Origin of the sequence: Saccharophagus degradans 2-40 (genome assembly GCF_000013665.1) — a bacterium.
In the GTDB taxonomy this organism is placed as follows: domain Bacteria; phylum Pseudomonadota; class Gammaproteobacteria; order Pseudomonadales; family Cellvibrionaceae; genus Saccharophagus; species Saccharophagus degradans.
The window spans coordinates 4,889,975-4,947,645 of the sequence record NC_007912.1; the positions used below are offsets into that span (position 1 = coordinate 4,889,975).

Below are 57,671 nucleotides of genomic sequence, written 5' to 3' on the forward strand. Positions count from 1 at the left end.
CTATGTTGGTACTGCTGTTGGGGTCGCTATAAATACGGTTGTATTCTTTTAGCAGGGTCATATCATCGAATGAGCTGTAAATATCGCGATATCGCTCTATTTCGGTACGTTCGTTTTTTTCTATGATTGCTTCATTAGCAAGAGGGGATTGGCCAGTAGTTTTACTGCCCGAGGCGATGGCGACGTCGTCCATTATCGATTCCTTTTGGGTCCATTTATTGAATCATTACTTATTCACTACTAATAATGACCATTCCATTTAAGAAAGGGTCCCTCCCTTTCTATTAGCTGTTAGCTGTTAGCTGTTAGCTGTTAGCTGGCGCTTAGGATACTGTACCTTGCAACAAAACCCAATACGCACAAGCTAAAAGGTTAATCTACACGCTTCACAATTTGCGCCTGCTCCCACCCTATTAGGCTGCGCTTTCTATACGCACCCCAGCGGTATTCGCTTAAACCACCCGTGTTGCGAATAACGCGGTGGCAGGGAATCACATACCCAATGTGATTACTGGCAATGGCAGAGGCAACCGCACGCACACTATTGGGCTTGCCTATTGCATCGGCAACCTGTTGATAACTAAGAAGTTGTCCGCTAGGAATACGCAGCAGCGCCTCCCACACTTGTAACCTAAATGGCGTGCCTTTTAATAACAGTTTTATATCGCCGCGCGATTGCCCGTTGCCAAATATTTGTCGAAAGCTGTATTCGGTACCCGTAGGGCTATGCACCAGCGTAGCGTTGGGCCAATCGGCTTGTAGCTCGTCAACCAGTAACGCGTGCTCGCGCTGTTGATCATAAAACGCCAGCTTACATACGCCGCGAGGGGTAACTGCAATAAAACAAAAGCCAAAAGGCGAGCTGTGGGCGCCGTATTCTATTGTTAAACCGGCGCCCTGCTTTTTGTATTCGCCTGGGGTAATGCTTTCGCAGCGCACCATTAAATCGTGCAGGCGGCCACTGCCGCTCAACCCGCTAGCAAGGGCTGCTTCTAATACCGGTGCGTGGGTAAGTGCTTGTTTTGCATGCTCTTTCGTTAAAAATTGCAGAAACTGCTTAGGCGAAACACCGGCCCAATCGGTAAACACACGCTGCAGGCGCGATTCACTTAGGCCCACTTGTTTGGCTACTAAAGCAAGACTAGGTTGCTCGCGCTGATTAGCCACTAGGTAGGTGATAGCACGCTCGACTATTTTGTAGTGCGCGTGTTGTTCGCTGTTTTCTATTGCGACACGTGTTGCTGGGTGCGGCATTACTTTTCCTGTGAAGGTAAACAAAGTAATAGCTTGCGCGACTCACCCGCTTTTGGCCACCCGATTCTTGCTGCATTTACAATTAGTTACATACTTTGTTTTATTAGGCGCCAAAAAAAACGGCTACTAAAAAGTAGCCGCATAAATCGAACGAAGAGAACGATGAAACTAACAATAAAAGGGCGCTAACAACTAATAGGTATTAGCAAATATGGGCTGCTAGCAATGAACAACTTAGAAAGTAAAGGTCACATCCGCCATGTAGCCGCGGCCGTATTCGTCATAGCGCATTAAACTCGCATTGGTGTTGTCGCGGGTTAAACGCGCAGGTTCGTTGGTAAGGTTCCATGCCTGCACGCGGGCAGATATGTTGTCGGTAAAGGTGTAAGACATGCTCAAACCTAAGCTCGCCTCGGGGGCAATGGTATTTAGCTCTGCTCCGTTCCACGTAAAGCCTGTGGTGTAATCGGAAGTGGCTTTGTAGCCCAAGCGCGCATCAAACCGGTTGTTGCTGTACCACAGGTCGGCGGTGGCGGTGTAATCGGCTAAGCCCGCCATGGTGTAGGGGTTATTTACTGGCGTAAATTCCATAACATTGGAGTCGGCCAGTGCTAAGTTCGAGTAAACCCCAAAGCCTTCAACGGGTAAGAAGTTAAACGGCATTTGGAAGGTAAACTCGACCCCCTTAACGTAACCGCCATCGCCGTTCACAGGGCCAGAAATTGTAAATGATCGCTCTGGGTCATTTTCGTCTTGGAATGTACCAATGGTTTCAATGCCCACGTAGTTAGAAATATCTTTATAAAACAGTGTGGCAGCAAACAAAGACTCGCTGGCAAAGTACCATTCGTAAGAAATATCTATTTGATCTGAAATGTAGGGTTCGAGGTACGGGTTGCCCGCACTACCGTTAGCCGCACCGGTGGTAAGGTTAATAAATTCGCCCGCTCGCATTTCATCTACGGGTGGACGCGATATAGCGCGTGCAGCAGACAGGCGAACAACCATATCGTCGTGTATATCTACGTTGATAGTCGCGCTGGGTAAGGTGTGGCTGTAATCGTTAGACACACTTTGCAACGTATCGCCACCGCCAGGGTAGCCGGTGCTATCTATCGAAGCTTTCGCATGGCGAACACCCACGTTTGCGTTATAAGCAAAGCCTGCCAATTCACCTTCAAAATTCAACTTTACATAAGCGGCATTGTTTACTTCTTCTACTAACCAGTAATCGCCATTGCGCAATTCGGCTTGGCTGTAATCTACGCCGCCGTAAAATGCTTCTGCCAATGCATCGTAAGATTCAGCGTAAACCAGTGGTGTAGAAGGAAATTCTGTTACTTCGTATGTAGTAAAGAAGCCTTCAGGCAGGCGATCCATAGCGGTCGCTTGCTCTGGGTCGGTCATTACAAAACTTGTAGGCGAGTTTTCTTTTTCGCGACCCGCATGGCGTATACCAAAATCTACACCCACTAAGTGACCGGCATCTACAGCCAATTTGAAATCTACATTGCCACCTAACATGGTGTCTTCTAGGTGATTACCTTCGTTGGCGTTAGCTTGGTTCCACTCTTCTGGCCCCCAGCTAGGAAATGTTAATGCGCCATCTGCGGTAGGCGTTAATACATTGCCGCCATCTGGGGCGGAAACGCCTTCTGACCCTTCACGAAAATCGTAGCGAATAGTTTGGCCGTATTGATCGAACCAAATGGCATTCCAATAACCGTCGCGCTCTGCGTGTGAGTAGTTTATATCGGCACTAATTTGCAGGTTTTCGTAACCGTCGTACTTAACGTTAATACCGTGCGAAATGCTGCTGCTTTCTTGGCGGTATTTGGCAATAACGTGGCGCACTTCGGCTATACCCACAGCGGTTGCAGCGGCGGCATAATCGCCTTCTAGCTCGATATCGCGGTAGCTGCCGTTTTGGCCGCCATCCCAGTTACCCAAGCCTTGGTACCAGTTACTTGGGGTTTCTTCAAACAAGCCCACATCGGTGTAAAGGGTATCGTATTTTACGCTTAGGTCATCACTCGGCGCCCACTCTGCGGTAAAAATTAAACCTTCGCGCTCGGTTGTTAAGCCCTTTAATTCTAGTGCTGCACCCCACGGCGCATAGCCGCGCGTGCCATTACCGTCTAATTCTGCAGGGCCGTCTGCAAATGCGGGCTGCCAGGTTGCATCGTTGTTCATGCCCCAGCCCTGAAACGAAGCGTAAGCATTTTTTTGCGTTTGCGCAGAGTAACCAACTGCAATAGCGAATTCGTCGGTAATGCTATGCACTGTAGATAAGCTAAAACGATTGCCCAGTGCATCGTAGTTTGGCAAATCTGCACCGGCATCGTTGTACTGCAAGCCCGCGCGCACAGTGTAAGTAGGCCCACTGTGATTAAGTGGCGACAGGGTTTTAAGATTGATAGTACCGGCAATACCGCCTTCGGTAAGATCGGCAGATTGCGATTTATACACTTCTACGGCAGAAATCATTTCTGATGGGAATTGCTCGTAGCGCACTGCGCGCCCAGGCTCAGAGGTGGCAAGCTCACGTCCGTTTAGTGTACTGAACACCATGCGCGGGCCCATGCCGCGAATGGCCGCTTGGCTTTCGTTGCCGCGATCGCGCACACCAGATACACCCGGCATACGCACTAACGCCTCGGCGATGGTAATAGCTGGGGTAGAGTTAATGTCCTCTAACGACAAAGCATCCATAACAAAGTTGCTGTTTTGTTTTACGTCCAACGCTTTATCTAGCGCGGCACGCATGCCAGTAACCGTTACTTCTTCCATTGGGTTACTGTTTTCTGAATGTGTGTCTTGTGCAACAGCCATGGCGCTGGCCATGCTAATAGCTGCAAACAGGCCGGTACGCGCAAAATAGGGCACGAATTTTTTGGCATGCTGTGCATTTTTGTTGGCGTGCATCTTTGTATGTGCCATGAGAACTTTCCCCTAACTATTATTTATTATGATTCGAGCATTTTGTGTTCGCATTACTCGGTGCCTTTCTAAACTCAGCTCTGCTGCGCCAAGTGGTAAAGCACTGCTAATACGCACCTAGTTATTATTTTTACAAACGACAAGGTAAACGTTTACCAAGCAAAAGGTAAACGTTTGCTTGCGCAAAGTAAAGTATATTTACGAGTCAAACCATGGCATTTATCTGATTATTTAACCGCGATATGCGGTTAGTTAACACGAAGATATCGAGCAATAAATATACTCATTGCGACTAGAAGCGCGCCATACCAGAGCTAGAGAGAACGGCCGTAGATGATGAGTAAAGTGTAGTTAACAAAAGCACTTACCACCGCGTTCTATTATTTTTTAGGCTTCATTACAGCTTTGAACAGCGACTTGCAGCAAAAGGGTTAAAACCTGTATGACCAAAATAGCATTTAAAAACATTTTGGCTAGACAGGTTTTACCTATACTGGTAATAATGCGGGTTAAATCTAATTGACGCGTAAATTACTATGAAGCTTTCACAACTACTGATAAGTACCTGCTGCCTAACCTTAGCTGCCTGCGGTGGCGGCGGCAGTGGCAGCAACGACAGCGGCAGCGCATCGACAAGCTCTTCTAGCTCCAGTTCGAGCAGTTCTAGCTCCTCATCTAGCAGTAGCTCTAGTTCCAGCAGCAGTAGTTCGTCGAGTAGCTCCTCTAGTAGTTCAAGCAGTAGCTCCAGTAGCAGCTCCAGCAGTTCTGGCGGCGCACAAGGTGCCACTACCCTGTTAATTCAAGAATTAGCCACTGGGTTTTGTTCTGCTGGCGATACCGATTTGGTAGTGGAAGACGAGCACCTTGGTTACACCGGTAGCGGCTTTACCAACACCGATAACGACCTAGGCGCCGATATAGCCTGGCAAGTAAGCGTTGCAGAACAAGGTTTTTACGATGTGACCTTTCGCTACGCCGCAAGCAGCACCCGCGCGGGTAGCTTAACGGCCAACGACATAGGCGCGGCAGACTATACGTTTACCTCTAGCGGCGGCTGGACAAGCTGGTTAGAAGAAACCCAAACTATCGAATTACAGGCGGGCACGAACACATTGGTGCTTACCGCTACCGGCAACAGCGGCCTGCCAAATATCGATTATATTGAATTAGACGGCCCAGAGTTGGCTGAGGCAGTAGCGTGTGAAAGCTCGGATTCTTCAAGTTCATCATCTAGTTCGTCCAGTAGCTCTAGCTCTTCATCGAGCACATCTAGCTCATCGTCTAGTTCTTCCAGCTCAACCAGTTCCAGCTCATCATCAAGTTCGTCGTCTAGCTCTTCCTCTAGTAGTACCAGCGGCGGCACTGTTTTTGTTCCACCTAACCAAGCCTGTTACAACCTAGTAAACGACCCCAGCATTAACTGGCGCGAATCTACCCTGCAAACCGATCAAGAAATTATTGAGTGTTTGGCTTCGTCGCTAGGTAAGCCAGTGGGCTTTGGCGAGAATACCACTGGCGGCTACAACCCAGCAGGGGGCAGTGAGCTGGTGATTATTACCGCCGATGGCGATGTATCTACCGAGCAGCAAGTGTTAAATGCCATTAATTCTGAAAACTATAAGTGGATAGTGTTCGACAAAGACGACTTTGCCAGCAGAACCGAAGTGGCCATGTACCGGTTAGATTGCGCCAGTAGCAGTGTGCGCAACGCGCTTGGCGGCGCCACTGAGGCAGAATGTAAAGACCACAATGCCTGGTGCGAAGCTAACGGCGTTGCCAATGCCAGCTGTGAGCAAACATTTTTTAACGAGCGCTTAAACGACTCTGGCCTGCCTATTCGCAACAAAGTGATTAAATCGAATACCACTATTGATGGCCGCGGCACTAACGCTTACTTCCTATTTAATGGCTTTGCCATTGGCGCCGACAGCAGCGGTACCAGCACTTATCAAGCGCAAAATGTAATAGTGACAAACCTCGCGTTTGAAGGCGTAGGGCACACCGAAGATCACGACTTAGACCCAGATATGATTCGGTCAACGGGTGAATCCCACGATATTTGGATTCATCAAAATACATTCGAAAACACCGGCGACTCGGCGTTCGACATTAAAGTAGGTGCCTACGATATTACCGTATCGTTTAACCGCTTAATGAATGTGAAGCGCGCAGCCCTGCACGGTTCGAGCGATAGCCGTACCATTAACGCGCAAATTACGTCTACCATTCACAACAATTTATTTGTGACTACCGACGATCAATACGCGCTTAGCTCATACAATACATTGCGCCGTGTGCCACTTATGCGCCGCGGTCAGTCGCATATGTTTAACAACGTGTTTTACGGCTACCGCAAAGATATTCTTAGCGTGCGCGTGGGCGGCCGCATTGCCTTTGAAGACAATATGGTAATGAACAGCACCACAGCCGCAGAAACTAAAGACGATGATATGAGCTATTGGGTAGAAGGCTTGCTGCGCGACTTTAGAGAAGGCGGTTTAGAAATAAGTGGCAGCTATGTGTGGTTCTCGAATTCGGATTGCCAACTACAGGGCGACCCCGGTGACCTAACCGCATCCCACGGCAGCACACCCGATATGTACGCAACCTACAACGCCGATTCCAAAGCCACAATAGACGCAAACCGCTTTGCCGTAGGCCAAGAACTGGCAGATTACCTATTTGCCACCACCGGCCGCGGCGGCGCAACGCCCTATAACTCTGTGTACAGTGAAGGCAAAACGGCCATTATCGCGGCCGCGCCATCGACTTGTCAGTGAGTTTAATAGCTAGCTCTTAATCGATAAATGCTAGGTGGGGCAGTCGGTAGGAGCTAGGTATCAATCGGTAGGAGCTAGTGAGAAATCTATAGTTTACGTAGGCCCGATAAGCGCAAGCGCCATCGGGCAATCTCGAAAAGCACCACAAACCACAAGTTTCGGGATACACCCCCAAGACACAGCTCGGCAAACTTTCACAACAACCGTCGGATGGCGCTTGCGCTTATCCGGCCTACCTGCCTCGCGGCCCGAAAATGCCGGTTCTACTTCTTACCCTTTGGCTGCACAATTACTGGGCCGCCTATTACGGCGTTGTCTTGGCCTTCATCTTCTAGCAAAAACGTAAGTTCGCGGTTGCCTTCTCCTTTGGGGATGGGCAGTCGTAGGTTTTGTTTGCGCACGTTGTCTTTTTTGTACAGCAGCTCGTCGTTTAGCCATACTTCCACGCGGCCGACTACATCGCCTATAAATAACTCGCCATCACCGCGCGCTAAATTTTTGCGCGGGGTAAAGTTAGTGCGATACAAGCGGTAGCGCGCGGGTGCCGTTTCGCCCTTGGCTTGCGACATAAACGGCGGCTGCCCCCACCCCCAGCTATTCATATCGTTATCGGCCACTTTTTGGGTTGGATCAGGGCGCTGGCTCGCCACGGGAGACGTACGCCAATCGGACAAATGCACATTGGGGGCCGTTTGCGAGGCCACGTAGGGCACCGCCGCCACTTTTTTAACCGGTATGCTTACCTTTGCGGTTTTTAACCCCGGCGAGCTGGCTTTTACTGTGATATTGCCGCTGCTCTCGTAATGACTTTGCACAATTAATTGGGCGAGCCCATTAAATAAATGGCGCGTTGCGCCTTTCTCATCCTCGTGGGAATTGGGGTTGCCATTGCCGTGACCAATCGACTGCCCTGCACCGCTTATTTCAAAGTGGATAAGCGAGTTATCGGTAGGTACAACCCGCCCTTTTGCATCCACCGCCTGCACGGTAATTGGCATAGCATCAAAACCGTCGCCCACTAGCGCTTTGCGATCTGGCACCAACTGCACAGCCACAGCTTTGCCGGTGGTTTCTACACTATTGCGCACCACCTCTTTACCGCTGCTATAGCCAATTACTTCAAGTTTGCCGGGCTGATAAGCCACATCGAAGGTGTTCATTTGAAAAGGGTCAACCACTTGCTCGCCTAAGCTTTTGCCATTAAGCAGCAATTGCACTTTGTCGACATTGGCCATCACCAATACGGGAATAATCTGCCCTTCTTTACCCGCCCAGTTCCAATGGGGCGCTAAATACGCTTGCGGCTCATCCTTCACCCATTGCGCGCGGTGAATGTAATACGCGGTTTTGGCAAAGCCGTTTAAATCCATAATGCCAAAAAACGAGCTTACCGAAGGCCAAGCCAGTGGCGTGGGTTCGCCGCGGTAATCAAACCCTGTCCATACAAATGCACCCGCTACATAGTCGCGCGTTGCTACCGCCTGCCAAGCATCGCGGTGACTATTGCCCCAAAAGGCAAAGTCTTCATCGTAGCTGGCAATAAGGTTTTTATCGTAATCGGTGGTGAATTCGCCGCGCATCATAAACGCAGAAGTATCTTCCGAGCTGGTAAAGGGCATTTCTGGACGCGCCGCGTGAAAGCGATCGTAATCGGGCACTTGGTAGTTTGCCCCCAGTACATCCACCGCGTGGGATACATTCAAGTCGCTAAAAAAACCGCCGTTCATAGCTGCGGTTACGGGGCGTGTATCGTCTAATGCTTTAACGGCGGCCACCATGCGGCGCACCATTTGATAACCTACCTCCGACGCCTGTACCGGCTCTTCGTTAAATACCGACCACAAAATAATGCCCGGGTGATGGCGATCGCGACGAACCATCCATTCTAGCTGCTGCATGTAATCGGGCGATGGGTTGAAGTTGCGGTTTTCGTCCATCACCAAAAAGCCCATGGAATCCACCAAATCCAGCACCTCGACGGCGGGGGCATTATGTGAAAAACGAATAGCGTTTACACCCAGCTCTTTTAAACGGCGCAGGCGGTATTGCCAAATACTAGTGGGCACGGCCACCCCTACGCCAGCGTGATCTTGATGAATACACACACCCTGCAGTTTCACGTGCTTATCGTTTAAAAAGAAGCCCTGCTGCGAATCAAAACGCACCGTTCTAAAGCCGGTAGAAAGTGCTATTTCATCAATGACGCGCTTGCCGTGCTTAACGACAGCGTTTACGCGATATAGATTGGTTTGCTCGTGGCTCCACAGCGCAGGCGACTGAATAGTCACGGGTAACTTAGCCACCGCCTCGCCCAACACCGGCACAGTTACATTGCCACTTTGCTTGGCCACTTGCTTGCCATTGGGTGCCGTAACCGTTACCTCTACCGTTACGGTTTGCAGATTTTCGCCGCTGTTATTTAGGGTTACCTCAACCGGTATGCTCCATTTACCACCCTCTAGGGTTTCGCTTTCTAAACGCGGCGTGGCGTGTAGGCCGTCGGTAACAATATGCACGGGGTTGGCTTTAACCAACCAAGTGTGGCGATACATACCCGCCCCCTCGTACCACCAGCCTTCCATTTGCGTGGCATCTACCTTAACCGCAATGGTATTCATGGCATCGCCATAACGAATATAAGGGGTAATATCGATATAACTCGCGTTGTAGCCCGAATAGTTACGCTTTACCACATTGCCGTTTACCCACACGGTGGCATGGGTGGCAATGGCATCAAATTGCAGTTCAAAATAGCGGCCTCTATCGCTCTCCTCCACTCGCAAATAGCGGCGGTACCAACTTATGCCACGCGGCCTGTAGCCCTGCGAGATATTTTCGTTGGGGTCAAAGGGCCCTTCTACCGCCCAATCGTGCGGCAAATCTAAACGTCGCCATTCAGAATCGTCAAACTCCCTACCCGCAGGCCCTGGCGCATTGCCCGCCTTGGCATTCATATAAGATTCGCTGTGGCCCTTTATAGGCGCCATAGGCACATCGCCCAAATGAAAATACCAGCCGCGATTTAAAGACAACCGCTCACGACCGTCCTCTTGCTCTGCTGCAAACGCAGCACTAGAGCCAAACAGAACAGCAAGTAACAAAACCAGCCGCCCCACTACGCGCCCGTGGTAATAGAGAGAAATTTTCATAGTTGTCCTTTAGAAGTCGCCAGGCATTGCAGTCTGTTTTCTAGCAGTAACAGAACCCCACAGCCGCTTAGGTAGTGAATGTAATAATTATTGTAAGAATGATGATATTCGGCCCAACAGAATGCGTAGCTGGGCCTAGCGGTTTAAGGTCAAGCACCGCACTAAAGCCCTACTATTAGGCCTTGCAGGATATATTATAATATAAATAAAGTGGAGCGCACCCTATTCTTAAAATAGCTAGCTTAACGAGATTAGCAGACACGCCAGATAAGGGCGGTGGAAGACCTGCGTTACAAATACCTAAAGCAGAGTCCAACACATAAAGTATGTAGCCTAAAACCAACCACAAAATAATTTAGAGGCCAACCTATGTGAAACAAGAAAGGTTTTGCAGTTCTACGCGCTCATTGCATTAGAAATAATGCTAGATTCTCGCTGCACCTAAGAAAGGAGACATAATTTATACTCATGGCAGTGACGCTTTTAGATAAAGAACTTGAACGCATCTACTCTACCGACCACAGCAAATTCGACAATTTGTCGATGGGCACAATAAATTAAAGTATGAAAAATATAAATGGAAACGACTTGGTCGCTTCAGACGGATAACAAACTTGTCGTAGGTAATTCCGCGAGTAAATTCTTAGGGCGAAAGATCAAAAATGCTCAATTCATGGACGAATTGAGCACGTTATAGGGACATATTCATACGTTTTTTGATCTTTCGCCCTAAGAATTTACGGATTTCGAAGAAATTGGCTGTTCGCAAAAATAGTAGCCTGGTTTATCAATAAACTGGAGCGACCTGCTCATTTTATGAAATGAGAAACGATTCCAAAACCCACTCTGGCGTTTACATCCCACACCATTAGAATTTAAACGCCTCCTTCCTTTGGTTCACACCAAATTACAACATGGATTAGTTACCCCGCTGATACTTAAATAAAAAATTATGATTTATCAAATACTATTTGCATATTTTGATTACAAAGGGTTACACCTTACTGAAGAGTGTGAGATTCGTTTATACGAACGAACACAAGCTGCCAATCATTTTAAATCGTCGCAAGATAGCTCTCAAGAAATTGCAATTGATGAAATGGTCGCAGATTGGTTCGAAGACCCAAATTTACCTAAGCCTGACATAACATTATTAAATGAAATGCTCACATTCAGCCCTAAAGCTTTTAATGTAATAAAAGAATTTATTCCAGAAAGTGCAGAAATTTTTAGTATTAAATTGGATAATGAAGTATGGCACGCTGTTAATTTCACCGAACATTCCGATAATCTTATTAAAACAATTTCTGATGAAATAACTCTCACAAATGCCTCATACGATAAAAGCGTAACAGCTGAGTTATCGTTTCGCGACGATATAGAATTACCCGAACTACTTCATATTAAAGCGGCAAATGGCCGTTTTTACTGCGGAGAAAAACTGAAAAAATGCATTTTAGCCAACGAACTAACAGGCATAACGCTAACTGAAAATTTGATAGTCGCGGACTACTCCCTCATTTAAGCTGCATTTAGAATAGAATTAAACCACCAACAAACTACAACCAAATACGCACCACACCAAAGCCCACCACCAAATAAACAATAGGTACCCGCATTACGCGCAGGGCAAATAAGCCAGCTAGTACCATGGCCATATCTTTGGGTGAAAAAACGGCGCTTATAAATACGGGGTTGTAGAGTGCGGCAATAAGCAGGCCTACCACAGCGGCGTTTATACCCCACGCGGCGCCAGCAATTTTGGGTTTATTTGCCACGTTTTGCCACGCCCCCTGCAGGCCAAGCACCAGTAAAAAGCCGGGTAAAAATATAGCCAACGTGGCCAGTAATGCGCCTTGAATAGGGCTAAGCGAAGAAAGTACCGCCAGCTCGGCGCCTAGGAAGGTGGCGAAGGTAAACATTGGGCCGGGCACAGCTTGCGCGGCGGCGTAGCCTGTTAAAAATTGATCTGGCGATATGGCGCTGCCCACGGTTTGCTGTAATAACGGCAGCACCACATGCCCACCGCCAAACACCAAACTACCGGCTTTATAAAACTCGGCAAAAAACTGTATTTGGCTAAACTGCGTAGCCGCAATAGGCAAACCAATAAACAACATGGCGAATAAACTTAGTGGCAATAACTTAAAACCACTGCTTGGCGCTGCCGGTTGCGGCGCGGGCTTGCCCCAAACACACCCCACCAATGCGGCGGTAATTAGCACTGCCATTTGCATCCATAACGTTGGCGCCATTAATAAAGCAATAGCCGTCGCCAGCGCTATGGCCACGGCAAGGCGAGTTGTGCAAAAGGTTTTAAACATACTCAATGCCGCATCGGCCACAACAACCACCGCCAGCAACTTTAAACCCTGTAACACTGCGCGCACGGTTGCGCCAAGCTCACCTTGAGTGTGCTCATCCACATTTATTGCGGCAATAAAATACATCAGCAAGAAAGAGGGCAGAGTAAAACCCAAAAACGCCGCTATGCCACCAGCTAGCCCCGCGCGCTGTAGGCCTATGGCAAACCCCAATTGGCTCGACCCTGGGCCGGGCAAAAATTGACTAAGAGCCAACAGACGGGCAAAGGCTTCTTCGGTTAACCATTGGCGCTTTTCTACAAACGCGTTGCGAAAATAACCTATATGCGCCGCTGGGCCGCCAAAGCTTACAAAGCCCAACAATAAGAAGCGCCAAAATACCTCGAAACCTTGTTTCATTGTGTTTCCAACCCGCGGCTGTCAACCAGCCATTGCTTATGGTTAATCTCTAATGGGTGCAAGTTTACTAAAGCTTATGCCGAGTAACCCCGAAAATTACTTAATTCTTTAGCCATAAAAAATAATCCAGTAATTTCAATCACTTACAAACTCACCTGTTAAAAACCCCAAAAACACAACGAACAAAACTTGCACAATACGCTTTTTAACTATAGATTAAATGCTAAATACTATAGATTAATAGAGAGTTTGTATTCATTATGAAAATCAGCAAGGAACAAAAACTCGAAACCCAGCGCAAAATTGTTAGCGCCGCAGCCGATTTATTTGTACTAAATGGCTTCGACAACACCACTATGAAGCAAATCGCGCGCGAAGCGGGGGTAGGGGATGCCACCATCTACAAATACTTCGCCAATAAAGACAAACTTATTCTCGGCTTTTACGACACCCGCGGCGCCGACGCATTGGCCGAGTACCGCAACACCGATGACCTAGAAAGCTTTACCTTTGCCGAGAAGCTGCAACTACTGGTGGACACCTTCTTAGAGCAACTTATGGCAGATAGGGAATTTGTTGAGCTTAGCCTTAAGCAAATAATTAAATCGCCCATTACGTTGCTTAAAGATGAGCTAGAAGTAGCCAAAAGCTACAAGCAAGAACTTACCACCTTACTTAGCAACCTCGACCACGACGAAGCTTACCCTGATATCCCCATGCAAGGCATGCTGGCCACGCTACTAACCGACTACATATTGGGTATTACGTTTTATTGGATGAAAGACAATTCGAAAGGGTTTAGCAACACTACTCAATTAACTGATTTATCTATAGGCATTATTGATAGCGTACTAAAAAGCGGGTTTATAAATAAAGCGATTGATATGGCAGGTTTTATTATTAAAACCCATTTGTTGCGCGGCCTAAGCAGCGGCGGGGGATTGCTAAATATGATGCAGGAATTTAAAGAAACCCTCGCCAAGCAATAACCAATCCTAATTTTAAAATTGCAGCATATTGCTGATAAGGAATGCCTCTGTGAGCACACACACTGTTGACGATGAAGTAGATAGCTTAGAACCCGACAACAACCAAAAAATATTATCTACCAAACTATCTCGCGCACTTAAAACTACCGGCATGGCGGCCAAATCTGGCATACGCCACTTAAATTATTTAAAAAATAAAACCCTCACCAGCAGCGCCAATGTAGAAAAGAAAGCGCAACTAAAACTCGACCACGAGGCCGAAATAGGGCGCATACTTTTTAGCGGCTTAAGCCAAATGCGCGGCACAGCATTAAAAGCATCGCAATTACTTAGCTTAGAGGCCGATTTATTACCCGAAGGTATTCGCAAAGAATTAGCCAAAAGCTGTTATCAAGTACCGCCTATTAATCGCGCGTTAATTCGCAAAATGTTTATTCAAGAGCTAGGTAAAGAACCGAGTAAAGTATTCGACAAGTTCGAACCCCAAGCCTGTGCCGCAGCCAGCCTTGGCCAAGTACACAAAGCCAGCATTACCTTGCCCGAAACCGGCGAGCAGCAAACTGTTGCCGTAAAAATACAATACCCAGGCATTGGCGAATCGATTGATAGCGATTTAAAAATGTTGTCTTTTATACTTAATAGTTTGTCTAAAACCACCAGCCATGTACCCAACAAACACGTATTAGAAACTACGCTAGACGAAATAGAACGCTGCTTAAAAGATGAAATAAACTACGAGCAAGAAGCCGAAAATACACGCTGGTTTGCCCATAATTTGAATGTAGCAGGCGTGCGTATTCCGAAGGTGTATAACGCTTTTAGCACCCAACGTGTTATTTGCACAGAATTTTTAGAGGGGTTACACGTAGAAGAATGGTTAAGCACTAACCCCACACAGGCACAAAGAAACCGCGCGGGGCAAATAATATTTAATATTTTTACCCATGGCGCTTTCGAACTAAACGCACTACATGCCGACCCGCATATGGGTAACTATTTGTTTTTAGCAAACGGCGATATTGGCTTAATAGATTTTGGCTGCGTTAAAAAACTGGATAAAGCATTTACCGAAAATATGGGGCATTTAGTTAGCGCCATATTAAATAAAAATCAGCCACAGGTTTTTGAAAGCTACAAACAACTAAGAATATTATCGCAAGATATGGAATACGACCGCTATATAAACCACGTATACCCCATACTTGGCCCACTGCAAGACTGGATGAGCACGCCTTACGCACCTACACGTAAAGATATTAACGGCAATACTCTATCTGGCCCAACCGAGTCGAACTATTACGACTTTAGCCAGCTGCCACCACCACCCACCGACATGAACAGGGCCAACCATAAAACCGCAATGGAAAGCCTGTATTCACTCACCCGCGACCAATTGTATTTTGATAGAAGCTATTTCGGTGTTTACCAATTATTGCGCAAGATGAAGGCTGTTGTAGATACCAGTAACAAATGGATTAAGGCGAGCAAATAACGAATGGGGCAGGGGACGGGTAACAGTTTAGAGAAATATACTTTTAACTATTGCCTTCGTTGTTACCCACACACAATCCGTTGCGGTTAGTTTTATGTAAGCTGGTCATTACAAACTAAAATTCAACCAACTATTTCACTATTATCGTTATAGTACTTAGTTACCTTTCGCGCTTCAGCAGGCTCTAATTGCACGGCAGTGTCATCCAAGCATTTTGCATTGCGATGTAAAGGGCAATTTGGTTTCTCCGCACGCGATTTCATATTATCCCAGAAAGCTGCACCTAAAGCTTTAGCTCGCGAAGGCAAACGTATAAAAACTGTTTTTGCTTTTTTATCTCTGTTACATGCAAATTCAACATGCCAAGTTGGCTCAGTGCTTGTGGCAACTTCTTCACCTTCGTAAAACAGCTCCGCCATTGCTTTAAACGCATCGATATTGGCCGCTATAACCGCCTCAAAGTCATTCACATTTGCTTGTGTTCGCACACTGCTGCCTTGAAGTAATTGGCCGATGTATTCTTTAAGATTAACTTTAGGCAAGTTTCTATTTGGACCATCGGGTTCGCGAAGGTAGCAGGGCCAGCCGGCCATATGCTGAGTATGAAATTCAAATTGATAATCTAAACGCTCGTTTTGCCATTGACGTACAGCTGCTAACTGTTCTGGCGAGAGCGCTTTTCTTACTTCGGCATTTTCTCGAGTAAATGTAAATTGGCGAGGCATAATTACGTCCTTTTATTATTTTATGGCAGTTTAGCAAGTGAATTTTAACCGCTACAACTACGAATATACCATCACCATAAAATTAAATGTAAAAGGGCAATTAACACGACCAAATATTGAATTTGACGATATTCCCGCCCCCTAACGCTTAAACATTTACCCCAAACACGCATAATTTTTTACACTACTCGCACCTCGTCCACGGTGGATACGTAGCTCTTAGACTAACTTAGCGTTACGGTATGAATGGTGAATATTCGTGGTGATAAAAAACCAAATTTTAAAACAAAAAAAGCCCGAAGAGCATTCGGGCTTTTTACATTAGCTGAAAAGTGCAATTACCACTTTTTATTTTAGATCAAACCTGTCTGCGGTCATCACCTTGCTCCAAGCGTTTATAAAATCCTGTACAAAAGTTTTTTGGCTATCACTCTGTGAGTAGTACTCGGCTATGGCGCGCAGCTCTGAGTTAGAACCAAAAATCAGGTCGGCGGAGGTGGCAGTCCACTTCACTTTACCCGAGTTTCGATCCAGCCCTTTGTACAAACCCGCTTCGGTGTCAGACTTTTTCCATACGGTAGACATATCCACCAAGTTTACAAAAAAGTCGTTAGTCAAACTGCCGGGGTTGTCGGTAAACACACCGTGTTGGCTGCCGTCGGCATTAGCTTGCAATACGCGTAAGCCACCTACCAATGCAGTCATTTCTGGCGCGGTTAAACCCAATAGCGCCGCGCGTTCAACCAGCGCTTCGGCTGGGTTGCGCTTGTAGCCCTCAGCGTGGAAATTTCGGAACCCGTCAGACTTAGGCTCCAACCAAGCAAAAGTACTTACGTCGGTCATTTCTTGGCTGGCGTCGGTGCGACCAGGGAAAAAGGGCACCTCAACCTTATGGCCCGCTTTTTTAGCGGCCTGCTCAATGGCTGCGGCGCCACCCAAAACAATTACATCCGCAAGCGAGACTTTTGTTTTACGTGATTTTTTATTGAATTCTCTCTGCACACCTTCGAGCACCTTCAATACGCGCTGCAAGTCCTGCGGCTGGTTTACGGCCCAATCTTTTTGTGGGGCCAAACGAATTCGCGCACCGTTCGCACCACCGCGCATATCTGTTGTGCGGAAAGACGCTGCCGATGCCCATGCGGTTTTTACCAAATCACTGGTACTTAAACCGGAATCCAAAATAGCTGCTTTTAGCTTTTTAACATCGCGCTCACCGATTTGTTTGTAATCGGCAACGGGCACTGGGTCTTGCCACACAAAAGTATCACTCGGCACCAGCTCACCTTTATAACGAGACACTGGGCCCATATCGCGGTGAGTGAGCTTGAACCAGGCGCGCGCAAACGCACGGGTAAATTCCTCGGGGTCTTCCAACCAGCGCTGAGTAATTTTGCGGTAGGCGGGATCTTCCTTCAGCGCCAAGTCTGTAGTTAACATAATAGGCGCGTGACGCTTACTGCTGTCGTGGGCATCGGGCACCATGTTAGTCGCAGCGCCGCCTTTAGGTACCCACTGCTTGGCACCCGCAGGGCTAGTAGTAAGTTCCCACTCAAAGGCGTATAGGTTCTGTAAAAAGTTGTGTGTCCACTCGGCAGGGCTTACGGTCCAAGCACCTTCTAGGCCACTAGTAACTGTATCTTCGGCGTTACCCTTGCCGCATTTGTTGGTCCAACCGAGTCCTTGCTCTTCCATACTGGCAGCTTCTGGGTCGGCACCCACACAATCGGATGGCTTGTGTGCACCGTGCGCTTTACCAAAGGTGTGGCCACCAGCAATAAGCGCAACGGTTTCTTCATCGCTCATACCCATGCGGCCAAAAGCCTGACGAATATCGTGTGCCGCAGCAATTGGGTCTGGGTTGCCATGAGGGCCCTCTGGGTTGACGTAAATAAGGCCCATTTCGGTTGCGCCAAAAGGCTTATCTAATTTGCGATCACCAGAGTGACGCCTATCAGTTAACCACTGTCCCTCTGGCCCCCAGTTTACTTCCTCTGGCTCCCACTCATCGTCGCGACCAAAGGCAAAACCAACAATCGGGAACCCCATATCTTCCATGCCGATAGTACCGGCTAATACCAACAGATCCGACCAAGACAAGTTGTTGCCGTATTTCTGTTTAATGGGTTGCAGTAGGCGTCTGGCTTTATCCAAACTGGCGTTATCTGGCCAACTGTTTAAAGGAGCAAAACGCTGCATGCCACCATCGGCACCGCCACGACCATCAATCATGCGGTAAGTACCCGCCGCATGCCACGACAGACGGATAAAGAATGGGCCATAGTGGCCATAGTCTGCGGGCCACCAATCCTGTGATGCGGTCATCACTTGTTTAAGATCTTTTTTTAAAGCCTCTACATCTAGATCTTTCAATGCTTCGTTATAGTCGAAGTTTGCACCGCGGGGGTCTGCAGAAAGCGAAGAATCGCGCAAGGGCTCCAAGCTTAACCGATTGGGCCACCAGTAATCGTTATCGGGGTTCATACCCGTGTCTGCCTGCGCTGTGGCGCTTGCCACACACAAAACAGCAATCGAAAGTAACCTCTTGGGGAATAAGGGTTCCATAAACGCTATCCTCTTTTTTATTGGTTTGAGTATTGGTTTGTGTATTATTTTAGCTAACAGGGTGAATTCATTCGCACAGTGCACCAAATTCCAAGTGTCGAGTGGCCCCGTTAACCTAGCAATTATTTATTACCACCAAACCTCACTACCAATTTTAATTATTGAACAGCGCTATAAGTATTTTTAATCACAAAAACAAAATACATGCCCCACAACAGGATTAAGCGCCAGATATATAAAATCGTCGCTATTGAATAGAAATAACAATTACAAAAAACTTTCTGTTAATAGGTATTAGCTATTTTTGCGGGCATTAAAAAGGAAAAGACATACTTAACTTAGAATTCAATAGCTTTTATTGAATTGCAAACACAAAAAACAAACGTATTTGAAATACAAAATCTTTCACCACCGAACAAATAGATAACACCATGTAATGAAAAATGTTACTCGCTTCACAGTGCAGGCGCACCTGCATGCATCATGATTAATACGCCAAAAACTCATTATTAATAAGCGACTAGGCAGGCATCAACAAAAGCGTACAACAAGCACACCATTGAAATAACGAATCAGGCCTCATTCTTAGCTATTTATACGCCATGCAAGCTAGTGGCGTTAATGCTCGAATAGACCGCGTTATAATTCGAAATAAGTGTGGATATTTAAATTGAAAATGGCGGCGGTGTTTTATATGGGAATATACCGCCAAGCATAGGTGCCGAAGAGCGTAGAAAATTATTAAGCGCAGATTTTAGTTAAGCTACCATTTTTACCAAGCTAGTCAGGCTTAGTACCTATGCCTCTAGCTTCACTGGTATTAAAACCAGCCTTTGAAATACTATAGGAAACTCTGATTAACCCCAATTGCTTTTTGCGAGAGCCAAAAAGCGTTGGGGTTAATCAGAGGTTCCTATATAAATTATTCTTTTGATAGGCGTTATTGCACGCTTTATAAGCAATAATCTCACCTTGCCTTTCAATAAAGGCACCTGCTGAACTCCCCCTAAAAACATGGGTGTCGACATGAACCGTATAAAGGTACTGGCCTATACTAAATGAAAGTTCACTTACGGCACCTTTAGGATAACTGCTATAGGAGTAATTAAACTTTTCTTCTAATGAATCATAATTTGCCGAGTATGCTAACTCTACTGTTTGCTTCGACTCACCGAACCGATAGGTTAACTTGCCTTCGCTTTTACTGAGTAATTTAGTAGCTCAAACTGAGAGCACTTTTTGTTCCGGTAGCGCAGGAAAACAAAATAGCCTCATCAGATTCACATAGGTTAGGCTCATCATCCATCGCATATGTGTTCGCGTAGCAACCTAGAAGCAATATAAACACTAAAACTCGCATAAGCTTTCTCTTGTAACCCAACATCGCCATTGAAATTGATATAAAGGGCAATTAATACAAACAAATACCGTATTTAATTGTATTACTGCCCCTAACCTTAAACGCTAATATCCAACAATTACAATCTCTTGCGCTACTGCGGCCTCTTCCACTGCGAATGCGCTGGCCTTAAATTTAGGTGGCCCCATCAATTTTTTACTGTCACCTGTTTGGCCGACAGGCTCCTGCGGAATGCCCATCCAGTTTTTACCTAGTTTGCCATCGCTGTTTAAATCGTGAATTGCAGTGGCAGCGTATACACCCTTTGGCAAATCTGCTTTTACTTTAATAGCATTTAAAGATTCGGCTTTAGTTAAATCGACAACAAATGTTTTTGTCGCGGCGCCAGCATCAAGCGATAGCCAATCATCACTCTCTTTATACACATTTACAATTAAGTTACCTTCGGCTTTGGCTATACCTTTTACCGTTACGGTTAGTTCTGCAGCCATGCCTGTTGTGGCTACTAAGCTTGAAAGTATGCCAGCGGCTATATGCTTACTAAGTATTGTTTTCATTTTTTATCTCCGTATAAGTATGTTATTAGACCGTTGCTACACGACCAAATTTTTGTTTAATAAGCACATAGGGCCAAACTATTGCACAGCTTAACAAAGCAAGGATTGCCCATAGGTAAGTTACAGCGTAAGCACCAAATTTTGCGACAGCCAAACTTGAATAAGGGTATACCAGCCAATCGGAAAAAGTTAACGGGTTAGCGAGTAATATAAACGATATTAAATTTTCCAATGCATCAAACCCAGCGGCTGCAGGGGAGAGCAGCACCATGAACCAACCTATTTTTTTAAGCCAAGTTATATTTGGCAGAATGCGATAAACCGCCACCATAGCTACAAACAAAGATGCCAACACCGTAGCCATATACACATAATCGGCCAGTTGCACGCCAATAAATTTATCTAGCGTGCCCAACTCTAACAGTACTGCATAGTAGCTTTTTAGTTCTGCGGCATTAAACGTAGTTTGCCCCACAAAAAACGACACCGGAAATTGGCTAGCAGCGTATAGGCCATTTAACCAACCCATTGTTTGCTGGCTTACCACCCAAAGTACTATTGCCATTAACCACCATTGCCAAACATTTAGTCTGTTGGCAAGTTTTGCACATACATCACCGTAACGTTTAAACATTTACTTATCCTCGCAGTAGGCGGCCCTTAAAGGTTGGGCCTTGCATTAAGCTAAAAACACAACTTCATTCCACGGAATATATAATTGCATTCCACGGAATACTTTGTCAATCTTCAGCAATACAAAAGCGTCGGAAAAATAATGACGAATTTGAATTTATTATTTAAAACAAAGGCTTAAAACTGGATGGACGATAAAAAAATAGGGCTGTTACAGCGCGCAGTGGTAAATTTTATGATTTGCCACGACTTACTCACACCACAAATAGACAAGCAGCTGCGCCCACTTGGGCTAAACCTTACTCAAATGAGCCTGCTTAACCACTTCAGCCACGCCCCCCAACAACGTCACACCATTAGCCAATTGGTAAAAGTAATGGGCATCAATCAGCCCGGCATTACCAAGGCCGTTAATGCACTAGAAAAACTCGCTTGCCTGCAAAAACAAAACGACAAAGACGATGCACGCATAAAGTGGCTACAAATAACCCCTTATGGCTTAGAAAAACTAAACGAAGCCCGACAAACCACCGGCCCACTGGTATTTTCTGCATTCGGCAGTGTCGCGGACCAAGATTTACAGTCTTTTTGCGATGGGTTAGAGCAAATGAAAGTGTTTTTAGATAGGAATAGGGGGTGAAGGTCGAGCTACCAGCTGGACAGTCTACAGATTACAGCTGGCTGGTTATCCGCGAATTATTTTGATCTAGTTTGAATGCCCTTCGCCTCTCTTCTGTGCTTGCCCCCTGCCTGATGGCGCAGCGCTTATCAGGCCTACATAAGTAAATGCTCTATTTACTTGGCTGTTTGAAGGTCGAGCTTACAGCTGGACAGTCTACAGATCACAGCTGGCTGGTTATCCGAGAATTATTTTGATCTAGTTTGAGCGCCCTTCGTCTCTCTTCTGTGTTCGCCCCCGCCTGATGGCGCTGCGCTTATCAGGCCTACATGGGCAAATGCTTTATTTACTTGGCTGTTAACTGATAGCTGCAACCTATCCTACTGCCTTACCACTTCTCATTTTCGCCACTAACTTATAGTCAACAACATAATTACTATGTTACATATGCTTCTGTGCATTAAGCATGTATTTATTCATCGTAAAAAAGCAGTTAATTGCGATAAATAAGACAAAATAAGGTGTTTTTACGTATTTTAGCTGCAACTCTTTGATTTGCCCTTGCTAGTATTGGTAACTGGGAAAGTAAAATAAAACCTAACCCATTGGCTTTACCACATTACCAACATTTATCTATCGCTAATACGTAGTAGAGCTGGTGTAGCTTGTACGTACAACCGCCTTAAGCGCCGCTTTTTGCACTTTATTCATTGTTAATACCAACAATTAAAATAAGAGGATCACTGCTATGAAATCATGTTGTATCAAGTTTTTTACCACACTCTGTACTGCTGTTTATGTACTGGGTTGTGGCGCGTTAGCGCATGCGCAAACTGGCCCGGCGGGTTATAACTACGCTGCTGCCGAAAACGAAACGGTGTATTTAAACGGAACCACCAACGTTGCCTACGGCGCGAATGGCTCGTTTTATTACGCTTACAATCAAACCGGTTCGGTTAATTGCTCTAATCAAACCTTTGGCGACCCTATTTTTGGGGTGCGCAAAGCGTGTTACACCCAGCAAGTGGCGAGCAATAACCCGCCGTCGGTTTCGTTTGCTAGCCCAACGGGCAACCTAACAGTCGACGAAGGTTATGCTCTTTCTGTAACCGTGAACGCCAGCGATAGCGACGGCAGCATTGCCAGTGTAGAGCTGTTTATTAACAACCAATTAGTACGACAAGAGCTTTACGCACCTTACGAGTGGGGCGCAGCTGCTGAGCCAGACGAATTAAATGGCCTACCCGTTGGTACACACACAATAAAAGCGGTAGCCACCGATAACGACGGCGACACCAAACAAGCTAGCTTTAAGCTAACGGTACGCGGTGCGGCGGTAGATGTTCCTGGCTTGGTACAAGCGGAGGATTACACAGGCTTTTACGACACAACCAATGGCAACACTGGTGGTGCGTATCGCAACGACAATGTAGACGTAGAAACCACAAGCGATAGTAACGGTGGTTACGACGTAGGTTGGTTTGCGGCAAACGAATGGCTGGAATACCCCATTAACGTTACCGAAGCGGGCAATTATGTATTAGAAGCACGCGTCGCATCTGCTGTAGGCGGTGGTATGTTTACCGCAGAAATAAATGGCAACAACAGCAGTACATTTAGCATAGGCAATACCGGCGGCTGGCAAAATTGGCAAACCCTGAATAACAATATTGGCAATTTAAGCACCGGTAAAAAAACGTTACGCATTCAAGCGCAAAGCGGAAACTTTAATTTAAACTGGCTGCGCCTCAAGCGTGCCACAACCTCTGTGTGCACACTTAATACTCCTGCCGAAAACATTCCAACGCCATTTAATTTATTTACCGTTATCGATACAGATTTAAACCGCTACGAATTCTGTAAAGCGTCTAAATGGTTTGAGGAATCTAACGGTAAACAAGTGTTTAAATTATTTACCGGCGACAACCTAGCAGATAACGTACCTGGCGCCCGCGTACATGCTCGCACAGAAGCTGGCCAAGGGCTTAAGTTTAAAGCAGGCTCCACATGGCACACCTTTGAAGCCAGAATGAAACCCAGCAAAAAGTTAGACTACACTTACACCATTGCTCAATTGTTTGCCGGCTGTTGCGGGCCGCAGTTGCGCATTGAAGTAAAATCTAACGGACGCATCCACATGGGGTCGCGCGGTAACGGCAATATTCGTATTAGTGACGACCAAGATTACGCCAACGGCTCTAGATCGTTCAAAATTAAAATTCGCACCAATGGCGATCAGTTCGAAGTGTATTTTAACAGCAGCAAAAAGTTCAGCGGCCGCACAGACGAAGCCAAGAACGGCAATACCAGTGCGCTTTACCACTTCCGCTGGGGTGTATATTCCAACGAAGTAATGAGCGAAGATTTATCTAACACTGTTACAGAAATTATTCGAAATTAACAAGCAGTAAGCTTTTACACTTATTCAAACAGGGGGGCGCAATGCCCTCCTTTTAGTTTACGCTTATCAAACCTCTCACCGCTTTTCTTTCTAGCTACACCACTTAGCTGTTCGCCCGCTTGTAACTTTACTTAAAAATTTTTGTAACCTTTTTCTGTGCTGTTCGTTTATATCAACAACAGAAGCGGTTAACCGCCATCTACTCAGCGAAAAAGCCGCAGGCTAACCGAGAGGGAACCTGCTTATATTATTTACAGTAAAGGAATAACCTAATGAAAACTCGTACCTTAATTGCACTTTTTAGCGCTTGTGTATTAAACCTAGCACTACTCGCCGCACCTAGTTTAGCAGCAGGTAATAGCACGTTAGATTTTGATAGTTTGCGCAAAGATTACGGCAACCCGATGGTAGAAATTAACCTATCTAAGCAACTAATTGGCTTGCTAGGCAGCTTAACCAAAAATGAAAACCCAGAACTGGCAGAGCTTACCGCCAATATAGAAAACATTACTGTAAGGGTATATCAGCTAGACACCAATGCAGATAAAGCCATCGCCTTGGTTGATAAAACTACCAAAGCCCTAAAAAAAGATAAGTGGGAGCCCATTGTTAGTGTTTCTGAGCCAGACAGCAAAGTGCGTATATTCTCTAAAACAAAAAATAATATTATGGATGGCCTAGTAGTAATGGTTGTAGGGCAAGAGCCAAAAGATGGCAAACCCAAAGGCGAAGCCGTATTTATTAATATAGTTGGCCAAATAGACCCAGCGCGCATAGGCGAATTAACTGCCGCATTGGATATTTAAGCCATATGCCACGGCCTTGGTGTTGCCCCCTTTGTGTTAACATTTTGCGCCGTGGCTCCTATCCTTTGTTTTGCTTTAGCTTTTCGTTTTTTACCCTTTAGCTGCTACACTCGGCCTCTAACGCAATAATAATTGACGCAAAAGGAGCCCCGCGTGAAACTAGCTATTTACGCCTTTCTGGCCTTAACACTTAGCCTTGTAGGCTGTAACGCAAGCACACCCAGCAAGCCCGATACACCGTTAACTCACACCGAAAAAACATTGGTAAAGCAGCTAACGCAAACTGGGCGAGAACTTTATAAAAAAGACAGCCGCGCTTCGTTCGCGTCCGATTTAGTACAAGCACAAATGGACGTTAGCCTATACCCCAACTTCGTGGGCTGGATAACCCACCCAAATAACGAAGATTACACTGTATCTTTTTACCAGCGCACACGTGGAGTAGGGCAAGAGGGTGATAACTACGAAGTATTTGCCGATGTGGTGTTTGATAAAAATATGGCCGCCAAGCTATACCCCGAACCCAAGCGCACACTAGACGAGCTGGAACTGGCCATGCTAAAGGCTCGCATTACTGCACTAACCGCAAACATCGACCGCTGTAATCAGCCGTACAATACGGTTGTGCTGCCAGACGAGGCCAACGGCCAACTACACGTGTATTTACTCGCCGCCAGCACTCAGTATGGCGTAATGCAGGTAGGGGGCCACCATAAGGTCACGATTAATATAGCCTCAGGCGAAATCACACAGGTTACGCCGTTTTCGAAATCCTGCTTTGCGCTTAACCTAACCGACAGCAGCAGGCCTAAAGATTCTAAATTGAGCATGGTGGTAGTAAGCCATATAGTAAGCGACTACCCAGCAGCAATTCACCCTTACCTAAATTTACTGCACGACCTTTCAATTGCCATTTCGACTAAAAGCGGTATTTGGGTAGCAGAAAATGGCGAACTTAGGCTAATGGAACGCTAGCGAGCGATATGCTGTGAACAAAAAACCAATTAATTCTGTAACCTTTTTCTGGTTGCACCGTTTTATTGGTTAACAGCAACCCAAAAGAAGCCGAATGGAATTTCAATACCGAACCTACGTTAACCAGTACCAACGCCTTGTATATAGCAAGGCCTTGCACATGCTGGGTAACAGTACCGAAGCAGAGGACGCATGCCAAGAGGTATACGAGCGCCTGTGGAAGCATATAAGCAAGGTAGAAGACCACCACGCCAAAGCATGGTTGCTACACGTAACCCGCAATGTGTGTATAGACCTGCTGCGCAAACGCACAGATACCCAAGCGCTAGATGAAGAGCTTGTATGCGAGCGCAGCGACGGCAACCCAAGCAACGCACTGGCAAACAGCCAATTAAGCCATTGGCTTACACATGCCTTAAGCAAAATGAAAGAACCGTACAAAAGCCTAATTCAAATGGCCGAGATACAGCAACAAAGTGTGAAAACTATTGCCCAACACCTTGGGTTAAGCGAGAACCAAGTAAAGGTGTACAGCCACCGCGCCCGCCAACAATTGCGCGCACTTTTGCAAGGGGTAGACCTATGAGCACAAACACAACCAGCCAACCCAATAAAGCGATTGATGAACAAGCACTTATCGACCGTATATTTATGGACGAAAGCGCGGGCGAAGAGGGCTTTGACCTAGTAGACCCACCCGCCAGCCTGCAGGCCAAGTTGTATGCAATTCCGCAAGCCAGCAAACAGCCTGCGCCACTTAGCCGCGCAACAATAAGCCGCTGGTTTGGCGCAGCCGCGCTTGTCGCCAGCGTAGTTATTGCACTATTACTTAGCCCGCAGCCTGCGCCTGTAAACCAAGAAGCCCTGCAGGCACAAAAAGATTTTGAACTCGCGCTGCATTATTTAAACAAAGCCAACAAAAAGGCGGCCAGCAGCGTAACCAGCACTATAAATACCGAATTAGAGCGCAGCACTGTTAACCCTATCGTTAAAACGCTCACCAACTTATCGTCAAGTTAAGGGAACCACTATGAAATTACCAAAAGTTATTCACGCCATTTGTTGGGCTGGGTTACTACTTTTTAGCTTAGGCGCAAACGCCAGTTACGCCCAATCGGCAGGGCTAGTTGCCTTCGACGATTTAAGTAACGAATACGGCGAAGCCAAAGTAGAAATTAACCTTTCAAAACAGTTATTGGGTTTAATTGGCGCTTTTTCTAAAAAAGAGAATCCAGAACTATCGGAACTCGCGTCTAATATAGAAAGCATTACCGTACGCGTTTACAACATTACCGACGATGCGCAGGCTGCGCTTAACTTAATAGATAAAACCACCAAGCATCTTAGAAAAGATAATTGGGTGCCTATTGTTAGCGTAAACGAAGAGGGCGAGAAGGTGCGTATTTTTTCTAAAAGTACCGGCGAAGTTATGGATGGCATGGTGGTAATGGTAGTAGACACAAATAGCAAAGAGGCGGTATTTATTAATTTAGTAGGGCAAATTGACCCGGCGCGTATCAACGATTTAACCGGCGCTTTAAATCTATAAAAACGCGTCGCGCAAAACGAAAAAACACAACCTAAAGCGATGGAGGGCACGATGAAAATTCGAACAATTATATTTTTAGTAATAACGGCTTTTGCATGTGTAGCTTGTACAGGGTCTGGCTTGAATAAACAAACAGGCTACGCAGAACTCTCTTGGACACAGTTTAGCGGCTTAGATAAAGGGTTCAGCTTAAAGCTCGGCCCCAAGGCACTAAGTTTAATCCATTATGTTATGAAGCTAGATAACGGCCAAGACCCAGAGCTAGCCTTTTTACAACATATACAAGGCGTACAAGTTAAAAACTATAAAGTAGCCAACAATCAAGCACTCGCCAATAAACGTGTGGCCGCCGCTTACGAAAAGTTGATCGAACAAAATTGGCAAATAGCCGTATCCGCCAAAGAAGCCGACGGCGAACGTGTACATATACTAATTAAACACACCGACCAAACCAACACCACACTCGCAGGCCTATGCATACTCGCCCTAGATAACCAAGAAGTAGTATTTGTAAATGTAGTAGGGGACTTCGACGAAATGGCGTTAGCACAGGTAATGGCTTTATCGAATAAAGGGTAGAGCCTAAGGATTATTGTATTCGCTGTTAGCGCCTTTTTAATTGGCGCTTTTTTTAGTTTAAATAGTCTGCATCAACTTCAATTGCAAAAAATAGTTAGTAATCATATATTTTAGCGAATAAGCGCTGTACTAAAGGCTTCTAAAATTATTGATCCTTGAGCAAGAATCACACATACCAGCAAGTACGTATGACTTGATCGAATGCCAAAAACGAGCTAATTCGAGCTCCTAGCCGTAGAATTGCATGCCAAAAAAATCAGCCTATCAATCCCTTCTACGGTATTCTGCGCTAAAAGTGTGACTCGCTTATCTTTTCGCTACATTCGCATAAAATTTACAATTCGTAGTCGTATAAAATAAATGCCTCATAAATATTGGCAATGGATTTTGCTAGTAACATCGTCCAAATAGCAAAGGAGTGATAAATATGTCTTTAACGCCAAAGTCTGTTTCTACCTTTAGTGTAATTTTTCTATTTTATTTACTTGTATCCTCCTGCGCTAAAGAGTCAAGTCAACCTTCGCCGAGTAGTCCATACACTCAATACACAAACAAAGACATTAGTGTTTCATACCCCGCGCATTGGGTATTTCGGTATGATAAAACACCAGGCCTCTATTCTAATCGCGAAATACTAGTTAACATTTCAGAATTAGGTACTTTCACAATCCACCTGCACCTAACAGATAACCCTCACCTACTAGATGCACTTAATTTACACGATTACACCGAACGAGCCATACACGGCTTAGGCTTGATAGACTCACCGCTCATAATTAAATTAGAGCAGAAACCAATAAAAATTCATAATTATAAAGGCTACCGAGTTTCATGGACTGATACCTTTATGGGCGAAGACAACTACGAATTAACCATACTCGAATATACAGCAAACAAGAATAAAGTATTTGTAGTTTTTAATGCCGGTAACTCAACTATCGCAGAAGTAAATGAAAATATAGAAAACATAGTAAGCAGGCTAAGTATCAATAGCTAAACCGAAGGGGCGTTAAAGAGTCCACGTTCATCAAAAAAATAGATAACACAACCCACATAAAAATATTCTCACCGAAGAAAAAATTAAATTGGTGAAATAACATAGAAATTTAGAACTCCCCCCTGTTAGCTGTAAACTGTTAGCTATATTCTATCCCTCACAATACCTCAATCAACTTCCCATACCCCCCGCGACTAATCGCAAATTGTTTTTGCTCTCCTTCTGGAGTTTTTAAGTTGGCAAAGCGGGTATCTTTGCCTTCGGTTTCTATGCCCTGTAAATAATCTAAGTTAATAATGGTAGAGCGATGAATGCGGCAGAATTGTTGCGGGTCTAGTAGTTCTTCTAAGCGGCTTAGGCGCTCTTGTTTTATGTGGGTGCCGCCAGGGACGTGAATAACCACATAGTCGTCGGCGGCCTCTATAGCAATAATATTGGTTGTGGAAATTACATGCACGTCGCCTTTATCTCGCACTAGTACCCTGCCTATGGGGGCTTGGCGTTGAATATAATTTTGTACTACATCTGTTGTGCGTTGGCTTTGTTCGCCTTCTGGGTTTGGCTGTGCTGTTAGGTTGGCTTCTTTTATACGCTGGCAAATGCGCTCTACGGTGCGCGCTAAACGCTCTTCGCTTACGGGTTTTAACAAATAGTCTAAGGCGTTATTTTCAAATGCTTGTATGGCGTAGTCGTCGTGTGCGGTTATAAATACGGTTATTGGCGCCGCATCACCTAAAAGTTCTAGTACTTCAAAGCCATCTAGCTTGGGCATATGAATATCTAAAAACATTACCTGCGGCTCTAGCTCGTGCACGGCTTTTACGGCGGTTTTGCCATTCTCGCACTGGGCAATAATATTAATTTCTTTATATGTGCCAAGCAAATGCTGCAATGCTTGGCGTGCATGGGCTTCGTCATCTACGATAATTGCATTAATTGGCATAGTGTTAGCCGTTGTGTTTATTGTTTAAAAGATTAATTGCCGGTAAACGCAGATTAACGCGAAACACTGCGCTCGCACCTTCTAGGCTTGGTTTACTAGCTGGCGTTTTAGAAATTTTGATTTGCGCCGCTGGGCCGTAAAAGCTACCAAGCCGTTTTTTTAACGATGGTAAACCAATACCGGTACTTTGTGCCGCTGGTGCTTGGCTATCTACGCTGTTACTTATTTCTATTGCAATTGTTTTGTTGTGCAATTGTATGCATATATCAATAAAGCCGTTTTCAAAATTAGACCCTATACCGTGTTTTATGCTGTTTTCTACCAACGGAAATAACAGCAACGGCATGCATGCCATGGGCAATACCGCATCGTCGATATTAAAATTTACGCTTAGGTGCTCACCGTAGCGTTCGCGCTCTACCGAAAGGTAATTTTTAATATGATTAATTTCGTCCCCTAGCGTTACTTGTTCTTTTTTCGCGTAGTTTACGCTGTAGCGCAAGAAGTCGGACATTTGCACACATATTGAATGAATTTTTTGCGGTGCAATTAACGATAGGTTAGCCAGCATAGTAAGACTGTTGTACATAAAGTGCGGGTGCACCGTAGCTTTAACCGCCTGTAATTCTATTTCGCTAATTAGCAATTTTTGCTGCAGGGCTTCTGCGCTTAGGTGCTCGCTACTTTTAGCAATAAGGAAAGCATAATGCACCAGTATCCATACGCCATAAAGTATTAACCCCAGCAGAATGTGTAGCACTAGGGTGTTTTCGAAAATATTGTCTACATCATTTAGGCCCATTTCATTTAGTAGCTCCGCCCAACCCCAGCCCAGTAATAACCATAAACCAATGCTTCCTAATGCGGCTATGCACTGGGCGCGTACAAGATCTTTTAAGGGACTGGAATCGAGAGGGTAGCGGGAGCAAATGTAGAGATTAGATGAGCAGAAAAATAAAAGAAGAAAGTACCAAGGCAGTGCTAACAACACTATCGACACGACCATATCGTCGTAATAGCCATCGGTTAGCACCCAACCAATAAGGCCTGTAATAAATAAGCACAACACACCCCATAGCACCGCAACAGCCAGCAAGCTGCGGTTAGCATTAAAAATGGGGTGCATGGCCATAGAAATTCCTTTTATATTTCTTAGTAGTACACGTCTTACTTGCTACATTAGTTACTTGCTAAATTCGCTAGAAATTAGTTTCTAATTTCTACTCCACCCATAAACGCTACACCGGTAACAACTACGCGTTTTTTGGGTAAGCTTAGCTTTTCTGCTAGGCAAGTGGTTTTGTTAGATACACCACCAAGTAAAGGCAATACTTTAACTACCACATCCCAGTGGGGCGGTACTTTAATTTCTACTCCCCCCATTACAGCAAGTACTTCTATTTCTATGGTAGGCTGATTAGCATCTGCTTCGCGGATATCTATATCTACCCCGCCGAGTAACGCAATTACATTACCGCCCGAAAGGGCTTTAGAACGTGTAGAAAAGTTGCCACCACCAAGAATAGTAAATACATCTATTTGGGTATCTTCACCGTTACTGGCTGGTGCAGCGCTTTTTATCGAGCCATCATCCATTGGCTCCCATTCACCGTCTAACACATCGGCATCGGTTGCTTGCTCGTCTTTGGTTTCGCTATAGTTTTTTTGGCTGCGTTTTTTGTGAGGCCGCAAAATATTTACCCCTATAAATAGCAATACTAGCGGCCCAATAAGTGCACCTATACTCAAGCTAATAATGCTGTACTTAGACAGTAAAAATAGAACACCAATACCTATTAGAAAATACGGTAAGAATTCGGTTTGCTTATTTTCGTCATCGCTTTTTTTACCGCTGTAAAGTAAAACACCACCTATCACGATAAGGGCAATGGGCCAGTTGCCTAGCAACATTCCCGAAAAGTGAATGCCAATATTTTTAAAAAACAGCAGTACGGCGAATACTATTAAAGCCAACCCTAATAACGTGCGCATAGATGCGTTGCCACGGTGCTTTTTCATAATGCTCTCTCTTACCAGGTGTAATATTGTAGTAAGCCCTAGGCGGAGGGCTTATCTTGTGTGTCTGTTGAATCTGTATTTGGCTGTTGTGGCGCTGCTTCATCTTTTGTTGCAGTGCCCTCTGTGTTGCCCTGTGTTGCAGTATTGGTTTCATTAGTTTGCGGCTCATCCACTACTGGCTCTGGGTCTACGTCGATTATGTCACTTTCTTGCTCGCGCTGTGGTGCGGTATTGCGCTGATTAGTGCCAACAGGCGTTTCGTTCCACGCTTCGAACGGAAACGGCTTGTGCTCGCTATTGTAACTAACAAACTTCAAACCGCGGTTAATATAACGGGTTAAGGATGCCGCAAAATTACGTAGGTGGTCGTTATCTTGCCCTGTAAACAGGGTAAATAGAAACTGCAATACGCATAATACCCACATTAATATGCCGCTAAAATGCAAAGCAATACCTATTATTAGCATATACACAAGCCGTGCCCAGTGGCGTTGGTTGGTGATATTACTGCGAAGTTGATCTTGATCTATCGTTTGAGTGTTCATTGTGCGCTCTCCCTATGTGATGTGGCGTAAGCTTAGATTAAAGCCAATGGCGGGCTTAGAGGGTGCCATATCGGTGAATGGCGCTAGAGCGTCGGTCAATAGCTACCCATTACAGAAGTAAGCATTCACATTGGCGATTTATAGCCACCAGCTATTACTTAGCAATTTACTTATATACGCCATGCCATTACTATTGCATAACACATACGTATGCAAGAGCGTATGCCTTAAGCACCTTTATTGAACGCTTAACTAGAGCACAGCCAGTACAACCGATAGGAATACGCCCGTAACATTGACGTTACGCAGCGAGTTAGGGAGACGCAACATGCAGTACCAGTGCACGGAATGCAATCATCACTTCGACGATCAGTCCGCCTATTGTGAAGACTGGAGCAAACCAGAAAAATCCTTTGGCTGCCCCCACTGTAAAATCTTCTTTTATAAAAATACTCGCTCTTCGCTCAAACAATCTATAGCGCTTGGCATACTGTCTGGTGGCGTGCTTCTACCCGCTCTAATCTTAACCATTACCTCGCTAGTAGAAGGCAATAAGCCATTTATATTTTATGGCGCCGCCATTTTATTAAGCGGTATTGGTGTAATTAGCTTTTACCCTAAAGCTAAACCCGAATTGAAAACAGTAGAATCTAAAAGCCAATTTACTACCCTGCAGTTCGCACCTGCCAAACAATCCGACACGCAGCAAGCTTAAAGAAGGCGTTAGCCAGTTTTTAGTTAGTTTGATTGGCTACCAAAAATAACGATATCCGCTGGTGTGTTATACACACCTAGCACCCCATCACCGGCTGTGGGTTTCTACAGCTTTATTTTATGGAGTTTCATTAAAAAGGATTCCACCATGCACCACATTACTAACAATTCACTTAACACCTTGGTTGCACGCACATTTACTATTCTAGCTTTGGTATTTAGCAACCTCGCGTTCTCGCAAGCAACTACAGAAGACGAAGGTGAGTACCTTACAGCGGATGAGTTTTACCAATCGCTAAACCCTACCAAAGGCACCATCACTCTGCCCGGCGGCAAAGTAGCTATGCAATTGGGTGACAAATTTGAATACCTTAACCCCGAAAACGCAGAAACCTTGCTAGTGGATGGCTGGGGAAACCCTCCAGGCAACAAATCATTAGGGATGATTATTCCCGCAGGTGTTAACCCACTTACACAAGAGGGTTGGGGGGTAATAATAACTTATAACGCCGACGGCTATGTAAGCGATGCAGATGCCGACGATATTGATTACAACGATTTGCTGAAAGACATGCAAAAAGAAACCGAGAGCTATAACAAACAGCGTATAGAGATGGGTTATAGCGCTATGCATTTGGTGGGTTGGGCCGAAAGCCCCACATACGATAAAAGCACCCATAAGTTTTATTGGGCAAAAGAACTTGCCACAAGTGGCACCGACGAGAACGCACTTAATTACAATATACGCGTGTTGGGTAGAAAAGGGGTATTGGTGCTAAATGCGGTAGCCGGTATGAACCAAATTCAAGAGGTAAAAACTACTATGCCATCGCTATTGGCGGTTACTGATTTTACCAAGGGCAACCGCTATGAAGACTTTAATAGCGCCACAGACCATGTAGCTGAATACGGCCTTGCGGCGCTAGTAGCGGGTGGGGTGGCAAGTAAGCTTGGCTTTTTTGCTAAAATTGGCGCATTCCTTTTCGCATTTAAGAAATTCATTATTATTGGTGTTATTGCTATAGGTGCATTAATAGGCAGGATTTTTAGCGGTAGAAAGCCACAGCAGGACTAATTAGAAACTTGCGCGCATACCAGCGGGTTTTTCGGTAAGTTGAAAAGCCCGTTGCACTGTTCGGCAACAGTTTCAGCAATCTAATGCGTTTACTTCTCCCTTAAATCTCGATTTATTTAACGCTGTTTATAAACTCTAATCGCACGTATTTTTTACCTTCACCTAGAGTCGACACTCATGACCTACAATGCCGAGCATGTGGTACAAGCCCAACTGGATGCCTATAACCAAAAAGATATTGATGCATGGAGTAACACCTACGCACCAACGGCCGTGCAATTACTTATAGATGGCACAGTACTGGCTAGGGGACGCGAGGCCATTAAAGCCAATATAGCGGAACGATTTAAGGAGCCAGACCTGTCTGCCAAGCTTATTAGCAGGCAGGTATTTGATAATGTTGTAATAGATCACGAGCTTATTACCCGTAACTTTGATGAGGGTAAAGGCAGTGTAGAAATGCTTTGCATTTACTTGGTGGAAGACAGCGTTATTTGCAGGGCTGAATTTAAAATATTGAATAAAATTATTTTCAAATAATAGCAATTGCCGATTACTAGCTACCCAGTACCGGCTATGTATAGGCCTAAGGAGTAAGCAGCATGTCGGAATACGAACTTATTTACCTTGCCAGCGAGTATTTAAATCGCACTTGGAGCCTGCTGCAGTTTTGGGCAAGCATTTCTTTTGGTTTAATTGCCGTAGCTTATTTTGCCTCTAAGCATTTACATTTAACAATGGTTATTACTTTAACCATTTTATACTTGGCGTTTACCGCTTTTATTTCGTCTATTATTGGCTTAAACGAACATATCGTCGCGGGGTTTATGGAAGATTTAGCCGCACTCAACACGCTATCGCAAGGTGCTACCAACTTGTTTGAATCGGCGCCAGGGCCTGTAATGCAGGTTTCTATTGTTGTGGTGTATTTCGGGACGTGTTTTGGGGTGTTATTTTTTCTTTGGTATTCTTATATTTTATCGCGAAAGAATGTTTAATAAAGCGAGTAGTTTCCGCGATACATAAGAACGTAAAAGAGAATATAAGCAATAATAAAAGAGAGTATAAAAATTAATAAAGAGAGAAGGCTTAACGGCCTCCAGGCTGATGACAAACCAGACTCAGGTAACTCAGCGAGTAAATTCTTAGGGTGAAAGATCAAAAATGCTCAATTCATGGACGAATTGAGCAAGTTATAGGGACATATTCATACGTTTTTTGAGCTTTCACCCTAAGAATTTGCGGATTTAGAAGGATTAAACTCTTCGCAAAAATAATAGAGGGGTTTATCAATAAACTGAAGGCTTAACGGCCTCTCTCTTTGGTTATTGCGAAAGCCCGATGGCGCTTTGCTTATCGGGCCTACTATAAAAGCATTGCGCCATCGGGATGCTAATTAATTAGCGCTTACTAAGTTTACTTCAAAAATGGCGGTAGTACCGCTCACTTCATTGCCCACTACTAGCAAGGCAACGCCGCTTGGACTATCTTCGGCGGCTATAAATAAAATGCTTTCTGGGCCTAAATCGCCAACAGCAGAAAAGTCACCGCCATCAACTAAGTCTTCAATATCTACACTAAAATTGCGCGTATTTATGTATTGTACAAAACGAGCAGATTCTGGGTGGGTAATATCGTAAGCCATAATGCCGCCAACGCGCTCTAAACCTATAAACGCATAGGTTTTACCGCCGATTTGTGCAATTTCAATCGCTTCTGGCTCTGGGCCTTTATCATCAGAGCGGTCGTCGCCACCGTTTTCGTCGTTGGTTGCATTAAACTCGTCGCCCAAACGCTGCGCGGTAATGCGTTCGAAATCACTGCCACTGTCAAAAACTAAGTCGCCAGTTTCTGCATTCCAAATAGAGAATGAACGCGCACCGTAGGTGTAAAGCGCTTCGTATTCACAACCCGTGCTCGGTTGACCTGTAGTGGCAAAGGTATCGGTGTCGCAACCAGACACACCCATATTCGCGACTATTTTAATACGGCCTAGGTTTTCGTCTTCGGCGAGGGTATCGAAGTCGGGTGCGAAACGGGCAAGATCATCTAAGTTAACCGTAGCGCCAGTGTCTTCAATATCTTTTAAACGAATTTCGTCTAAGTAGTGGAAGCAATCGCCATCGTCAAAGTCAAAACCACCAGCTGCAGTACAGGCGCTTTCATCGGCTGCATCGGTAAGGTATTCGCGCCCATCGCCTTCGTTGGCGGTAATTAAATAATTTACGCCACCAAACTGATAGGCATCGATTGAATCTGGCATAAATAAACCGCGTACTGGCCAGTTGGTAATGTTGATGCTGTCGTCTTTGTTACTTGCATCTAACTCGTTACCTAGTACAGCGTGATTTTTATAGCCTAAACCTAAAATTGCACTAATGCTGTTATCGGCTAAGTCTATTTCTACTAAGGCATTGTTTTCTTGTAGCGCAACCCATGCTGTTTGGCTGTCGGCAGATACTGCTATGTACTCTGGCTCTAAATCTTGTGCTACCGATGCGCTTTTGCTCGAAATGCGCACATCGTTAGCCAATTCATTTTCGCGGCTGCCGCCAACATTAAAATCGGTAAAGGTAATGTGGGTTACATTCGCAGACGTTACGCTCGCAACACCTGCAGAAATATCTACAACTGTTACGCTACCTTCTGGGTCTACGCTGTAATCGCCATTTGGCTCGCCTTCGTTTGCCGCTAACACTTTATTGCCGTCTGGGCTAAAGGTAACCATGTCAGGTAGGGCGCCGGCCTCTACTGCACTTAAAAAAGTGCCGTCTGCTTGATAAAACGCTATATAGCCATTGGCTTGTTTATTACTGGCTTCTACAGCTACCGCCACCACACCGTTTTTAACGGCCACGCTGTTTGCAGCACCTAACGCATCGGCGCTGGCCACACTGCTTAGAGCCGCGGCGATATCTGTACCTAAATCTAATGAGCTAACTAATACGGGGAGTGATGGCTCGCTGATATCCAGCACATCCACCATGCCGGAATTGGCATTTACTACAAAAACCTGCTCGGTAGCTGCATCATAGGCAACAATTTCTGCTGCGCTTTCGTCAAACTCGCCGCTTTCGTAACGGCCAATAAATTTAATAGCGATGGTGTTTGGCGTTGCATCCACGCCATTTTCGCCGTTCGAACCAGCAACACCTTGCTCACCCTGAGGGCCCTGTGCACCGGTATCGCCTTTCTCACCTTTGGCACCATCATCGCCGCTACAAGCAACTAAACTAGAAATTAACGCAGCAAGCGTTAATTGTTTGAACGTGGAATCGAAAGTCATACTATCACTCGCATTATGTCATGTTATAAAACACGCCATATTGCGGCTAATTCGTGACATACGAGTGAAGGACTTATTACGGATTGGTTACAGTTTTTATTGGGTAAGCTTAATAACCAGCGCCGTATTTTGCTCGACGGTGCTGGCTATAAAATCTCAAAGAGCCAATTAACTATTTAAGATATTTGGTTGCGCAGGGGCTGGCGGCGCGTCCTCAATTAGGCTCACAATGGTCCAATCGGGTTTAGGTTTGATGGGCTTATCTAGGGTGTAAAATTGCACACGGCCTTGGGTATCTACTGCAAACAATGGGGTTGCACGGGAGCCGTAGGTTTCGCGGTAATTCTCTTCGGTAAACGCCTCAGATAATTTTGTGGCTTTTATTTTAGCGCCGCGGTTTACCAAACCAACTAATCGCCCGTAAGTAGCGGTGCCGTTAAACAGGCTGAGTTTGCGGGCGTAATCTTCAGATACTTTATGGCTTGCGCGGCCTTCTTGTTCGCCGCTTGTAAGCGCCAGTACTTTGCCTTTACCCAAGGTGTATTCAAAGTGATAAGTAACCAATGGGTTTAATTGGCGATAGGGCGACAACACAAGTACTTGGCCAATTGCGGATAAATCTAACATGCGTTCGGCGTGTTCAGAGATGGGGTTACCGTAGTAGGTGGGTATGTTTTCCATGCGTGCTTCGCTAATAGATTCCCAGTTGGTATCGCAAAGGCGAACTGATATATCGCGCTCGATTAACTCTTTAGCTAAGGCGCGTGAAAATTTACTGGCACCAAATATTAATATGCCGTGGGGCGAGGGCGCACGCAGTTTAAGGAACTTAGCCACGGACACCGACGTTAAGCTTTGCAACACAACAGTAGCAATAATCACTAAGAACACCATAGGCACTAAAATAGCCGCCTGTGCATCGCCTTTTTCTTCAAGGCGCAGCGCAAACAGTGCCGACACCGCCGCCGCCACAATACCGCGCGGCGCTATCCAGCTTAGTAGAAGCCTTTCGTTAAAACTAATACCTGTGCGCAGCGCCGAAGCAAACACGCTGAGCGGGCGCGCCACAAAAATAATAGCAAACAGTACAACAATGCTGCCCCAGCCCACGCTGAGTATTTCGCTAAAGTTTATGCGCGCGGCGAGTAAAATAAAGAGCGCAGAGATAAGCAGTACGCTTAAAGTTTCTTTAAATTCTAATATGCCGTCTACATCCACGTTTTTCATGTTGGCTAAGCCGATACCCATAATGGTTACCGTTAGCAAACCCGATTCGTGAGCAATCATATTGGAGCCGGCAAAACCACCCAGCATTAAGGTGAGTACTGCGGTATTTTGTAAGTAGTGGGGTATCCACTGGTTGCGCAGCGCCACGCCAATTAAATAGCCCAAACCTGCGCCGATAACGCAACCAACGGCAATAGTTAAACCAAATGCCTGCAGCGTGTGGCTAAGTGCGTTTTGATCGGCCACTACAAATTCGTAAACCAATACCGCAAGCAAGGCGCCAATGGGGTCGATAACAATACCTTCCCAGCGCAAGATATTCGCCACCCGCGTGCTAGGGCGTATGGTGCGCAACATTGGGATAACAACCGTAGGCCCAGTAACCGTAACAATAGCGCCAAATAAACAGGCTACTTGCCAACTTACACCCAACGCATAATGGGCAACGGGCGCTACCACCAGCCATGTAATAACTACACCTACGGTACACAAGTTGCGCACCATAGCGCCATGGCCAGCAATATCTTGCATGCGCAGGGTGAGCGCACCTTCAAATAAAATAATGGCTACCGATAGGGAAACAATAGGAAACAGTAAATCGCCAAATAGCTCATCGGGGTGTAACACCCCCAGCATTGGCCCCAGCACTATGCCAGAAATTAGCAGCGGTAAAATTGCCGGCAATTTTAATTTGTAAGCCAAATATTGGCAGGCTAGCGAAATAAGACCAACGCTTACCAATAGTACTACTGGATCTTGCAACATGCTTAACGACCTTGTTTCTAATTAAATTTAACTGCCTTGTAACTTTTTGCTTACTTCGTCGGCAATGGAGCGAATATGCAAATCGCGCTGCGGGAATGGAATTTCAATGTTGCGCTCGCGCAGCTCATCTTCTATCGCCCATAAATATTTTGCGCGGGTGCTGCTAATGGAATACATAAGCTCTGGGCTTACCCATACCACCAATTCAAAATCTAGGCTGTTATCGCCAAAATTCGTTAACCATACATCTATTTTGCGTTTGTCGCTTTCTATTGTACCGGGCACGTGGCGAGCCGCTTCTATACCCGCTTCGCGTACGGCGTGTTTATCGCTGCCATAAGCCACGCCAAATGGAATGTGTAACCGGCATACGCTTTCGTCGTAGCTCCAGTTAATAACGCGGCCGTTTATAAATTCAGAGTTGGGTACAATAATATCCACAAGGTCGTTGGTGGTAATACGGGTAAAGCGAATGGCAATTTCTTGTACCTTGCCCATTACACCCGATTCAAGTTCTACAAAGTCGCCCACTTTTAGCGATTTATCTAGCAATAAAATAATGCCCGAAATAAGGTTGCTAAAAATATTTTGTAAGCCAAAACCAATACCCACACCTACCGCGCCACCAAAAATGGTAAGCGTGCTTAAGTTAAACCCTAAGTGGTTTAACCCAAATAAGGTACCGCCCACCCACACTACGTATTTGGCAATGCGCGATAAAGTATAAAAGCCCGAACTGTTTACATGGGTGCGGGTTTCGGCAAAGCGGCGAATGTTTCTTTCTAGCAGGTTTGAAAACCACCACACAAAAAACACAATAGCTATTAAGCCCAGCACGCGGTAAAGGTTTACTTCTGTTTCGCCAATAGTAAACCAACCGAACTCGGCCCATTTTTGCAACATTGGTAGTATTTCGTTTACGTTGAAATCCATACTTTTTCTTCTTATAGGTAACAGTTGCTCATTACAGAATAGTTAAAGGCCGCTTTACACAAGAATTAAACTGCCCAAACCTAAAAACGCTACAAAGCCGACAATATCGGTAACGGTGGTAAGCACTACCGAGCCAGATAAGGCTGGGTCCAAGCGCAATTTTTTAAGTGCTAATGGCACGGCAATGCCCGACATGGCCGCCGCAAGTATGTTCACCAAAATGGCAATGCCAATAACTAAACCAATAAGTATGCTATCGAACCAGTGATAGGTAACTATGCCAATAACAATTGCCCAAATAACGCCGTTTAAACCACCTACACTCACTTCTTTTCTAAACAGGGCTTTAGTGTTAGAGGAAGTAACTTGGCCTAGCGCCAAGCCGCGAATCATAAGGGTAAGAGTTTGGCTACCCGCAATGCCCCCCATGCTCGCCACCACGGGCATGAGCACGGCCAGTGCTACCACCTCTTGAATAGTGGCTTCAAATAAACCAATAAACCACGAGGCTGCAAAGGCGGTGAGCAGGTTTATGCCCAACCACACAGCGCGGTTGCGCGCACTTTTTATAACAGGGGAGAACAAATCTTCTTCTTCATCCATACCCGCGCTGGCCATAAGTTGGCCTTCGTAGTGTTCGCGAATTACTTCGCACGCGGTGCGCAAATCCATACGGCCAATAAGCTTGCCCTGCGCATCTACCATAGGCAGGGCACTAAAGTTCGATTTTTCTACCTTAAGGGCGGCATCCAACACTTTTTCGTTACCGTCTATGGCAACGCAATCTTCGTCGGCAAGTTCAATAAGGTTGATGTGTTCTGGCGAACCAATTACCGCAGAAATTTCTACTGCGCTAGTAAAGTAACCCATGCGGTTAACGAGGAAGATAGTATCGGCATGATCGGGAATTTCGCGGCGCAATAGGCGCAGCGCATCGCGCACCTTGGCATTTACTGGCAATACCAACAGGCGGTAGTTGGCCCAGTGACCCGCGCAGTCGTCGCTGTATTGCAACGCGTCTTTAAATAAATCGCGCTGTTTGGCATCCATTACAGCCAATGCGCGATCAACCATACGGTTGGGTAGGGTTTCGGCTAGCTCTACAAGGTCTTCCGCTTCTATACCTTGAAAAATCTCATCCAGCTCTTGGGTAGATGCTTCGCGAATAATGGTTTCACGCGCATCGTGACGCATTGCCAAAAGAATGGCTAGGCGGGCGGGCTGGCGCACATGCTCCCAGGCGCTTAAACGTTGCACAACGGGTAACGATTCAAGCAGCAGGGCAATTTCTTCTGGGTCGTTGGCCGCCACTAGCTGGTTAATAACCTTACCGTACTCTTCAGTATCTTCGGCGTTAACAACGTTGTCGACTAATTCGTTGAGTTCTTCCGCCATAATTGCTCGCCACCTTGCTTAGATCTGTATTCAGTTGTGCAGCTTTATGTAGCTTGCCGCAAAAAAGCCTCGCCTTTAGCACTGCTGATTGTTAATTACGTGTTTGTGCTGCTCGATTATTTCGCACAACACTTACACGCAGTTAATACTTACTAGTGTAATTTAACTAGTGAGCTAATGGGTGGGCGTAATCGTAGGCTTGCAAATTATTTTTTACTATCAAATTCCCAATTGCTTGGGTGTAATCTTCACCACGTGCCGAATAACTTTGTAACCCGCTCAGTAATTCAACGCTATTTAACGCTTGCTGATTTTGGCGCATGGCATTGCGCTGCCTGCGAAACCCACTGTACGCAGGGTTGGTGTTTATATTATGAATATAGCTGCCCACAGACTCGGCGTAGGTAGTAAATACCGCTACCTCGTGATCGGCACCACGGGTTCGTTGCGATGGCACCAACCCACACCCTTTTTGCAGGCACCATTGGCCAAAGTAATTATTGCCCTTGGTAGCAAAGCGCGACGTGCCGTAGGCAGATTCATTCGCCGCCTGGGCGAGCGCTAACGACGCTGGCACTGTATCTACCCGCAGCAGTAACTGCTGCCAAAATGCTTCGCCATCTATTAGCGTTTCTTCTATTAGGTAAATTTGCGCCAATAGCTCTAACCATACGGTTTGCTCTGGTGTAAGCACAGCAACCTGCCTGAGGCTAACTACCAGCGCCCGAAGCTGGCGAATATGGGTGTTGTGGGCCCGAATGGCAGGCAAAAGGTGACTAAAAAAAGCGGCTTTCTTAGCTTTAACATCGGCCATTGCAGCAAATTTAGGGGTAGGGCCAAGCGGGGTATAACTGGTTAGCCGAATTTCTGGCAACACCTGCGGCGCAGTATTTGCGCTACTTTCTTCAGCAACAAACACTAAACCCAACATCACGAATACGTAGTGAATTGTACGCTGTGCACCATGCAATATATTGTTTTTCCCTACCATAGCGACTGCTTCTCTTTTTAAATGGCCGCGCAGATTACCTAACAAAACTCCGCGATAAAAGAATCTAAAGCTTTTAGGTATAGCACCCATTAGTTTTAGCTTACAAAGCCCGCTCACACCCTTTTTGACGCTTGGGCTTCAGCCTCACAATGACATTTGACAGGTGTCGAATTAATTTGCAAAATCACTCAACAACGGAACTGCGTCACACACTTTAGGCGTCTGAAACCACTGCCATTACTAGGTTTACTACTTTTGGCACAGTATATGCTAATCAACCCCATACTTTATAATTAACTATAAATTAAGGGTTTAATGAATGCGTTCTACATACTCACCACTAAAAAAAGCACTAGCGCTTTTCGCTGCAAGTTTTCTTGCCTGTTCGGCTCAAGCAGGGTTAATTAATGGCGGTACACTGCTAGATCAAGCAGGCGCAGACCAATTAGAAAATTGGTTGGGCTTGGACGACCAAGACTTCACGAATATTTATACTGGTACAGCGGGTGTAAGTACGGCGGGTCAATTCCACTCTGCGGTAAATGGCGCGGGCGCTACTTTTTCTATTTATGGTATTAGCTTCGCAGACGGGTCTACTGCACGAGTAGGTGGTTATACAACATTGGATTGGGCCGGTAGCGGTTACGCTTCCGACAGCGAAGCCTTTTTGTTTAACTTAGACACCGGTGAAGCGCAATTTACGCAAAACTATACCAATCACTCTATTTATCGTAACGAAAGGTACTTCGCAACGTTTGGCGGCGGTCACGATTTATTTGGCGGATATGGTGTACTAGGTACATGTAACGGCTCTGGTTTAAACGCATTTAATACCGGCTGCTCTGGCTATTCGTATAGCTATAGTTACGACCAAAGCCAAGGCAAAATCACCACCGCAAACGACAGCGGCTATGGCAATGGTAACTCCGGTACAAACCATTATAGTTGGGCTGTAAATTCCCTAGAGGTATACACCTTTGCCGACGCAGTATCTGTACCTGAACCATCTACACTTGCACTATTTGGCATTGGCTTGTTAGGGCTTGGCATAAGTCGTCGCCGCACAAAAGCGTAAGGCTGTAGTACGTCTGTAAAAACTATCGCTTTGTTAAAAAAACCGCCGCATGTAAATGTAGGCGGTTTTTTTATGTTTTGCGTTTTTGGCACTTCAGGCTATTAGCGCATTACTATTTTTCACTTACGGTTTCTTGCGCAGTAAAGCTATGCACTTTTGGTTGCGCGGCTTCTTGGGCGGTATCCGCTGTAGCACTTACCTTATTTTGCGCTTGGCGCGGCCCTACTTGAATAGCCACCCCCACAGCATTGGCCTGCAGGCTACCAGTTTGGTTATGCAAGGTAGGTTGTAACATTAGGTAGTAACGGCCGTTATCACCGGTTTGAACGGTTACGGGCACCTCGACATGCCCATTAACAGGTACTGCTAAGGGCTGCTCACTTAAGCTTACAACTAAATTGGCGTCCGGTTTGGCAACGAGGCTAAGCGTGTCGACCCCCTTGGTTTTAACCTTAAGTTTAAGCGTAATAGTTTGGCTGCTATTGGCTGCCATGTTTATAACGCTCTTACCTTGCACTATGACGGCTTGGCTTGGTTTACCTAAGGGCTTGGTATGGGTGTGGGCATGGTTATGAGTGCTAGTTTGTGAGTGCTCACCACCAGCAGTAACATTTAGGCTAAGCAGTGTCGCAGCCAATAAGCCAACAGCAATAAGCGGTAATTTAACGCGGGCTAGCCATTTTAAGATAGTAGGTTTCATGAGTTACCTATTGGTTACTTATCAGTTGCTTATCGTAATAGTGATACAGGATTCGCCACCTGTATTCTCTTGATCATCTATATTGTGCTCTTCGGTATATTCCAACACTAATTCTGCGCCGGACTCGATTATAGCCGTGCGGCTTTGCACACCACTGCCGCTAAAGGTAATGCGCCTTTCTGTGGCCCCTTCGCTAAAGATATTAATGTTTACATCTTCACCGGATGTGCGTGTACCCATATCGACTTCAATATCCATAAAGCCAAAACCCACATAGGTGTAGCGCATAAACCGGCGATTATCTAAACGGTTGTATTCACCCAAATTATTGCTGGTGCACAGTACGGTTGGCTGGCCCTCAATAAGTTGGGTGTACACAGGCAAACTACGGGCTATGCCACCGTCTTCGGTTTCGCCTGTGCCATAGGCATCTATAGAGTTAATACTGTGATGATTTAGTAAGCTAACGAATTGATCTGTTCGAGAAGGATTGGCCGCAACAAACTGCGCCGCAAAAGAGAAAATACTGGTAAAGGGTGTGCCCTCTATGTAATCCGGATGGGCTAAGGCATTGTAAATAGGCGCAAAGCCTAGAGCGAGGGTATCGCCGGTATCTTGCTGGCTATCAAAAATATCGTAGAGCACCATTTGTACTGCGCCTTCGTTATACCAACCCTTATCGGCAAAATCATAAATATTTTCTTCCACCGAAAACTTAAAACCTACGTCCTGATTGGCCCCATAGGCATCTTCGTAAAATTCGGTACCCAACATCATAGAGGCGTAAGCATTACCCCAGCCTTCACTGAAGGCCACGCGCATATCGTTGCTATCGTACAAACTGTGCGAGCCGCCAATGCTGTCGGTGCGAAACAGTTGGCCTTCTAAGTAGTGGGCAAATTCATGCACGGTCACACTGGTGTCGTATTCGTCTATGTCGTTATCGGCTTGACCGAGTATATATATGGCGCCAGCCCAGGGGGCGTAAAACGATGTGCCTATTTCTCCCAGCTCGTAATCGCCTTCAATGGCGCGGTTTTCGGTGCTCCAGAATATATCTAACGGCGGCAATTGCACCGTTGGGTCTACCTCCACGATATGATTCACCGAATCATACATGGCATCTAATATGGCAAAGGGTGCAGCGGCGCGGGGTTGTCTGTATTCATCATCTACCCAGCCCGATGGCGCGTGTAGCACACGGATACTGTCGGTGGTACCTGAGGTGGTAAGGCTGCCATCCAATACATAGAGGGCATTATCGTTGGTGTTGTCGGCTACTTCTATATCCCACGAGGCAGCGCCAGATTGCTCTAATCGCGCCTCCACCCGCACACGTAGCAAAGTTGAAGGGTTAACTACAAAACCGAAACTACCACTGCTATCGGTTTGGTCTGTGGCCACCACACTATTGGCGCTATCTAAAAGTTTAACCGTTGCGCCGCGCACGGGCTTACTTACGGTAGCGTTGTAATTTAGGGCGCCGTTGCTGGCGCGGTGGGGCACAGAATCGTAGGTGACAATGCCAGAGAGATTAATTTGCGTTGAAGGCTCAGGCTCTGGTGCAGGCTCTTGTGTTTTAGGTTCGCCAGAACGGCCCCCACTACATGCACTTAGGGCAAAGCCCCCAATAAGCATGATTATGATCACCATGCCGCGATAAATTAACGTCATTCGCCTTACTTCCTATTAACTTGCCTTCCTTAAGCATATGCACAAAACCCCACTAAATACAGGAAGTGGCGCGCGCCACTAATATGAATTCGTGATTACCATCGCCACCTGTAATAGGGCTTGGAATATAGTGCAGTAGCTCAAATCCCAATTGCTGGGCACAAGCTTCTATTTTTATTTTTACTTGTTCATGTAAAGACGCATCTTTAACAATGCCACCTTTACCCACCGCCGCTTTGCCCACTTCAAATTGCGGCTTAACCAGCGATACTAACAGGCCCCCTTGCTTTAACACAGGCGCCAGCGCGGGCAATATTAGAGTTTGTGATATAAACGACACATCCATCACCGCTATATCAAAACCATGTGGTGCATATTCTTTTAAAGGCACGTCATCTAGGTAGCGGGCGTTCACCCCCTCTAAACACACAACCTGTGGGTTGTTGCGCAAGCTTGGGCTGAGCTGATCGTGGCCAACTTCTAACCCCACCACCAATTGCACGCCGCGCCGCAGTAGGCACTCGGTAAAGCCCCCCGTGGATTGGCCCACATCCAGCGCTATCACACCTTGGCAAAATTCGCTGGGCAATAAATCTAACCCCGCCTGCAGCTTAAGCGCCGCGCGCGATACAAAGGTATCTTCTTCTGTTTTTTCTATCACTATTTCGGCATCGGCAAACACTTTTGCTGCCGCTTTACGCGCAATTTCCATCTCGCCAGCCACCACCACGCTCACCTTACCCGCATCAATTAATCGTTTGGCCTGCGAGCGCGAATCCACAAGGCCGCGACTTACCATAACCGCGTCGATGCGTTCCATAGGAGAGAGAAGTTGAGACATATTCGGTTCCAGGAGTAGTATGGAGATCTAAACAAATAAGAAGGTGGCTATTATGACAGAAGATCACACAACTACCTGCGACGATGTGACAAACGGGTTAGAAGATACCCCAGAGCTGTGCAACCCCACCCTACGCGCCGATGTAGGTCACGCTATTCGCGATGCCTTAGACCAACCAAACCGCAAGCTATGTGAGCAAGAACTTACTAACGTTGCAGCCTATATAAATCAGCTAGAAGATGCCGTACTGCGCATTCACCTAGGCCTGCTAAAAGAAAGCGAAGTGCTAAGCCACTTAAAAAGATGCACAGGCCTCGATATAGAAAGCCGCGCCTACACCTTTGCCACCATGTATGCCGAGGATGCTTAGTCAGGGGCTAATTATTAATTGCTAATCGCTAGTGGCTGATTACTAGTGGCTAACCATTGGCACTTATCGAATGGTTTTTATTAATTAGCAATTAGCGATTGAACTATTTATTTGCTTTTGTCATAAGCTGGCTGGGTTGGCCGGCGCCTGAATTTCACTTAAAAATCACCCTCGCGTGGCTCTAGGCCAGTAATTGCGTTTGTCGGCCTGTAAAATCCCTCATCAAAGTACACCATGTTCCGCTTTTTGACTGTCTTTTCGCGTCATTTCGCGCGCGTTTACCTGTGAATTAGTCGTTGGATTCCTCTGTAAAACTGATCCATAATGCAAAAACAGATGGCCATATGGCTTGATGGTAATACCAATATGCGTCCTATCTGTAAGTGTTCCCCCAAATAGCATGTTTGCAACCACAATAATAAAACGAGGCTCACCATGAAAAAGGCCAAACTCATAAGGCTAAACCTACTCTACCCGCTAGTGGCTACCCTAGGGCTAGCAACCTTCTCTGCACAAGCAGAGGTAATTTATTCCAACGGTTTTGACGGCTTGCCGCTTGGTAACGCCAGCGACAGAGATATAAAAAACACCTGGAGCACCCGCTATGCAAAAGGCCCAGACGAGGGCAGGGTAACCACCGTTACCGATTCACATACAGGCAAAGCCATACGCATTAAATACCCAGCCAATGCCAATCAATCGTCGCCAAGTGGCGCCACCTGGGAAACCGACATAGGCCATAGCGGCGAAGAGCTGTATATGTCTTACTGGGTGAAATTTGATTACGATTTCGATTTTGTGAAAGGCGGTAAAATGCCTGGCTTAGCAGGCGCCACCGAGTTCCCCTACGGCGACAACGGCTTTACCACCCGCTTAATGTGGCGCGAAGACGGCAAACTTGAGTTTTACTTGCACGGGTACGAAATAAACAATAGCCAAGGCGCCGAACCCTACCGTGTATTTTGGAATTACGCCGGTTACCACGCACGTGTTATACCCGGCCAGTGGCACCATATTGAAATTCGCCAAAAACTAAACACCCCAGGGCAGCGCAATGGCGTATTGCAGGGTTGGTTAGATGGTGTATTGGTATGTAACGATAGCGACAACTCTGGTGTGCGTGGCGCTGGCCACGGCAGCACCAAGCTAAACCACCTTTACTTTTCTACCTTTTTTGGCGGGTCGAGCGCGCCGGTAAGCCAGTGGCAACCTAAAACTGATGTGTACGCAAACTACGATGACTTTATCGTATCCACCACGCGTATTGGTATGAATGGCAACCCGGGCACTGGTTCTTCTAGTTCATCTTCAAGTTCAAGCAGTTCTACTTCGAGCTCGTCGTCCAGCTCTTCATCCAGCTCCAGCAGTTCATCGGGCGGCAGCTCTAATTGTACGGTGGTTCCCAGTGGCTCGGCTAAGCACGAAATAAACCTCAACAATTCCAGCTGCTTGCAGTTTAACGAAAACTTACGCGGTAAAACCTTTGCGGTGTGGGATAGCGACAGCAACCCTTCTTGCGACTTTAGAGGCACCGTAACCTCCACTAATGGTACTGGGTCGCTAAACGTGCCCGACAACTACGAAGCCACCGATTCGCTCACCGGCACCAAAGTAAGTATTCAACCCAGTAATGGCTGTAAATACCTAAAAGTAAGAGCGCTATAACGTAATAAAAACCACATTTTAAAGCGCACTGTAAAAGCTCGCCCAGTACCACTGGCGCGGGCTTTTTTATTTGAGCCACACCCCTAAAAGTGCCATGCTTAATTAGCAGTTATTTTAAGGCGCCTATATGAACGCACTCGACCAATGGCTTATGCAACACGAAAGCAGTTTGCGCTTGGCGGTGTTTCTATTCGTTTTTTGCAGTATGGCCCTGTGGGAAACCTTACAACCAGCGCGCGCAGCGCACACACCCAAGCGAGTACGCTGGCTAAACAATATAGGCCTACTAGTAATTAACAGCTTTGCATTGCGATTGGTGTTCCCCTTGGCAGCGGTTGGGTTTGCGCAGTTTGCACAACAACATAAGTTAGGGCTGCTGAACAACTACGCTATTCCTCTAACCATTGCATTACCGTGTAGCGTTGTGCTGCTAGATTTATGTATCTATTGGCAACACCGTGCGTTTCACCATGTGCCGCTATTGTGGCGCTTACACCGCGTGCACCATATGGATACCGATATGGATGTAACCACCGCCGCGCGTTTTCACACCTTTGAAATAATGCTTTCTATGACAATTAAGTGGCTAATTATTGTCGCGCTTGGGGCGCCAGTTATTGCCGTAATAGTCTTTGAAGCCCTACTTAATGCCAGCGCCACATTTAATCACGCCAATATTCGCTTACCCGCAAAATGGGATAAACCGCTGCGCTTACTAGTGGTAACCCCCAATATGCATCGCGTACATCACTCCAATGTGCAAACCCAAACAGATTCTAACTTTGGCTTTTTCTTAAGCCTGTGGGATAAGTTATTCAACACCTACCACTACGCCAACGCTTTTCAAGAACAAGCCATTCAAATTGGGCTTACGTCATTCCGCCAACATCCTTGGCGCCTAACCACTATGCTGGCTAACCCGTTTCGCGCGGCACCTAAAACTAAATAGCGACAACCAAATAGCTAAAACAAATAACTAAAAGCAATAAACGTAAATTCATTCGTGCGTTTAAAACACTTAACAGGTTTCTTAACGTGCGTAAGCTGTGTTTAATAGGTAGTATTTGCTAAATACAACTTCACCCCCCCAGAATTGGCCACTTGGCTTGCACATTACTAGAAAGGTTTGCCCCATAGCTGCGAATAGATAGGCTATTCGTATAGGTGCGGCCCATAACAACTAGGAGGTTACCCATGCACGATGTATTCATTAGCTATTCCCGCCGCGATCAAGAAGCCGTCGAAAAAATTCGCAAAGCCCTAAGCCGTCGTGGCGTAGATGTATGGATAGACCAAGAAGATATCGGCACTGGCTCTCGCTGGGATTTACAAATAGAAGAGGGCATACAAAAGAGTAAAAAAGTACTGGTTATTCTTTCTGCCGATTCCATTATCTCATCCAATGTAAGCGACGAATGGGCATTTGCATTAGAGAAGGGCAAGCACCTTATACCCGTGCTACTTGAAGAATGCGATGTACCTATGCGGATCGCCAACCTGCAACGCATAGAGCTGGTACCCGATTTCGACAAAGGCATTAGCAAACTTGTTGAAGAAGTCCTTAAAAACAGCAAAACGGCAGCGACAAAAAAACAGGGCCCTAGCTTTACCTTACCGCCGGCATTTATTAACTTTTTTAAATATGCTGTGCCACTGGTGTTAGTAGTAGGCGGTGCTATTTTTGGCTATAACAAATATTTTTCTACCGTAGAGGTGCAAGATTTAATTGGCGTAAGCGAATCGGAAGCAGCGCGCATTTTAAAAGACAATAACTTATCTATAGGCCGTGTTATTGTGGATTATAACGAAGCGCCGGAATTTACCGTATATAAATCTGAACCCGCCGCCGGCGCCGAAGTAAAACGTTTTAGCAAAGTAGATATTCACGTTGTAAAAGAAAAGTTACGCGTACCCAATGTAGTAGGGCTTAGCCGCAAAAGCGCCGTAGACACATTAGAAAGCATGGGGTTTGCAGTTACTGTAGTGCGATCGGTTCGCCACGGCACTAACGATTTTGGCAAAATTATTTCTATGTCGCTAAGAGAAAACGACCCGGCCTACCCAGGCACAGAAATAGCCATCACCCTCGCAGATAAAGGCGGCTGGATATTTTTAAAAGATGGCGACCAAGATGAAATACTCCCCATCCCAAAAGATTTTCGTTTGCGTAACGATACCGACAGCACCAGTAGCGATACAGTTATAGGCACATTGCGCAAAGGCACGTTAGTAAAGGTAGTAAAAACACACGGTACTGGTTGGCGTTTGGTGCGCGTAGTTAACCCGCAAGAAGTATAAATACGTTCGATTAAAAAGTAGCGGCTTGCAAAAAGCTGTATACAAATAGCGATATGCAAACAGCACCCTCTTAAATAGAGACCATAAAAATGGAACAACTTATAGAAATAGATCGCCAAATTGGCGAACAAACCAAAGACGACTGGGTAATTCAACCGCGCGGCTTTCCCGCTTTTTTGGAAAAGACTGCCCCGTCGCTTGCTACGTTTTTAAGTGACTCGCTCTATACAGAAAAAGCCAAACGCTTCGAAAATGCAGATAGCCAAGCAGTAGAGTACCAAAAGCGATTTAAAACCCGGGCGCGAGATGTATCTATTGCAATTTTTGTAAGTGCCGCCGCCACTGCATTGTTAACCGCTATGCCTCTCCTTACAGAATTAAGCGTACCCGAATCGATTGTTTCTTATATGTATTTAATTACCGGCATTATAGCCGCACTGGCAAGTGGCACCGCCATTTACAATAGCCAAATGATTGGCCAGCTAAAACTGTACGACCAGTGGATGACGCATCGCGCTAAAGCCGAAATAGCAAGGCTTAGTTATTTTAAAGAAGCCGCTGTACATTTAGTAAAAGAACACGCGAACAACCCCACAACACTTATGCTTTACTGCAGTTTTTTTAAGCGCTTTCAGTTAGACCTACAGCAAAATTATTATTCTGGCCGCTCTAAACAGCACGAATCGAATTTACGTAAAACCGCCAAGCTTGGCGCAATAGCGGCGGTTATTATTGCTATTAGCTCTGGCTCTTCGGGGTTATCGGGTTTTGGTGATGCAACATTTACCTACCTCGCGGCACTGGGCACCCTTGGTATTGCATTAACTGCACTTGCTAGCCGCTTCGAATCGCTAAATCAAGATGAGCGCAACGCCTCGCGCTATAAAATTACCGCCGAAGCCCTTAGTAAAGTGGCAGAGAAATACAGCAGTGTACAAAAAGCATTAGCGCAGGGCACAAACCCAGCGATGCTGGTACAGTTTGTCGATGCTGTGCACGAACAAATATCCCTTGAGCATCGCCAATGGACGGAAGACACCGCCGACATAAGTACAGCGTTTACCGAACTTAGCGCCACCATTAATAAAGCCGAAGCAACAGCCGCGCAATAATATACAACCAGAAACCAAAGGACATGTAGAGTGCGCAATACAGGCAATGTACCCGTAGAAATGATAGCCTTGGTCGCAATGGCAATAGTAGCCGTGGCGCTGCCCGCTGCCGTTGGTTTTGGCGTGGTTTCGCTTTATAGGCGTTTTCGCCCAATAGAAAAAGAAGAAGTGGTAAGTTTGGCCACACTAGGTAACAACAAGCAAGACGGCTTTTTTACTTTTTTGGTGGTTGGCTGGGTAATATGTGGGCCTATTTTTTATTGGCTTTATTCGTTGAAATTATTTGGCTAATTTAATAAAGCTTTTAAAACGCGCTTATATTAAAGCAAGCTAATTTTTATATTCGAAAGCTTGCTATATTCGTAAACTTTGTTGCATTGGGTGCTGCCGCCATGCGGCATCTTGCACCCAATCCTTCGCCCACTCGGGCACGTGTTCGGCAGCCATAGGCCTTGCAATGCCATAGCCCTGAGCGAGATCACAACCTAGAGTTAGTAGCTTTTCACCTTGCTCACTATTTTCCAAGCCTTCAGCTATTACTTCGCGCTGAAAAGCCGTAGCCAAACTTATCACTCCTTTAACTATCGCCATATCATCAGAGTCTTCTAACATATCGCGTATAAAGCTTTGGTCTATTTTTAAAAGGCTTGCGGGCAAACGTTTTAAATAGGTAAGCGATGAGTAGCCTGTGCCAAAGTCGTCTACAGCAAACTCAACACCCAAGTCTGCACACCTGCGCATAGCAAGACAATTTATGCATATCTATTGGCGCTCTAATTATTATTTACATTTAAAGGACTTATTTAGATCAATTTTTATTTTTAACGCCGTATAATTATTAAAACCATACGCGCTAAGTTCAAAAAGCACTTCTACAAGTGGCTTTAAAAAGGGAATGACTATGCTTGAATCACATTGGCTACAACTAATGAAACGCCTTTCATTACCGCAAAGCCTTAGCACCTATACCCAGTTGTGTGCCGCATACACCGAAACCCACAGGTTTTATCACACCTTGCAACATATAAACGCTTGTTTAATACACTTGAATAATACTGAGCGACTAGCCACCGAACCCGACCACATTGCTTTAGCACTTTGGTTTCACGATGCGATCTATCAACCGTTTTCCACTAACAACGAGCAACAAAGTGCAGACTGGGCACAACGCTTTTTAGTTGGCCTAAATGCATCACCAGCTTTAATAGATAACGTGTATCGCTTAATTATGGCAACGGCACACAACAGTGAGCCTCAGCATGATGATGAGCGTTTAATTGTGGATATAGATTTAACTATTTTAGGGGCGCCACCAACCATTTTTGAAGAGTTTGAACAAAACATTCGAAACGAATACAAACGCGTGCCTACTTTTATTTACAAATCTAAACGTAAGAAGATATTACAGCAGTTTTTGGCAAGACCTAGGCTGTACTACTTCGATTATTTTTTCGATATGTTCGAAACGCAAGCCCGAGAAAATTTAAATAATGTTATCAGCAAGTTAAATTAGTTGATTATCGCAGTAAGGCACCGAATGTTTTTATTATCGGCATTTTATTGAGATAATAGCCGGTATATACCTATAAATTGTAAGCGCAACCATCTTTTAATACCATGCACTATAAAAACTACGACCACGTCACTTTCTTGCGTTTGCACCTATAAACTGTCAGCAGTCTAGAGTAGGGTGGATTTGTACCCTTCACATACCCTGTTAAATCAATCGTTTTCTAACAGGAATTTTATTACTACCAACTAGTCTAACTAGCATGCGTAATTGTTTTTAAACTTGTGCTGAATACTCTAAGCTTGTTAATTAATGCGCATATATTTGCAGAGATTTTCTTTGCAAGGCAGCACATCAACCGCCCGAGGAGAATTATATGCATATTGAAAATCACTCAATCACATCGCTGTTCGAACAGTTAGGTATTGGCGATTCAGAAGAAGATATAAACCGATTTATAAATCGTTTTGCGCCCATCCCTTCCGCTGTAGAGCTGCACGAAGCTCATTGCTGGAACCAATCACAAGCGGCCTTTTTAAAACAGGCGAAAGAAGAAGATGCCGACTGGGCGGAAGTAGTGGACCAACTCAATGTTATGCTGCGGCAAGCATAGTTTCGCCTGCTACTAAAATGCAAAAGGGGAGCAATAATGCTCCCCTTGTATGAACGTAACTTTTACTGGCTAGCGATTAATCACTAGGAGTTAGTCATTTACGACTAGCTGTTACAAGCATCCATAATAGCTAATGCATCGCGGATATAGCCTAATCGATCTTCTAGCGGCGCATCCTTCGGACGTACACCTAGCTTAATGCCTAAAATAGGTACGTCACCCGCCGCGCGCATACAGGCATGCATTTCTGCTTCAGTCATTAGTGACCCTTCTGCCCCAATGGTGCCGTTTGCCGCTTTTGCTGCTGGCATATGGGTATCTTGCCATGCGCCGTATTCGGTGTCTTGATCGGAAACGCCAGAGAACATTAAACCAGCTAATAACCCAGCCGCTTTCGCTTGCTCTATATGATCCAAAGCGCCGCGCGTGCTGCGGGTTTCTATTACTGAACGTCCCCAGTTAATAACCACACCTACATTAGCACCTAAGGCTTGGTTCACGTCGTTAATAGCCGCTAATTCTTCGCGCAGGGTTAAAAAGCCCTTGGCTGGCTTCTGGCCGGTTAAAAAGGTATCGCAATGCTCCACCAATATACGCGCGCCTTGCCAATCCCACCCAAGCATTGTGGTTAAGCTAGCTTTTAGCGACTCAGCCGATGAATGCGCAACTGAGCGATTTGGGGCTGTTTGAATTTCAATTGCTGTTACAACCTGCTTACCACAATGGGCATTCAATTTGGCAATGGCATCACGGGCTTTCGCCATAAACGCCAAGGCTTCTTCACGGCCGGCTTGGTCATCGGATGCAATACCGAAGTTTGGGTTTTTGCCAATGGCAGCCATGGTGCCTGGTACACAGGTAAATACAAATTCCCAATCACTTGAAATGTTTTGCAAGAACCATTCGTCATCTTCACCGTGCAACTTGCCTACAAATGGGTGCTCTAGACCCTTAATGTTGCTGTAACCTTTTAATTGATTGTAATACTCGCTTTCAACCGCTGCATCCCACCCCATTGCGCTTGGGGATGTAGCGTATGCGCCTACAAAATACTTCATTCTTCTCTCCGGTGCTGACTTTGCCAGTTATAGCTTCTGATTAGTGGCGGCAGTTTAGCAACTCGTACTGCGTTTATAAATACATCGCCCAACCTCTTTAAGCCTATATATTTGTATTTTACCACCGGTACTTACCTTGCTAATTTACCCCCTAAATTGGTTAACCAGTTGCCACCTTACGCAAACAGCTAGTGGGACAAGCGATTATCCGTTCGGCTAAGCCCCACTAGGTTCGAACTTTAGCTAAATTTCAACGTAAATCTGTACCACTTAAAGTGGGACAAAAATTAATTTTTGACCAATTCTCTTTTTTGCCGAAAAACATTTGTCTATTAATTCTGCTTGCACATAATAAAACGGTGATTGTTTAAAATTTCTGACCATATTTTGCTAACGTGGGTAACACTTATATCAATCTCAAAAGCAGAAACGGAACCTTACACACTCTTTTTATACCCAATGGCGTGTGAGGCAAAGTGCAGAAGCATCATTCAAATTAATCACCTTCAGAACCTAGTAATAACAACAATAAAAACCAAACAGAGTCCGTAAGGTTGTTGGCATTGGTATGCGAACACACCGCGCGGCCCCTGTAGCAAGCTATAGGCCCACGCCTAAAACGAGGTACAAACCATTAACTAAGGCCCTTCGCAAAGCGGCCGGCTTTAATTCGCCTGTACGTTTGGTATGGCCTTCTAATTCAATATCATAAAAATAGGGATTACTGAATGAAATTACTCTCAATCACTCACACACTAAAGCGGGCAATTGCGAGCGCAGTTTTTGTCGCGTCCGCTGCTACCGCCTCTATAGCCAATGCAGTAACGGTAGATATTCTTGTGCTTTACGATAATTATTCGGCAAATTATTTTGGCGGCGACCCGCAGACGGCCATGAACGGTTGGGCTAACGATATGAACTCTGCGTTAAAAGCCAGCCAAATTGATATGAAGTTCCGCATTGTTGGTGTGCGTCATCACGAAGAAGATGGCGCGGGCATGGGCGACGTACTTGGTAATTTGCGCGTTGACGGTGGCGCAATAGCCCTGCGCGATCAACTTGGTGCAGATATGGTGTCACAACTCCACGAAAAGGGTGCCTGTGGCGTGGGGTATGTTGCCGTAGATAAAAATTACACATGGAACGTTACTCACCCAGGCTGCGGGCCAATGGTAATGCTGCATGAATTTGGCCATAACATGGGGGTTACTCACTCGCGTAAACAGGGTGATCAAGGTGGTACCCGCTATCGCTATGGCGTAGGTTATGGTGTGCAGGATGTTTTCGTCGATATCATGGCTTACGAAGGCGTTTTTAACACCAGCCGCGTTAATGTATTTTCTAACCCTAACCTCAATTGCAGAGGCCTTCCGTGTGGTAAACCCGTTGGCGATTCCGAAGAAGCCCACGCTTCACTCGCTATTCACAATGTGCGTAACGAACTTGCCAATTTTCGCAATACCGTAAATTCTGGTGGACCGGTTCGATTGTTTGAACACTGTTATTACACGGGTTATACAGTTGGCTTAGGCGAAGGTAGCTATCGCTTAGCCGATTTGATGAACCGCGGTTTGGTAAACGACGATTTGTCATCGTTGCAAGTTGATGCAGGCTATAGAGTGGAAATGTTTCAACACGACAACTTTACCGGCAATGTTGTAACGCGCACCGGCAGCGACGATTGTTTAGTCGATGAAGGCATGAACGACGATATAAGTTCACTGCGTATAACACGAGTAAGTGGCGGGTTTAGTCAAACTATCCAAGCA

General features: G+C 45.7%; 50 protein-coding genes (2 of these 50 running past the window's edge). 27 read left to right on the plus strand and 23 right to left on the minus strand.

Features of this window, described 5'->3' with window-relative positions; translation table 11 throughout:
• From SDE_RS20280 to SDE_RS20290, 3 genes are all read right to left on the minus strand, one after another.
• Nucleotides 1-193, minus strand: the 5' portion of a protein-coding gene (locus SDE_RS20280; protein WP_011470348.1) for a hypothetical protein. The gene continues 179 nt to the left of window position 1, outside the view; only the first 193 of its 372 coding nucleotides appear in the window; its start codon is at nt 191-193; the stop codon falls past the left edge of the window.
• 179 nt (nt 194-372) lie between these two features.
• Complete coding sequence (locus SDE_RS20285; RefSeq protein WP_011470349.1) at nt 373-1,254, minus strand: methylated-DNA--[protein]-cysteine S-methyltransferase; 882 nt, start codon at nt 1,252-1,254, stop codon at nt 373-375.
• A gap of 234 nt (nt 1,255-1,488) precedes the next feature.
• Nucleotides 1,489-4,194 carry a TonB-dependent receptor gene (locus SDE_RS20290; protein WP_011470350.1) on the minus strand — a complete coding sequence of 902 codons (2,706 nt, stop codon included), beginning with the start codon at nt 4,192-4,194 and terminating at the stop codon, nt 1,489-1,491.
• A 536-nt stretch (nt 4,195-4,730) separates the two neighbouring features.
• Here SDE_RS20290 and SDE_RS20295 point away from each other — a divergent pair.
• The gene (locus SDE_RS20295; protein WP_011470351.1) at nt 4,731-6,974 is read left to right on the plus strand and encodes a carbohydrate-binding protein; all 2,244 of its coding nucleotides are present in this window, start codon (nt 4,731-4,733) and stop codon (nt 6,972-6,974) included.
• A gap of 263 nt (nt 6,975-7,237) precedes the next feature.
• Here SDE_RS20295 and galA read toward each other — a convergent pair whose 3' ends face one another.
• Complete coding sequence (gene galA / locus SDE_RS20300) at nt 7,238-10,123, minus strand: beta-galactosidase GalA (protein ID WP_011470352.1); 2,886 nt, start codon at nt 10,121-10,123, stop codon at nt 7,238-7,240.
• A 952-nt stretch (nt 10,124-11,075) separates the two neighbouring features.
• Between galA and SDE_RS20305 the strand changes: the two genes are divergently transcribed.
• Nucleotides 11,076-11,648 (plus strand): hypothetical protein, encoded by a 573-nt coding sequence (locus tag SDE_RS20305; protein ID WP_011470353.1) that lies wholly within the window; start codon nt 11,076-11,078, stop codon nt 11,646-11,648.
• Between the two features lie 34 nt (nt 11,649-11,682).
• On the opposite strand, the gene chrA is transcribed toward SDE_RS20305, so the two are convergent.
• Nucleotides 11,683-12,846 carry a chromate efflux transporter gene (chrA, locus tag SDE_RS20310; protein ID WP_011470354.1) on the minus strand — a complete coding sequence of 388 codons (1,164 nt, stop codon included), beginning with the start codon at nt 12,844-12,846 and terminating at the stop codon, nt 11,683-11,685.
• A 260-nt stretch (nt 12,847-13,106) separates the two neighbouring features.
• On the opposite strand from chrA, the gene SDE_RS20315 reads away from it, so the two are divergent.
• Complete coding sequence (locus SDE_RS20315; RefSeq protein WP_011470355.1) at nt 13,107-13,835, plus strand: TetR/AcrR family transcriptional regulator; 729 nt, start codon at nt 13,107-13,109, stop codon at nt 13,833-13,835.
• A gap of 49 nt (nt 13,836-13,884) precedes the next feature.
• Nucleotides 13,885-15,327, plus strand: coding sequence for an ABC1 kinase family protein (locus SDE_RS20320; protein WP_011470356.1), 1,443 nt, complete (start codon nt 13,885-13,887; stop codon nt 15,325-15,327).
• A gap of 122 nt (nt 15,328-15,449) precedes the next feature.
• Here the strand turns inward: SDE_RS20320 and SDE_RS20325 are convergent, their stop codons facing one another.
• From SDE_RS20325 to SDE_RS20340, 4 genes are all read right to left on the minus strand, one after another.
• Nucleotides 15,450-16,052: a hypothetical protein gene (locus SDE_RS20325; protein WP_011470357.1), complete on the minus strand. Its 603-nt coding sequence runs from the start codon at nt 16,050-16,052 to the stop codon at nt 15,450-15,452.
• Between the two features lie 348 nt (nt 16,053-16,400).
• On the minus strand, nt 16,401-18,617 hold the full coding sequence (katG, locus tag SDE_RS20330; protein ID WP_011470358.1) for a catalase/peroxidase HPI: 2,217 nt from the start codon (nt 18,615-18,617) through the stop codon (nt 16,401-16,403).
• Nucleotides 18,618-20,081: 1,464 nt separating this feature from the next.
• Nucleotides 20,082-20,534 (minus strand): DUF2141 domain-containing protein, encoded by a 453-nt coding sequence (locus SDE_RS21690; RefSeq protein ID WP_011470359.1) that lies wholly within the window; start codon nt 20,532-20,534, stop codon nt 20,082-20,084.
• Between the two features lie 25 nt (nt 20,535-20,559).
• The gene (locus SDE_RS20340) at nt 20,560-21,168 is read right to left on the minus strand and encodes a hypothetical protein (protein WP_011470360.1); all 609 of its coding nucleotides are present in this window, start codon (nt 21,166-21,168) and stop codon (nt 20,560-20,562) included.
• A 186-nt stretch (nt 21,169-21,354) separates the two neighbouring features.
• Here SDE_RS20340 and SDE_RS20345 point away from each other — a divergent pair, with 186 nt between their 5' ends.
• The 9 genes from SDE_RS20345 (at nt 21,355) to SDE_RS20385 (ending at nt 29,093) form a co-directional block, all read left to right on the plus strand.
• Nucleotides 21,355-21,807 (plus strand): MarR family winged helix-turn-helix transcriptional regulator, encoded by a 453-nt coding sequence (locus SDE_RS20345; protein WP_011470361.1) that lies wholly within the window; start codon nt 21,355-21,357, stop codon nt 21,805-21,807.
• Nucleotides 21,808-22,534: 727 nt separating this feature from the next.
• A complete protein-coding gene (locus SDE_RS20350; RefSeq protein ID WP_011470362.1) occupies nt 22,535-24,187 on the plus strand; it encodes a carbohydrate-binding protein in 1,653 nt (550 codons plus the stop codon).
• A gap of 272 nt (nt 24,188-24,459) precedes the next feature.
• On the plus strand, nt 24,460-24,993 hold the full coding sequence (locus SDE_RS20355; protein WP_011470363.1) for a DUF4252 domain-containing protein: 534 nt from the start codon (nt 24,460-24,462) through the stop codon (nt 24,991-24,993).
• 153 nt (nt 24,994-25,146) lie between these two features.
• A complete protein-coding gene (locus SDE_RS20360; RefSeq protein ID WP_011470364.1) occupies nt 25,147-25,968 on the plus strand; it encodes a hypothetical protein in 822 nt (273 codons plus the stop codon).
• A gap of 94 nt (nt 25,969-26,062) precedes the next feature.
• The gene (locus SDE_RS21695; RefSeq protein ID WP_011470365.1) at nt 26,063-26,554 is read left to right on the plus strand and encodes an RNA polymerase sigma factor; all 492 of its coding nucleotides are present in this window, start codon (nt 26,063-26,065) and stop codon (nt 26,552-26,554) included.
• Nucleotides 26,551-26,988, plus strand: coding sequence for a hypothetical protein (locus SDE_RS20370; protein WP_011470366.1), 438 nt, complete (start codon nt 26,551-26,553; stop codon nt 26,986-26,988). The genes SDE_RS21695 and SDE_RS20370 overlap by 4 nt, the downstream gene beginning before the upstream one ends.
• A 10-nt stretch (nt 26,989-26,998) precedes the next feature.
• A complete protein-coding gene (locus SDE_RS20375; protein ID WP_011470367.1) occupies nt 26,999-27,517 on the plus strand; it encodes a DUF4252 domain-containing protein in 519 nt (172 codons plus the stop codon).
• Nucleotides 27,518-27,568: 51 nt separating this feature from the next.
• Nucleotides 27,569-28,096, plus strand: coding sequence for a DUF4252 domain-containing protein (locus SDE_RS20380; protein WP_011470368.1), 528 nt, complete (start codon nt 27,569-27,571; stop codon nt 28,094-28,096).
• Between the two features lie 427 nt (nt 28,097-28,523).
• Nucleotides 28,524-29,093 (plus strand): hypothetical protein, encoded by a 570-nt coding sequence (locus SDE_RS20385; protein ID WP_011470369.1) that lies wholly within the window; start codon nt 28,524-28,526, stop codon nt 29,091-29,093.
• A gap of 157 nt (nt 29,094-29,250) precedes the next feature.
• Here SDE_RS20385 and SDE_RS20390 read toward each other — a convergent pair whose 3' ends face one another.
• The 4 genes from SDE_RS20390 to SDE_RS22135 all read right to left on the minus strand — a co-directional run bounded on the left by SDE_RS20390 (nt 29,251) and on the right by SDE_RS22135 (nt 32,600).
• A complete protein-coding gene (locus SDE_RS20390) occupies nt 29,251-30,036 on the minus strand; it encodes a LytR/AlgR family response regulator transcription factor (RefSeq protein WP_011470370.1) in 786 nt (261 codons plus the stop codon).
• Between the two features lie 4 nt (nt 30,037-30,040).
• Nucleotides 30,041-31,168, minus strand: coding sequence for a sensor histidine kinase (locus SDE_RS20395; protein WP_011470371.1), 1,128 nt, complete (start codon nt 31,166-31,168; stop codon nt 30,041-30,043).
• 74 nt (nt 31,169-31,242) lie between these two features.
• Nucleotides 31,243-32,055, minus strand: a complete 813-nt coding sequence (locus SDE_RS20400; RefSeq protein ID WP_011470372.1) for a LiaF transmembrane domain-containing protein — start codon at nt 32,053-32,055, stop codon at nt 31,243-31,245.
• Nucleotides 32,056-32,093: 38 nt separating this feature from the next.
• Entirely contained in the window at nt 32,094-32,600 is a 507-nt protein-coding gene (locus SDE_RS22135; RefSeq protein WP_011470373.1) for a DUF4389 domain-containing protein, read from the minus strand.
• Nucleotides 32,601-32,928: 328 nt separating this feature from the next.
• Here SDE_RS22135 and SDE_RS20410 point away from each other — a divergent pair, with 328 nt between their 5' ends.
• The 4 genes from SDE_RS20410 (at nt 32,929) to SDE_RS20425 (ending at nt 35,387) form a co-directional block, all read left to right on the plus strand.
• Nucleotides 32,929-33,315, plus strand: coding sequence for a hypothetical protein (locus SDE_RS20410; protein WP_011470374.1), 387 nt, complete (start codon nt 32,929-32,931; stop codon nt 33,313-33,315).
• Between the two features lie 147 nt (nt 33,316-33,462).
• Complete coding sequence (locus SDE_RS20415) at nt 33,463-34,389, plus strand: DUF2167 domain-containing protein (RefSeq protein WP_011470375.1); 927 nt, start codon at nt 33,463-33,465, stop codon at nt 34,387-34,389.
• Between the two features lie 177 nt (nt 34,390-34,566).
• Nucleotides 34,567-34,929 carry a nuclear transport factor 2 family protein gene (locus tag SDE_RS20420; protein ID WP_011470376.1) on the plus strand — a complete coding sequence of 121 codons (363 nt, stop codon included), beginning with the start codon at nt 34,567-34,569 and terminating at the stop codon, nt 34,927-34,929.
• Nucleotides 34,930-34,991: 62 nt separating this feature from the next.
• Nucleotides 34,992-35,387 carry a hypothetical protein gene (locus SDE_RS20425; RefSeq protein WP_011470377.1) on the plus strand — a complete coding sequence of 132 codons (396 nt, stop codon included), beginning with the start codon at nt 34,992-34,994 and terminating at the stop codon, nt 35,385-35,387.
• A 398-nt stretch (nt 35,388-35,785) separates the two neighbouring features.
• Here the strand turns inward: SDE_RS20425 and SDE_RS20430 are convergent, their stop codons facing one another.
• The 5 genes from SDE_RS20430 to SDE_RS20450 form a co-directional block, all read right to left on the minus strand.
• Nucleotides 35,786-37,675 carry a choice-of-anchor I family protein gene (locus SDE_RS20430; RefSeq protein ID WP_011470378.1) on the minus strand — a complete coding sequence of 630 codons (1,890 nt, stop codon included), beginning with the start codon at nt 37,673-37,675 and terminating at the stop codon, nt 35,786-35,788.
• A gap of 168 nt (nt 37,676-37,843) precedes the next feature.
• Nucleotides 37,844-39,667, minus strand: coding sequence for a cation:proton antiporter (locus SDE_RS20435; RefSeq protein ID WP_011470379.1), 1,824 nt, complete (start codon nt 39,665-39,667; stop codon nt 37,844-37,846).
• Nucleotides 39,668-39,694: 27 nt separating this feature from the next.
• Nucleotides 39,695-40,600, minus strand: a complete 906-nt coding sequence (locus tag SDE_RS20440; protein WP_011470380.1) for a mechanosensitive ion channel family protein — start codon at nt 40,598-40,600, stop codon at nt 39,695-39,697.
• A gap of 54 nt (nt 40,601-40,654) precedes the next feature.
• Nucleotides 40,655-41,995 (minus strand): magnesium transporter, encoded by a 1,341-nt coding sequence (locus SDE_RS20445; protein WP_011470381.1) that lies wholly within the window; start codon nt 41,993-41,995, stop codon nt 40,655-40,657.
• A 166-nt stretch (nt 41,996-42,161) separates the two neighbouring features.
• The gene (locus SDE_RS20450; RefSeq protein ID WP_158303900.1) at nt 42,162-42,986 is read right to left on the minus strand and encodes a glucosaminidase domain-containing protein; all 825 of its coding nucleotides are present in this window, start codon (nt 42,984-42,986) and stop codon (nt 42,162-42,164) included.
• Nucleotides 42,987-43,305: 319 nt separating this feature from the next.
• Between SDE_RS20450 and SDE_RS20455 the strand changes: the two genes are divergently transcribed.
• A complete protein-coding gene (locus SDE_RS20455; protein WP_011470383.1) occupies nt 43,306-44,061 on the plus strand; it encodes a PEP_CTERM-anchored TLD domain-containing protein in 756 nt (251 codons plus the stop codon).
• Nucleotides 44,062-44,173: 112 nt separating this feature from the next.
• On the opposite strand, the gene SDE_RS20460 is transcribed toward SDE_RS20455, so the two are convergent.
• The 3 genes from SDE_RS20460 to SDE_RS20470 are packed head-to-tail and all read right to left on the minus strand — an operon-like array spanning nt 44,174 to nt 47,276.
• Nucleotides 44,174-44,761, minus strand: coding sequence for a hypothetical protein (locus tag SDE_RS20460; protein WP_011470384.1), 588 nt, complete (start codon nt 44,759-44,761; stop codon nt 44,174-44,176).
• Nucleotides 44,762-44,782: 21 nt separating this feature from the next.
• Nucleotides 44,783-46,435, minus strand: a complete 1,653-nt coding sequence (locus SDE_RS20465) for a glucosamine-fructose-6-phosphate aminotransferase, isomerizing (protein WP_011470385.1) — start codon at nt 46,433-46,435, stop codon at nt 44,783-44,785.
• Between the two features lie 52 nt (nt 46,436-46,487).
• Entirely contained in the window at nt 46,488-47,276 is a 789-nt protein-coding gene (locus tag SDE_RS20470; RefSeq protein ID WP_011470386.1) for a TlyA family RNA methyltransferase, read from the minus strand.
• Nucleotides 47,277-47,328: 52 nt separating this feature from the next.
• Here SDE_RS20470 and SDE_RS20475 point away from each other — a divergent pair, with 52 nt between their 5' ends.
• The 6 genes from SDE_RS20475 to SDE_RS20500 all read left to right on the plus strand — a co-directional run bounded on the left by SDE_RS20475 (nt 47,329) and on the right by SDE_RS20500 (nt 53,012).
• Nucleotides 47,329-47,646 carry a hypothetical protein gene (locus SDE_RS20475; RefSeq protein ID WP_011470387.1) on the plus strand — a complete coding sequence of 106 codons (318 nt, stop codon included), beginning with the start codon at nt 47,329-47,331 and terminating at the stop codon, nt 47,644-47,646.
• 435 nt (nt 47,647-48,081) lie between these two features.
• On the plus strand, nt 48,082-49,311 hold the full coding sequence (locus SDE_RS21700) for a polysaccharide lyase (protein ID WP_011470388.1): 1,230 nt from the start codon (nt 48,082-48,084) through the stop codon (nt 49,309-49,311).
• Nucleotides 49,312-49,438: 127 nt separating this feature from the next.
• Nucleotides 49,439-50,260 (plus strand): sterol desaturase family protein, encoded by an 822-nt coding sequence (locus tag SDE_RS20485; protein ID WP_011470389.1) that lies wholly within the window; start codon nt 49,439-49,441, stop codon nt 50,258-50,260.
• A 245-nt stretch (nt 50,261-50,505) separates the two neighbouring features.
• Entirely contained in the window at nt 50,506-51,609 is a 1,104-nt protein-coding gene (locus SDE_RS20490; protein ID WP_011470390.1) for a TIR domain-containing protein, read from the plus strand.
• An 89-nt stretch (nt 51,610-51,698) separates the two neighbouring features.
• Nucleotides 51,699-52,721, plus strand: a complete 1,023-nt coding sequence (locus SDE_RS20495; protein ID WP_011470391.1) for an SLATT domain-containing protein — start codon at nt 51,699-51,701, stop codon at nt 52,719-52,721.
• Between the two features lie 30 nt (nt 52,722-52,751).
• The gene (locus tag SDE_RS20500; protein ID WP_041324959.1) at nt 52,752-53,012 is read left to right on the plus strand and encodes a hypothetical protein; all 261 of its coding nucleotides are present in this window, start codon (nt 52,752-52,754) and stop codon (nt 53,010-53,012) included.
• A 63-nt stretch (nt 53,013-53,075) separates the two neighbouring features.
• Here SDE_RS20500 and SDE_RS20505 read toward each other — a convergent pair whose 3' ends face one another.
• Nucleotides 53,076-53,462: an EAL domain-containing protein gene (locus tag SDE_RS20505; RefSeq protein ID WP_011470393.1), complete on the minus strand. Its 387-nt coding sequence runs from the start codon at nt 53,460-53,462 to the stop codon at nt 53,076-53,078.
• 160 nt (nt 53,463-53,622) lie between these two features.
• Here SDE_RS20505 and SDE_RS20510 point away from each other — a divergent pair, with 160 nt between their 5' ends.
• Together SDE_RS20510 and SDE_RS20515 are read left to right on the plus strand one after the other, a co-directional pair.
• Entirely contained in the window at nt 53,623-54,234 is a 612-nt protein-coding gene (locus SDE_RS20510; RefSeq protein WP_011470394.1) for an HD domain-containing protein, read from the plus strand.
• A gap of 373 nt (nt 54,235-54,607) precedes the next feature.
• Nucleotides 54,608-54,844, plus strand: a complete 237-nt coding sequence (locus SDE_RS20515; protein ID WP_011470395.1) for a DUF2789 domain-containing protein — start codon at nt 54,608-54,610, stop codon at nt 54,842-54,844.
• A 104-nt stretch (nt 54,845-54,948) separates the two neighbouring features.
• Here the strand turns inward: SDE_RS20515 and SDE_RS20520 are convergent, their stop codons facing one another.
• Nucleotides 54,949-55,902: a DUF4862 family protein gene (locus SDE_RS20520; RefSeq protein ID WP_011470396.1), complete on the minus strand. Its 954-nt coding sequence runs from the start codon at nt 55,900-55,902 to the stop codon at nt 54,949-54,951.
• 728 nt (nt 55,903-56,630) lie between these two features.
• On the opposite strand from SDE_RS20520, the gene SDE_RS20525 reads away from it, so the two are divergent.
• Nucleotides 56,631-57,671, plus strand: the 5' portion of a protein-coding gene (locus SDE_RS20525; protein ID WP_011470397.1) for a carbohydrate-binding protein. 357 nt of this gene lie beyond the right edge of the window; 1,041 of the gene's 1,398 nt are visible here — the first part of the coding sequence; the start codon lies at nt 56,631-56,633; its stop codon lies off the right edge, out of view.

Coding starts and splice junctions, on each gene's coding strand:
- SDE_RS20520 (WP_011470396.1), bottom strand. CDS start 55,902: ATGAAGTATTTTGTAGGCGCATACGCTACATCCCCAAGCGCAATGGGG.
- SDE_RS21690 (WP_011470359.1), bottom strand. CDS start 20,534: ATGAAAACAATACTTAGTAAGCATATAGCCGCTGGCATACTTTCAAGC.
- SDE_RS20435 (WP_011470379.1), bottom strand. CDS start 39,667: ATGTTGCAAGATCCAGTAGTACTATTGGTAAGCGTTGGTCTTATTTCG.
- SDE_RS20345 (WP_011470361.1), top strand. CDS start 21,355: ATGGACGATAAAAAAATAGGGCTGTTACAGCGCGCAGTGGTAAATTTT.
- SDE_RS20340 (WP_011470360.1), bottom strand. CDS start 21,168: ATGTTTAAACGTTACGGTGATGTATGTGCAAAACTTGCCAACAGACTA.
- SDE_RS20355 (WP_011470363.1), top strand. CDS start 24,460: ATGAAAACTCGTACCTTAATTGCACTTTTTAGCGCTTGTGTATTAAAC.
- SDE_RS20425 (WP_011470377.1), top strand. CDS start 34,992: ATGTCGGAATACGAACTTATTTACCTTGCCAGCGAGTATTTAAATCGC.
- SDE_RS20430 (WP_011470378.1), bottom strand. CDS start 37,675: ATGACTTTCGATTCCACGTTCAAACAATTAACGCTTGCTGCGTTAATT.
- SDE_RS20315 (WP_011470355.1), top strand. CDS start 13,107: ATGAAAATCAGCAAGGAACAAAAACTCGAAACCCAGCGCAAAATTGTT.
- SDE_RS20380 (WP_011470368.1), top strand. CDS start 27,569: ATGAAAATTCGAACAATTATATTTTTAGTAATAACGGCTTTTGCATGT.
- SDE_RS20445 (WP_011470381.1), bottom strand. CDS start 41,995: ATGGCGGAAGAACTCAACGAATTAGTCGACAACGTTGTTAACGCCGAA.
- SDE_RS20465 (WP_011470385.1), bottom strand. CDS start 46,435: ATGACGTTAATTTATCGCGGCATGGTGATCATAATCATGCTTATTGGG.
- SDE_RS20440 (WP_011470380.1), bottom strand. CDS start 40,600: ATGGATTTCAACGTAAACGAAATACTACCAATGTTGCAAAAATGGGCC.
- SDE_RS20370 (WP_011470366.1), top strand. CDS start 26,551: ATGAGCACAAACACAACCAGCCAACCCAATAAAGCGATTGATGAACAA.
- SDE_RS20495 (WP_011470391.1), top strand. CDS start 51,699: ATGGAACAACTTATAGAAATAGATCGCCAAATTGGCGAACAAACCAAA.
- SDE_RS22135 (WP_011470373.1), bottom strand. CDS start 32,600: ATGAACACTCAAACGATAGATCAAGATCAACTTCGCAGTAATATCACC.
- galA (WP_011470352.1), bottom strand. CDS start 10,123: ATGAAAATTTCTCTCTATTACCACGGGCGCGTAGTGGGGCGGCTGGTT.
- SDE_RS20420 (WP_011470376.1), top strand. CDS start 34,567: ATGACCTACAATGCCGAGCATGTGGTACAAGCCCAACTGGATGCCTAT.
- SDE_RS20325 (WP_011470357.1), bottom strand. CDS start 16,052: ATGCCTCGCCAATTTACATTTACTCGAGAAAATGCCGAAGTAAGAAAA.
- SDE_RS20290 (WP_011470350.1), bottom strand. CDS start 4,194: ATGGCACATACAAAGATGCACGCCAACAAAAATGCACAGCATGCCAAA.
- SDE_RS20505 (WP_011470393.1), bottom strand. CDS start 53,462: ATGCGCAGGTGTGCAGACTTGGGTGTTGAGTTTGCTGTAGACGACTTT.
- SDE_RS20490 (WP_011470390.1), top strand. CDS start 50,506: ATGCACGATGTATTCATTAGCTATTCCCGCCGCGATCAAGAAGCCGTC.
- SDE_RS20385 (WP_011470369.1), top strand. CDS start 28,524: ATGTCTTTAACGCCAAAGTCTGTTTCTACCTTTAGTGTAATTTTTCTA.
- SDE_RS20460 (WP_011470384.1), bottom strand. CDS start 44,761: ATGAAACCTACTATCTTAAAATGGCTAGCCCGCGTTAAATTACCGCTT.
- SDE_RS20470 (WP_011470386.1), bottom strand. CDS start 47,276: ATGTCTCAACTTCTCTCTCCTATGGAACGCATCGACGCGGTTATGGTA.
- SDE_RS20515 (WP_011470395.1), top strand. CDS start 54,608: ATGCATATTGAAAATCACTCAATCACATCGCTGTTCGAACAGTTAGGT.
- SDE_RS20455 (WP_011470383.1), top strand. CDS start 43,306: ATGCGTTCTACATACTCACCACTAAAAAAAGCACTAGCGCTTTTCGCT.
- chrA (WP_011470354.1), bottom strand. CDS start 12,846: ATGAAACAAGGTTTCGAGGTATTTTGGCGCTTCTTATTGTTGGGCTTT.
- SDE_RS20410 (WP_011470374.1), top strand. CDS start 32,929: ATGCAGTACCAGTGCACGGAATGCAATCATCACTTCGACGATCAGTCC.
- SDE_RS21700 (WP_011470388.1), top strand. CDS start 48,082: ATGAAAAAGGCCAAACTCATAAGGCTAAACCTACTCTACCCGCTAGTG.
- SDE_RS20390 (WP_011470370.1), bottom strand. CDS start 30,036: ATGCCAATTAATGCAATTATCGTAGATGACGAAGCCCATGCACGCCAA.
- SDE_RS20375 (WP_011470367.1), top strand. CDS start 26,999: ATGAAATTACCAAAAGTTATTCACGCCATTTGTTGGGCTGGGTTACTA.
- SDE_RS20450 (WP_158303900.1), bottom strand. CDS start 42,986: ATGGTAGGGAAAAACAATATATTGCATGGTGCACAGCGTACAATTCAC.
- SDE_RS20415 (WP_011470375.1), top strand. CDS start 33,463: ATGCACCACATTACTAACAATTCACTTAACACCTTGGTTGCACGCACA.
- SDE_RS20395 (WP_011470371.1), bottom strand. CDS start 31,168: ATGGCCATGCACCCCATTTTTAATGCTAACCGCAGCTTGCTGGCTGTT.
- SDE_RS20285 (WP_011470349.1), bottom strand. CDS start 1,254: ATGCCGCACCCAGCAACACGTGTCGCAATAGAAAACAGCGAACAACAC.
- SDE_RS20400 (WP_011470372.1), bottom strand. CDS start 32,055: ATGAAAAAGCACCGTGGCAACGCATCTATGCGCACGTTATTAGGGTTG.
- SDE_RS20305 (WP_011470353.1), top strand. CDS start 11,076: ATGATTTATCAAATACTATTTGCATATTTTGATTACAAAGGGTTACAC.
- SDE_RS20510 (WP_011470394.1), top strand. CDS start 53,623: ATGCTTGAATCACATTGGCTACAACTAATGAAACGCCTTTCATTACCG.
- katG (WP_011470358.1), bottom strand. CDS start 18,617: ATGGAACCCTTATTCCCCAAGAGGTTACTTTCGATTGCTGTTTTGTGT.
- SDE_RS20475 (WP_011470387.1), top strand. CDS start 47,329: ATGACAGAAGATCACACAACTACCTGCGACGATGTGACAAACGGGTTA.
- SDE_RS21695 (WP_011470365.1), top strand. CDS start 26,063: ATGGAATTTCAATACCGAACCTACGTTAACCAGTACCAACGCCTTGTA.
- SDE_RS20350 (WP_011470362.1), top strand. CDS start 22,535: ATGAAATCATGTTGTATCAAGTTTTTTACCACACTCTGTACTGCTGTT.
- SDE_RS20485 (WP_011470389.1), top strand. CDS start 49,439: ATGAACGCACTCGACCAATGGCTTATGCAACACGAAAGCAGTTTGCGC.
- SDE_RS20295 (WP_011470351.1), top strand. CDS start 4,731: ATGAAGCTTTCACAACTACTGATAAGTACCTGCTGCCTAACCTTAGCT.